Below are 56,364 nucleotides of genomic sequence, written 5' to 3'. Positions count from 1 at the left end.
CCTCAATCTGGTGAAGAACGCTGCCGAGGCGATCGGCGACTCGACGGACGGCGAGATCCAACTCACCACCGCCTTCCGTCCCGGCGTCCGGCTGATGGTGCCGGGCGGGCCGGCGCGTGTGAGCCTGCCGCTGGAATTCTGCGTGCGCGACAACGGGCCGGGCGTGCCCGACGACCTGATGCCGCATCTGTTCGACCCGTTCGTGACCACCAAGCCGACCGGAACCGGCCTCGGTCTCGCGCTGGTCGCCAAGATCGTCAACGACCATGGCGGCATCATCGAGTGCGAAAGCCAGCCGCGCCGCACCACGTTCCGTGTCCTCATGCCCATGTATCGCGGTGGCCGCGCTACCGAGAAGAGTTGAGAGCGCCTATGCCGACGGGAAGCATCCTTGTAGCCGATGATGACGCCGCCATCCGCACGGTGCTCAATCAGGCATTGTCGCGCGCGGGATATGAAGTGCGCTCCTGCGGCAATGCCGCCACGCTGTGGCGCTGGGTCAGCCAGGGCGACGGCGACCTCGTGATCACCGATGTGGTGATGCCCGACGAGAACGCCTTCGACCTGCTGCCGCGCATCAAGAAGGTGCGCCCCGACCTGCCGGTCATCGTGATGAGCGCGCAGAACACCTTCATGACCGCGATCCGCGCCTCCGAGCGCGGCGCCTATGAATATCTGCCCAAGCCCTTCGACCTGAAGGAGCTGATCGCCATCGTCGGCCGCGCGCTGTCCGAGCCGAAGAAGCCGGAAGCGGCCCTGCGCTCCGGCGGCGACGAGACCGACAACATCCCGCTGGTCGGCCGCTCGCCGGCGATGCAGGACATCTACCGCGTCCTCGCCCGGCTGATGCAGACCGACCTCACCGTGATGATCGCGGGCGAAAGCGGCACTGGCAAGGAGCTGGTGGCGCGCGCGCTCCACGATTACGGCAAGCGCCGCAACGGGCCGTTCGTCGCCATCAACATGGCGGCGATCCCGCGCGACCTGATCGAATCCGAGCTGTTCGGCCATGAGAAGGGCGCGTTCACCGGCGCCAATGCCCGTTCCGCCGGCCGCTTCGAGCAGGCCGAGGGCGGCACGCTGTTCCTCGACGAGATCGGCGACATGCCGATGGAGGCGCAGACAAGGCTGCTGCGCGTGCTCCAGCAGGGCGAATACACCACGGTTGGCGGGCGCACCGCGATCAAGACCGATGTGCGCATCGTTGCCGCCACCAACAAGGACCTGCGGATCCTCATCCAGCAGGGCCTGTTCCGCGAGGACCTGTTCTTCCGCCTCAACGTCGTGCCGCTGCGCCTGCCGCCGCTGCGCGAGCGTGCCGAGGACGTGCCGGACCTTGCCCGCCATTTCTTCCTCCAGGCCGAGCGCGAGGGCCTGCCGCGCAAGCAGATCGACGCCGCCGCGCTCGACCGGCTCAAGCGCTACCGCTGGCCGGGCAATGTGCGCGAGCTGGAGAACCTGATCCGCCGCCTCGCCGCGCTCTACCCGCAGGAGATCATCACCGCCTCGATCATCGAGGCGGAGCTGGCGACGCCGATCGCCAATTCCTCGCCCGAGGAGGGCGGGCAGGACGAGACGCTGTCCTCCTCGGTCGAGCGGCACATGAACACCTATTTCGGCGAGTTCGGCGACAATCTGCCCCCGCCCGGCCTCTATCACCGCATCCTCAAGGATGTGGAATATCCGCTGCTCTCGGCCGCGCTGGCGGCGACGCGTGGCAACCAGATCAAGGCGGCCGAACTGCTCGGCCTCAACCGCAACACGCTCCGCAAGAAGATCAGGGACCTCGACATCCAGATAATCCGCACGAGCCGATGACGGGACCGCGCTTCCGGTGAATAAAGTCGGGCATGCGCGGTTTCTGTCACATTTTTGCACCAGTGTCGTTACACTGCATCACTCCTGACGGGGCGATTCACTCCCCGTCGCAGTGGTGATGAATGAGCGAAGCCCCCGTCCACGGCCCCGAGAAAGGCGACGCGCTCGATTTCGGGGCCATGGGCTTCCGCTTTTCGCTATGGGGCCTGCCGCCGCTCGCCGTGCTGGCGGCGCTGCTCACCGCGCTGGTGAGCTTCATCATCCTGATCGGCATCACCCCGCTGGTGCCCTCCCAGGAAATCGTCGTCATCGTCCTGTGCCTCAACGGCTTCATGTCGCTGGTGCTGCTCGGCATCATCGGCCGCGAGGTCTGGCGCATCGTGAAGGCGCGGCGCCGGGGCAGGGCGGCGGCACGGCTGCATGTGCGCATCGTCGGCCTGTTCGGCATCGTCGCCGTGGTGCCGGCGATCCTCGTCGCCCTGCTGGCCTCGATCACGCTGGACCGCGGCCTTGACCGCTGGTTCTCGGTGCGCACCCGCGCCATCGTCGACAACGCGGTGTCGGTGGCGCAGACCTATGTGCGCGAGCATGCTTATTCGATCCGCGCCGACATCATGGGCATGGCGCGCGATCTCCAGCGCATCCGCCCGCTCTGGGACCAGGACCGCAGCCGCTTCCGCCAGGTGATGACGGCGCTGGCGGTGACGCGCGGCCTGCCCGCCGCCATGGTGATCCAGCGCGACCTGTCGATCGTCGACCGCGCCACCATCCGGGTCGGCCGCGAATTCCTCGTGCCCTCGAACCTCGCGGTGCAGGACGCGACCGAGGAACAGCCGCTGATCTACCTGCCCAACGACGCCGACTTCGTCGGTGCGGTGATCCCGCTGAAGGATTTCGGCGACCTGTTCCTCTATGTCGCCCGCCCGGTCGACCCCAAGGTGATCGACTATCTCAAGGAGACGCAGGCCGCGGTCGCCGACTATCGCAATCTCGAACAGCAGCGCATCGGCGTGCAGGTGGCGTTCGCGCTGCTCTATGCGGTCATCTCGCTCACCGTGCTGCTGTGCGCGGTGTGGCTCGGTATCCATTTCGCCAACCGGCTGGTGGCGCCGATCCGCCGGCTGATCGGCGCGGCCGATCTGGTGGCGGCGGGCAACCTTTATGTCGAGGTCCCGGTCCACCGTGCCGAGGGCGACCTGTCGAGCCTTGCCGAGACCTTCAACAAGATGACGCAGGAACTGCGCACCCAGCGCGACGACCTCGTACAGGCGCGCGACCAGATCGACACCCGCCGCCGCTTCACCGAGGCGGTGCTCTCGGGTGTCGGCGCGGGCGTCATCGGCCTCGATTCCCATGGCAGCATTTCGATCATCAACCGCCCGGCCGAGAAGCTGCTCGGCGTTACCGAGGACGAGGTTCTGGGCAAGAGCCTGCGCGAGGTGATCCCGGAAATCGACGCGCTGCTCACCGAGGCAATGGGCTCCAGCCAGCTCACCGTCCAGGCCAATCTCACGCTCTCCCGCAACGGCCGCGACCGGGTGATCGCGGCGCGCTTTACCACGGAGCGCTCGCGCGAGGCCGATCGCGGCTGGGTGGTGACGCTCGACGACATCACCGAGCTGGTGGTGGCGCAGCGTTCCTCGGCCTGGGCCGACGTGGCCCGGCGCATCGCGCATGAGATCAAGAACCCGCTCACCCCGATCCAGCTTTCCGCCGAGCGCCTGCGCCGGCGCTACGGCAAGGTGATCGGCGAGGACCGCGAGGTGTTCGACCAGTGCACCGAGACCATCATCCGGCAGGTCGGCGATATCGGGCGCATGGTGGACGAGTTCTCCTCCTTCGCTCGCATGCCCAAGCCCGTGGCCGAGGCGCAGGATATCGGCGAGACGGCGCGGCAGGTGGTGTTCCTGATGCGGGTCGGCAACCCGGACATCGCCATCGACCTCAGCCTTCCCGAGACCCCGGTGATCGCGCGTTTCGACCGCCGGCTGATCTCGCAGGCGCTCACCAATATTGTGAAGAACGCGACCGAAGCCCTTGCAGGCATTGAGCCCGAGGAGCGGATCGATCCGCCCCGGATCAAGGTCGCGCTGCAGGCGACCGACACCCTGGTAACGATCGACGTCATCGACAACGGCAAGGGCCTGCCGACCGAGAACCGGGCGCGGCTGCTGGAGCCGTATGTGACGACGCGCGAGAAGGGCACCGGCCTTGGCCTCGCCATCGTCGGCAAGATCATGGAAGAACACGGCGGCGGCATCGAGCTCGACGATGCGCCCGAGGGGCGGGGGGCCTGGATTCGCCTCACCCTCGCGCGCGACGGCGGCGGGGCTGCCCCCAACCTCGACAACAAGACCAGCGGACCGGCCGTGCCCGGCGCCGCTGCCGGCTAAGGGAGAATGGGCTCATGGCGACCGATATTCTGATCGTCGACGACGAGGCCGACATTCGAGGGCTGGTGGCCGGTATCCTCGAAGACGAGGGCTATGCCACCCGCACCGCCAAGGACAGCGACGAGGCGCTGGCCGCCATCGAAGCGCGCCGACCGCATCTCATCTTCCTCGACATCTGGATCGAGCGCTCCAAGCTCGACGGGCTGCAGCTGCTCGAAGTGATCCGCCAGAACCATCCCGAGCTGCCGGTGGTGATGATCTCCGGCCACGGCACCATCGAGACCGCCGTCGCCGCCATCAAGCAGGGCGCCTACGACTTCATCGAGAAGCCGTTCAACTCCGACCGCCTGATCCTCGTCGCCAACCGCGCGCTGGAAACGCTGCGGCTCAAGCGCGAGGTGCGCGACCTCAAGCAGCGTGCCCCCGTGGCGCAGCAGCTCGTCGGCCGCTCCTCGGTGATGAACCAGCTGCGCCAGACCATCGAGCGCGTCGCGCCCACCAACAGCCGCATCATGATCGTCGGCCCCTCAGGCGCCGGCAAGGAGCTGACGGCGCGCATGCTCCACGCCGCCTCGGCCCGCGCCAAGGGGCCGTTCGTGGTGATCAACGCCGCCGCCATCACGCCCGAGCGCATGGAGATCGAGCTGTTCGGCGTCGAGGGCACGGGCGGGCAGGGCCGGCAGGTCGGCGCGCTGGAGGAGGCCCATGGCGGCACCCTGTTCATCGACGAAGTGGCCGACATGCCGCGCGAGACCCAGAACCGCATCCTGCGCGTGCTGGTGGACCAGAACTTCCTGCGCGTGGGCGGGGCCACGCGGGTGTCGGTCGATGTCCGCATCATCTCATCCACCGCGCGCAACCTTGAGAACGAGATTGTCGAGGGCCGCTTCCGCGAGGATCTCTACCACCGGCTCGGCGTGGTGCCGATCCGGGTGCCCCCGCTCGCCGAGCGGCGCGACGACGTGCCGGAGCTGGTGGAGTTCTTCCTCGACCAGATTTCGCAGGGCACCGGCCTGCCGCGCCGGCGCATCGCCGACGACGCGCTGGCTGTGCTCCAGTCCCATGACTGGCCCGGCAATGTCCGCCAGCTCCGCAACAATATTGAGCGGCTGCTGATCCTCGCCACCGGCGATGCGGATGCGGCGGTGACCGCCGACATGCTGCCGCCCGACGTCGGCTCGCTGGTGCCGAGCCTGCCGAACGGCAGCGGCGGCGAGCACCTGATGGGCCTGCCGCTGCGCGACGCGCGCGAGGTGTTCGAGCGCGAATATCTGGTGGCCCAGATCAGCCGTTTCGGCGGTAACATCTCGCGCACCGCCGAATTCGTCGGGATGGAGCGCTCGGCCCTGCATCGCAAGCTGAAAGCGCTCGGCATCGGTTGAGTGCGGCCCCAACTCGTGTAGACCTTGTGCGTCCCCCTGACTCAGGGCGGGGCGGGGCAGGGTGGTTGCAGACCGTGCATAGGAAATCGCCATGAAGGTCGTCATCTGCGGCGCGGGTCAGGTCGGCTTCGGCATTGCGGAGCGGCTGGCGGCCGAGCAGAACGACGTCTCGATCATCGACACGTCGCCGCGCCTCATCCAGGCGGTGACCGACACGCTCGACGTGCGCGGCTTCGTGGGCCACGGCTCGCACCCGGATGTGCTCGCCCGCGCCGGGCTTGAGGCGGCCGACATGCTGATCGCCGTGACGCTGCACGACGAGGTGAACATGATCGCCTGCCAGGTCGGTCATGCCCTGTTCGACGTGCCGACCAAGATCGCTCGCGTGCGCGCCCAGAGCTATCTCCAGGGCCACTGGCGTGACCTGTTCTCGCGCGACCACCTGCCGATCGATGTCGTCATCTCTCCGGAGATCGAGGTCGGCGAGATGGTGCTGCGCCGCCTCTCGCTGCCGGGCGCGGTCGACACGGTGAGCTTCGCCGATGGCGAGGTGGTGGTGGTCGGCGTGCGCTGCGAGGAGGAGTGCCCGGTCCTCGACACCCCGCTGCGCCAGCTCACCGACCTGTTCCCGGACCTCAGGGCCGTGGTGGTGGCGGTGAACCGCAACGGCAAGGTGTTCGTGCCGCGCTCCAGCGACCAGCTGATCGCCGGCGATCTCGCCTATTTCGTCGCGCAGAGCGATCAGGTGACGCGCACCTTGTCGATCTTCGGCCATGACGAGCCGCCGGCCCACCGCATTGTCATCGGCGGCGGCGGCAATATCGGGCTCTATGTCGCGCGCGAGCTGGAGGCGCGCAATCCGCGCGCGCGGGTCAAGCTGATCGAGGACAGTCCCGAGCGCGCCGAGGCCATCGCGCAGCAGCTCGGCAAGACCGTGGTGCTGCGCGGCAGCGCGCTCGACCGGGTGATCCTCGATGAGGCCAATGTCGGCGACGCCGACACCATGATCGCGGTGACCAATGACGACCGCGTCAATATCCTCTCCTGCCTGCTGTCGCGCGAGCTCGGCGCGCGGCGCATGCTCTCGCTGCTGAACGATTCCAACTACCCGGCCTTCGCGCGCGGGCTGGGCATCGACGCCTATGTGAATCCGCGCCAGATCACCGTCTCGAAGATCCTGCAATATGTCCGCAAGGGTCGCATCCGCGGCGTGCATTCGCTGCTGAACGGGGCAGGGGAGGTGATCGAGGCCGAGGCGCTGGAAACCTCGCCGCTGGTCGGCCAGCCGCTCAAGAGCCTCGACCTGTTCGACGGCATGCGCATCGGCGCCGTGGTGCGCGGCGGCCGGGTGCTGCTGCCGCGCGGCGATACCGTGATCCAGGCCCGCGACCGGGTGGTGATGTTCGCGCTGGCGGACCGGGTGAAGCGCGTGGAGCAGCTGTTCCGCGTCAGCCTCGAATTCTTCTGAGAGGCGCGGACCGGTGAGAGTTTCGGCGCCATGATCGCGGTTGCCCGACACAGCGCGCTGGTCGCCGCGGTCATGGCCGGCTTCCTGCTGGTCTCCGCGATTATCGCGGTGCTGCGCCACGAGCCGGGCGCCGGCGTGTACCTGCTGACCGCGCTGCTCACAGTGTTCGGCGCCGGGGCGATGTTCCTCGCCGTGCGCAACCGCCGCGCGCGCATCGACCGCCGCTCGTCCTATGTGCTGCTGGTGGTGCTGTGGCTCGGCACGCCGGTGATAGCCGCCTTTCCGATCGCGGCGACCACAACGCTCGGCCCGTTGCAGGCGTGGATGGAGGCGGTGTCGGCGTTCACCACCTCCGGTGCGATCCAGATTCACGATCTCGGCGAGGTGCCGCGTGCCACCATCGCCTGGCTGCTCACCCTGCAATGGAGCGGCGGCCTGCTGACGCTGGTCGGCGTGGTCGCGGTGCTGGCGCCGGCCGGCATTGGCGGCCTGCCGGACCGTTCCGCCCGCGCCAGCCTCACCGGCTCCACCGAGGCGATGGCGCTGGACGACGCGGTGCGTCAGGTGCTTCCGGTGTATTTCGGCGCCACGGTGCTGTGCACGCTGCTGCTGTTCGCGCTCGGCGTGCGCATGTTCGACGCGCTCGGCCTGGCCGGGGCGGCGCTCTCCACCGGCGGGCTGCTGCCCGATGCCGACGGTATCGCCGCCTACGGGCATTTCACCGTAAAGCTGGTGATGATGGTGTTCATGCTGGTGGGCGGCACCAGCGTGCTGTGGCATCGGCTGCTGCTGACACGGCGCTTCCGCCTCGCCTTCGGCCAGCAGGAGAACATGGCGGTGCTGGCGGTCGCGCTGCTGCTCGGCATCGTCGCCGCCGCCACCTGGTTCAATACCCCGCTCGGCGGGCGCTCGCTGCCGCTGGCGCTGGAGGACGGGCTGTTCACTGCCATTGCGCTGGTCACCACCATGGGCGTCGAGCCGCATGCCGGCGCCTTCACCGCTTTGCCGCTGACGCTGGTGCTGGTCGTCGTGTTCATCGGCGGCGCGACCTTCTCCACTTCCGGCGGCATCAAGATTTACCGCGTCGGCGTGATGATCCTGCAGGGCCGACGCGAGGTTGACCGGCTGGTGCATCCCAATGCGGTGCGCCCGCGACGGCTCGGACAGCAGAACGTCTCGCTGCAGATGATGAAGGCGATCTGGATCAGCTTCGGCGTCGCCTGCACCACCGTCGTGACCGTGACCGTGGCGCTCGCCCCGGTCATGCCGAGCTTCGAGGCGGCGTTCGTCGCGGCGCTGGCGGCGCTGAGCAATGCCGGGCCGGTCTATGCCGCCGGCTGGGACAGCGGTCAGGTCTGGCCCGAATGGGGCGCGCTGCCGGCCTATGCCCAGCTTATACTCGCGGTCACGATGATTCTGGGCCGGCTGGAAATCCTCGTGGTGCTGGGGCTGGTGAATTTCGCCCTGTGGCGCCGCTGACGGGATTGAGGATGAGGGAACATGTCGCGCGTCGCCTATGTGAACGGGCTCTATGTGCCGCATGCCGATGCCGGCGTGCATGTGGAAGATCGCGGCTACCAGTTCGGCGACGGCGTCTACGAGGTGTGCGAGGTGCGCGGCGGCCGCATGGTGGATGAGCGCCGGCACATGGAGCGGCTGGTGCGCTCGCTGGGCGAACTGCGCATCCGCCTGCCCATGCCGCTCCATGCGCTCGGCGTGGTGCTGCGCGAAACCGTTCGCCGCAACCGGGTGCGCGACGGCTTCGTCTATCTGCAGGTCACGCGCGGCGTCGCCCGGCGCGACCACTATTTCCCGGTGCCCGAAGTGCCGCCCGCCATCGTGGTCACCGCGCGCCGCGTCGACCCGGCGAAGAACGAGGCGCTGGCGGCCGAGGGTGTCTCGGTGATCACCGTGCCGGAGAACCGCTGGGACCGGGTGGACATCAAGACCGTCGGCCTGCTGCCGAACGTGCTGGCCAAGCAGGCCGCGCGCGCGGCTGGCGCGCGCGAGGCGTGGTTCGTCGATGCCGACGGCCATGTGACGGAAGGCGGCTCCACCAATGCCTGGATCGTCACGAAGGACGGCGTGCTGCGGACCCGCCCGGCCGAGCACGGCATCCTGCGCGGCATCACCCGGACCGTGATGTTCGAGGTGGCCGAGCAGCTCCAGCTCCGCATCGAGGAGCGCGCCTTCACGGTGGCCGAGGCGCTGGCCGCCCGCGAGGCATTCCTGTCCTCGGCGACCACCATCGCCATGCCGGTGGTGCGAATCGACGGTCAGCCCATCGGTGAGGGAAAGCCCGGTCCGGTGGTGGCGCGGCTGCGCGCGCTGTTCCATTCCGTGGCGGAAATCGCACGCTGACAGGCGCTTCCGTGGCGTATCGCGAAAGCATCTTGCGCGATAAGCATGGTGTGCGATGCTTGCCCCGCACGTTTTCAGACGCTTAGGGCCCCCGGACGGGGCCCGGCCGGCCGATGAAAGCGACCGCGCCGACGAAGTACCAACAACAAACAACGGATCAAAAAAACCATGGCCGCGGAACGTTCGCAGAACCTCCAGGACACCTTTCTCAACCACGTCCGCAAGAACAAGACACCTCTCACGATCTTCCTCGTCAACGGAGTGAAACTCCAGGGAGTCGTGACCTGGTTTGACAATTTCTGCGTCCTGCTGCGGCGGGACGGCCATTCGCAGCTTGTCTACAAGCATGCCATTTCGACCATCATGCCCGGTCATCCCGTTCAGCTTTTCGAGCCGGACGAGACGCCCGAGAAGAGCTGATCGGTAGGGCGACTTGGAACTGAAGAGCCGCAGGCGGCCGGGCGGGGGACCGTCCGACGCCGGACTGCCGCCGAGCCTGGAAGGGGCAGGGGACGCCACGCGCGTGGTCGTCCTCGTCCCGCACCTCACCCGCAAGGCGGCCGAGGGCGAGGAACGCCTGCGCTCACCTGAGGCCCGGCTCGACGAGGCGGTTGGCCTCGCCATGGCGATCGACCTCGATGTCGTCGCCGCCACGCTGGTCGGCCTGTCGCAGGTGCGCCCCGCCACCTATCTCGGCACCGGCAAGGTCGATGAGATCGCCGGTATCGTGAAGGCGGAGGAGGCGGGTCTCGTCTTCGTCGACGCCCCGCTCAGCCCGGTGCAGCAGCGCAACCTTGAAAAGGCGTGGTCGGCCAAGGTCATCGACCGCACGGCGCTGATCCTCGAAATCTTCGGCCAGCGGGCGCGCACCAAGGAAGGCGTGCTTCAGGTGGAGCTTGCCCACCTGAACTACCAGAAAAGCCGCCTGGTGCGCTCCTGGACCCATCTGGAGCGCCAGCGCGGCGGCTTCGGCTTTCTCGGCGGCCCGGGCGAGACACAGATCGAGGCCGACCGGCGCATCATCGGCGAGCGCATCACCAAGATCGAGCGCGAGCTGGAGCAGGTGAAGCGCACCCGCGCCCTGCACCGCGCCAGCCGCAAGAAGGTGCCCTATCCGGTCGTGGCGCTGGTTGGCTACACCAATGCCGGCAAGTCGACGCTGTTCAACCGGCTGACCCGCGCCGACGTGATGGCCAAAGACTTGCTGTTCGCCACGCTCGACCCGACGCTGCGCGCCATCGAGCTCGGCAGCGGCGAGCGCGTGATCCTGTCCGATACGGTCGGCTTCATCTCCGACCTGCCGACCCAGCTTGTCGCCGCCTTCCGCGCCACGCTGGAAGAGGTGATCGAGGCCGATCTCATCCTCCATGTCCGCGACATGGCCCATGAGGACGCCGAGGCGCAGGCTCAGGACGTCGAACGCGTGCTAGCCGATCTCGACATTGACCCGACCGATGACCACCGCCTGATCGAGGTGTGGAACAAGATCGACCTGATGGACGAGGACGGTCGCACCCGCATCTTCAACACCGCGGAGCGCCGCACCGGCGACGCGCGCCCGATCCCGGTTTCGGCGCTGACCGGGGAGGGGCTCGACACCCTGCGCGACGCCATCCGCGAGCGCCTCGCCCGCGAGCGCGTCACGCTCACCCTCGACCTCGACCCCTCCGACGGCGAGGGCCTGAGCTGGCTCTACCGCAACACCGAGGTTCTGGAGCGCCGCGACGCCGTTGATGGGCGGGTCAATCTCGCGGTGCGCGTGCCGCCCGAGCGCGCCGAGCACATCGAGCGTCGATTCGGCGCGCGCCGGTCGAAGACCCCTCCCGCGCACTGAACGGGGTCTTCGTTCCGGCGCATCCGTCGAAACGCATTGGCGCCCGCGAGTCAGTATGAACGGCCTTCGGAGCCGGGAAGCCCCGCTCCGTCATGCTGAGGTGTGCCGGCCCAAGGGCCGGACTCGGAGCACGCCGGCCGGCTGCCATCGCACCCTGCTCCACGCGGCCCACCCCTTCGCCTTCATCCAACCTCCCGGACGGCCGCGCGACACCCTCCGGGATCGCGCAATGAAAACTGCGTCACCCTGCAAACGATCGTGCGCCACAGCACCGCTTCATCCGCGCCCCCTCGTAACAAGACGGCAAGATTCCGTGATTTATGCTGTCGGGCCAATGCCTTGCCAAATTGCCGCCGCGTCGTCCGTCAAACCGAACGGCATTCCGTGAAACAGTCCCGGTGCCGGCGAACGCGGCGCGCAGGGCAGGGCGCCCCTGCCCGATCCTCTGCCAAGCAGAGGCTTTCGCCGTCCTATTCCCGCCCCTTGGCCTGCTGCCAGAGCGCTTCCATCTCGTCGAGGCTGGCGTCCTGCGGGGCACGGCCCTGCGCCTCCAGCGCCTCCTCGATATGGGCGAAGCGGCGGGTGAACTTCTCGTTGGTGCCGCGCAGCGCCGCCTCCGGATCGACGCCGAGATGGCGCGCCAGATTGGCGAGCGCGAACATCAAATCGCCGATCTCGCCCGCCGCCGCCGCGCGGTCGCCGCTGGCGATCTCGGCCTCGACCTCGGCGATCTCCTCGCGGATCTTGTCGATCACCTGAACCGTGTCCGGCCAGTCGAAGCCGACCCGCGCCGCCTTGGCCTGCAGCTTCACCGCGCGGGTGAGGGCAGGCGCCCCCACCGCCACCCCATCCAGCGTGCGCGCCTTCGCCTCGCCCGGCAGTCCCCGTGCCGCCCGCCGCTCGGCCTTCAGCCGTTTCTCGTCCGCCTTGATCTCTTCCCACGCCGCATTCACCGCCGCGACACCGCGCCCGCGCGCCTCGCCGAAGACGTGAGGATGGCGGCGTATCATCTTGGCGGTCACGGCCGTTACCACGTCGCCGAAATCGAAGGCGCCGCGCTCCTGCGCCATCCTCGCGTGAAACACCACCTGAAGCAGCAGGTCGCCCAGCTCGTCGCACAGATCGTCGAGGTCGCCGCGCGCGATGGCATCGGCCACCTCATAGGCCTCCTCGATGGTGTAGGGCGCGATGGAGGCGAAGTCCTGTTCCAGGTCCCACGGGCAGCCGGTCTCCGGCGTGCGCAGCGCGGCCATGATTTCAAGGAGCCGGCCAATATCGCGAGAGGGCTTCAAGACGGCATCTCCACCGGCTGGTTTCTGCGCCAGATACGATTCGCAGAAGACATATTATGGAAAACAAACGGATATGACGACATGGGTGCTGCTTACGAAATTGGCGGCAACCTGCTGTCAGGTCTCGATTTTCAGGCCGTCATAGGCCGGGATGACATGCGCCGGCAATTCGCGCCGCAGCGTCTGGTAGTCCAGATCGGTGTGCAGATTGGTCAGGACGGCCCGGCGCGGCTTCATGCGCTCGATCCAGCCCAGCGCCTCGCTCAGCGAGAAATGCGTCGGGTGCGGCGTGTAGCGCAGCGCGTCGATCACCCAGACATCGAGGTCTTCCAGATAAGGCAGGCTCGACGGCGGCAGGTCGTGCAGGTCGCTGGAATAGGCCAGCCCGCCGATGCGGAAGCCATAGGACGAGATGTTGCCGTGGAACTGCCGGAACGCCAGCGCCTCCAGCGTGCCGCCGGGTCCGGGAATGCGGATCGCGTCGCCGTCGGCGAAGCGGTGCTCGGTCAGGATCGGCGGATAGTCGCTGCCCGGCGGCGTCTCGAAGCAGTAGCCGAAGCGCTGGTGCAGCACGGCCGAGGTCTCGGCGTCGACATGCACGTCGATGCGCCGCCGGTGCTGGATGGTCAGCGGGCGCAGATCGTCGATGCCGTGGGTGTGGTCGGCGTGCTCGTGGGTGAACAGCACCGCGTCGAGCCGGTCGACATGCGCGTCGAGCAACTGTTCGCGCAGATCCGGCGAGGTGTCGATCAGAACACGGGTAGGGCGCCCCTCGCCTTCCGCGTAGCGCTCGGCCAGCATCGAGCAGCGGCGGCGGCGGTTCTTCGGTTCCGTGGGGTCGCAGGCCCCCCACCCCTGCCCGACTCGCGGCACCCCGCCCGAGGAGCCGCAGCCGAGAATGGTGAAGTGGAAAGCCATGCCGGATATGCGTCCTGTGTCAGCTGGCCTTGGAGAACAGGCGGAAGAAATTGCGCGTGGTCACCGCGGCGATGTCCTCGCGCGACAGACCGCGTGTCTCGCCCAATATACGGGCGGTCTCCACCACATAGGAAGGCTCGTTGCGCTTTCCCCGCCAGGGATTCGGCGCGAGATACGGCGCGTCGGTCTCCACCAGCAGCCGGTCCTCCGGCAGAGAGGCCGCGATCTCGCGCAGCGGCGCACCGGTCTTGAAGGTCAATATGCCGGAGAACGACACATAGCCGCCCAGCGCGACGGCGCGGCGGGCAAGATCGGGCCCGGCGGTGAAGCAGTGCAGCACGAAGGGAAAGGCGCCCTTGGCGCTCTCTTCCTCCAGGATCGCGGCGGTGTCCTCGTCTGCGTCGCGGGCGTGGATCACCAGCGGCAGCTGGGTCTGCCGCGCGGCGGCGATGTGCAGGCGGAAGCCGGCGGCCTGCGCCTCGCGTGGCGCGGTATCGTAATGATAGTCGAGCCCCGCCTCGCCGATCGCCACCACCTTGGGATGGTCGGCTTCGCGCAGCAGTTCGTCCAGCGTCACGTCGACTTCCTCGCCGGCATTGTGCGGGTGCGTGCCGACCGAGCAGAACACGTCGTCATAGCGCTCGGCGATCGCCTTGACCTGCCCGGCGCGGCGGATGCGGGTGCCGATGGTGACCAGGCGCCCCACCCCGGCCGCCCTCGCCCGCGCGACCACGGCGTCGAGCTCGGCGGCAAAGTCCGGGAAATCGAGATGGCAATGGCTGTCGACGATCATGCGCCGGCCGCCTCGGGCTCGACATAGCGCGGGAACACCGGCGCCGGCGCGGGTAGCACGGTGCCACCCTTCAGCCGCCCGGCCTCGCCGAGCGTGGCGAAGTCGCGGGCGTCGGCCGGCACGGCGATCAAGTCGAGCAGCTTGCCCGCGCTCACCGGCACGAAGGGCTGCGCCAGCACCGCGACCTGGCGGATCACCTCGGCCGTGGTCCACAGCACCGTGCCGAAGCGCTCCGGGTCGCTCTTGCGCAGTTCCCACGGCGCGGAAGCGGCGAAATAGCGGTTGGCGTCCGCCACCACGGCCCAGATCGCGGCCAGCGCGTTGTGAATCTGCTGGCCCTCCATCGCCTCGCGCACCTTGGCGCCCATGGCGTCGGCGGCGCTGAGAATCGCCGCGTCGTCCGCCGAGAGCGGGCCGGGCGCGGGAAGCGTGCCGCCAAGGTTCTTGGCGATCATCGACAGCGAGCGCTGGGCGAGATTGCCGAGGTCGTTGGCAAGGTCAGCATTGGTGCGCGCGACGATGGCCTCGTGGCTGTAGGAGCCGTCCTGTCCGAACGGAATCTCGCGCAGCAGGAAATAGCGCAGCGCGTCGACGCCATAGGCTTTTGCGAGGTCGAACGGGTCGATCACATTGCCGACCGACTTCGACATCTTCTCCCCGCGATTATGGATGAAGCCATGGGCGAACACGGTCTTCGGCGGCTCAAGGCCGGCGGAGAGCAGGAAGGCCGGCCAGTACACCGCGTGGAAGCGGATGATGTCCTTGCCGATGACGTGCAGGTCCGCCGGCCAGAACCGCTTGAACGATGCGCCCTCGGTGTCGGGATAGCCCACGCCGGTGATGTAATTGGTCAGGGCGTCGACCCAGACATACATCACATGCGCCTCGTCGCCGGGCACCGGAATGCCCCAGCTGAAGGTGGTGCGGCTGATCGAGAGGTCCTGCAGCCCGCTTTTCACGAAGCTGGTCACCTCGTTGCGCCGTACGTCGGGCCGGATGAAATCCGGGTGCGCGTCGTAATAGGCGAGCAGCGTGTCCTGATAGGCCGAGAGGCGGAAGAAATAGCTCTTCTCCTCGGTCCATTCCACCGGCGTGCCCTGCGGGCCGAGACGCACGCCATCGGCGTTCAGCGTGGTCTCATCCTCGGCGTAGTAGGCTTCGTCGCGGACCGAATACCAGCCGGAATAGGCGCCGAGATAAATGTCGCCCTTGGCGACCATCTTCTCCCAGATCGCCTGCGACGAGACGATGTGGTCCTCGTCGGTGGTGCGGATGAAGCGGTCGTAGTCGACGCCCAGCAGCGCATCCATCTCCTTGAAGCGCGTGGCGTTCTTCGTCGCCCATTCGAACGGCGTCAGCCCCTGCTTTTCCGCCGTCTGCGCCATCTTCAGCCCGTGCTCGTCGGTGCCGGTCAGGAAGTAGACGTCATAGCCGTCCAGCTTCTTGAAGCGCGCGAGCGCGTCGGAGGCGATCTTCTCATAGGCGTGGCCGATATGAGGAAAGCCGTTCGGGTAGTCGATGGCGGTGGTGATGTAGTAGGCGGGTTTCACGCGAGAACTTCCTGAGCTGTCAGCGCCGCGACCGGGTGCCGTCAGGGCCGGCGCCGCGAGGCGGGTGCGGTTAGCGCCGCACGGCCTCGTCAAGCGACGCGAAAATCCTGAAGACGAGCGTCTTGCGGTCGAGATTGTAGGTATCCGCGTCGATCGCCGCGCGGCGAACCTTCTCCCACACCTCCGGCAGGCGTGCAAGGCGAAGCGAGGCGCTTTGCCGCCGCCCGGTGGCGTGGTCGGATATCCAGTTCTCGATGGTTGCGACGAAGCTGTCGAGCGCCCCTCCCCGGTCGCCCTGCAGCTTTTCGCCGAGCGCGTGCAGGCCCTTGCGGTCGACATCTGGCAGGCGGTCGAGCAGGTCGTGCGTCGCCTTGCGCACGGCAAGCCCGTCGCCCGTCAGCAGCGCCAGCGCCTCGCGCACGCTGCCCTCGCTCGCCTCCGCCGCCTCGGTGAAGCGCGCGGCGTCGAGGTCGGTCATCGCGCCTGTGAGGCTTTCCAGCGCGGGGACGACATCCCCAGTGGCGAGCGGGCGCAGCGGTACGGCGCGGCAGCGCGAGCGGATGGTCGGCAGCAGCCGGCCCGGCGCGTGGCTCACCAGCAGGAACAGCGCGCGCGACGGCGGCTCTTCCAGCGTCTTCAGCAGCGCGTTCGCTCCTTGCGCGTTCATCTCGTCCAGCGTGTCGACGATGCACACCCGCCAGCCGCCCAGCGCCGCCGTGGAGCCGAAGAAGGAGCGCACCTTGCGGACCTGTTCGGCCGGGATCATCGAGGGCAGCTTGCCGCTGTCGTTCGGCGTGCGGCGCAGCACCAGAAGATCGGGGTGCGAGAGCGCATCGACCTGCCGCGCGGCGGAATGGGTAGGATCGACCGCGATCGAGCCCTCGGGCGCCGCGCCACCGGAGAGCACGAAGCGCGCCACGCGATAGGCAAAGGTCGCCTTGCCGACGCCCTCCAGACCGCCGACCAGCAGCGCGTGGGGCAGGCGTCCGGCGTCCCAGGCCTCGCGCACCATGGCTTCCGCCTCACCATGGCCGAACAGCACATGGCGCTCGCGCGGGCTCGGGGCGGTGCCGAAGCGATCGGCTTCCGGGAGGTTATCGCTCATGCCGTTCTCATGCCCGCCGCGCGACGACGCGCTGCGGCGCGGGCGCCGGGCCGGGGCGCTTGGGCAGATAGTCGCCGAGCCGCGCGCTCACCACCTGCCACACCGCCTCGGCCACCTGTTCCGGCGTGCCGGAGGCGTCGACCAGCACGCAGCGCGCCGGTTCGCGGGTCGCGATGTCGCGAAACGCCTCGCGCAGGCGCAGGTGAAAATTCAGATCCTCGCTCTCGAAGCGGTCGGCATTGCTGCCGGAGCGCGCGGCGGCGCGGGCGAGGCCCTCGGCGGCCGGCAGGTCGAGGATGAGGGTCAGGTCCGGCCGTGTGTCGCCGACCGTCACCGCCTCCAGCGCCGCGATCAGGCGCGGGTCGAGATCGCCCAGCACGCCCTGATAGGCGCGGGTGGAATCGGCGAAGCGGTCGCAGATCACCCAGCTTCCGCTCTCCAGCGTCGGGCGGATGGTGACGTCGAGATGATCGGCCCGCGCGGCGGCGAACAGCGCGGCTTCCGCGAAGGGGCCGAGCGGCTTGGCGGCGCCGGAGAGCACGACATGGCGCATGATTTCCGCCCCCGGCGAGCCGCCGGGCTCGCGCGTGGTATTGGCGTGAATGCCGATCTGGCGCAGCCGCTCGCTCAGCAGGCGCACCTGCGTCGACTTGCCGGCGCCCTCGCCTCCCTCGAAGGTGACGAAGCGCCCGCGCCGCACCGTGCGCTCGGTCGCGGAGGCGGCGGGCTTGCTGCTGAAACGCCGCGTGGTGGTGGCCATGGCTCAGCCCGTCAGCTTGACCGTAGTCAGCTTGTTGTAGCCCTGACGCAGCAGGCCGACGACAAGCTCATAGGCCCCGTCCATGGCGCGGCGCCACAGCGGCCCTTCCGCCACGGATTGCGACGCCACCAGTGGCACGTCCAGCGCCACCTGGTCGCCGCGGAACACCCGCAGCCGCGCGAGTTCCGTGCCCTTCTCCACCGGCGCCATCACCGGGCCCTCATACTGGATGCGGGCGGTGATGCGCTGGTCGCCCGTGCGCGGCACCAGGATGCGTATGGTGTCGACCCCGGTCAGCGGCGCGCCGCCGCGATTGCCGCCATAGAGCGCGGCCTCGCCGACCTCCTGCCCCTTCTCGAACAGTACGCGGGACTCGAAGGAGCGGAAGCCCCATTCCAGCAGCTTGCGGGAGTCCTCGGCGCGTTCCTTGTCGGTCTTGGCGCCCATGATCACCACGATGAGCCGCTGGTCGCCCTGCACGGCGGAGCCGACCAGGTTGAAGCCGGCCTCCTTGAGATAGCCGGTCTGGAATCCGTCGGCACCCAGACTCATGCCGAGCAGCGGGTTGCGGTTGTTCTGCCGGATCTTGCTCCACAGGAAGTCCGGCTCGCTATAGACCTTGTAGTAGTCCGGATAGGTGCGGATGATGTGCGCCGCCAGCGTGGCGAGGTCGCGCGCCGAGGTCTTCTGGTCCGGGTCGGACAGACCGTTGGTATTGGTGAAGCGCGAATTGTCGAGGCCGAGCCGCTTGGCCTCATTGTTCATCATCGTCGCGAAGCCCAGCTCATTGCCGGCGATGCCCTCGGCGAGGATGATGGTCGCGTCATTGCCATTGGGAATGATCGCGCCGCGAATGAGGTCGCTTACCTTGATCGAGCTTTTCAGCGCCGCGAACATGGTGGCCCCGCCGGAGGGCGCCCCGCCCCGCCGCCAGGCATATTCGCTCACCTGAAACTCGGTGTCGGGGGAAAGCCGGCCCTCGGTGATCTCGCGGAACACCACGGCCATCGACATCAGCTTGGCGAGCGAGCCGGGGAAGTTCTGGGTATCGGCGCTGCGCTCGAACAGCACGGTGCCGCTGTCATAATCCAGCAGGATGGCTTGCGGCGAGGCAATGGTCGGGGCCTGCTGCGCCTGAGCTGCGCCGGGAATGGCGAGCAAAGCCAGCACCAGCCCCATGAAAATCCGCATCATTCCGCCTCGTGCCGTTCGCCGCAGCGCTGTGCAGGCCGTCTTCAGCATGGCGCAAGGATTATCAGCCGGCACCGGCTGCTGCAATGCGGCAGACGTTTGATGCTTAATTGCCGGGCGTGGCCCGCCCGGCTGGCCGCTCTGCCGCTCAGTACAGCCCGCGGCCGGTGCCGACGGGCGTCAGCGCGCCGGTGGCGGCATAGCCCATGGCGGGCTGGGCGCCGACCATCCAGCCATTGGCTTCCGGCGCCGAGGCGATCACCGGCGGCGGCGGCTCGACCGGCGCGATGTTCTGCCGGGCGATGCGCGGCTGCGCGAGCGCGGCGGCCTGAACCGGGCGCGGCGCGGCAGCCGGGTTGATCACAGGGCGCGGCGCCGGGGCGCTGGCGACCGCGACCGGCTTGGTCTTCGGCGCGACATAGACCGGAGCCATCGGTTCGGCGGCCGCGACGGTCTCTTCCACCCCCTCGCCGAGGTCGAACGGACGGCTCGGCGGCAGCGGCACGTTGGCGGCGGCGATCACGGTGGTGCGGCTGGCCCGCACGGCGGTGACCGAACCGGCGGAGGCGACCATCAGCGTGGACGAGGAGGCGGAGGCCACCATCACGGTCGGCTCCGGCGCCGGGGTGTTGGTGCGCAGCGTCGCCGCGAGCTGAACGTCGTCGGAACCTTCGAGGCGGGCCGGGCCGATATACTCGACCTTCACGCGCGCCGTGCCGCGGCCCTTGAAGCCGAGCATGTCCGCCGCGCGCTGGGAGACGTCGATCACGCGGTTGCCGTGATAGGGGCCGCGATCGTTCACGCGCACCACCATGGAGCGGCCATTGTCCTTGTTGGTCACGCGGACATAGCTCGGCATCGGCAGGGTGGGATGCGCGGCGGCGATCGAGTGCATGTCGAACACTTCGCCATTGGCGGTCAGGCGGCCATGGAAGTCGTCGCCATACCAGGAAGCGAGGCCTTCGAACTTCTCGCCCTTGTTCATTTCCTTGGGCACATAGGTCTTGCCGGCGACCTTGTAGGGCTTGCCGACGCGGTAGGCACCGCCGCCCTTGGGAACCGGCTGGCCGAAGGCCACCACGCGCGGGCTGGCGGAAACGCCGTATTTCGGATCGATCTTGCTGGTGAGCTTGTTTTCGCCGGTGCAATTGGCGGCCAGCAGGCCGATACCCAGCAGGGCGGCAACGCGGCCAACACGGCCAACCGTCACCTGAGCCGGCAACTGGCCGGCAGCTCGTATGAGAGCTCGATACGTCGTCATGCACCCCGACCGTTTGCTATGCGCCCTACCCCGTCCCGGCGCCTGTACCCGGCGCCTTTTCACGGCTCGCACGCAACTGCATCGACACCGACGGGTGCAAACACCCCCCGATCCCACTCCTTATGCCACAGAAGGCTGTCTGAGTGGGGCGAAAATGCGGCGTCGGCGTCAACGTGGTGAATGAAGGGTAAAGTATGGCCGCATCGGGCAATTTCGCGCTGGTGCTTGCCTACAGCGGGCGCAGTGCCTCACGGCCGACATTTTTCAGCTCGGCCACCGAGGTCAGCCCCATCAGCGCCAGCGTGATGTCGATTTCCTCGGTCAGATGGGCGATCACCCGCTTGACCCCTGCCCCGCCGGCGGCGCCGAGGCCATAGACATAGGCACGGCCAAGCAGCACGCCCGAGGCGCCGAGCGCAAGCGCCTTCACGATGTCCGCCCCGCGCCGGAAGCCGCCATCCACCAGAATCTCCGTCCCGCCTTCCAGCGCGTCGACGATGGCCGGCAGAGCGGCGATGGTGGAGGACGTGCCGTCGAGCTGGCGCCCGCCATGGTTCGAGACCACGATGGCGTCCGCCCCGGCCGCCTTGGCGCGGCGCGCGTCCTCGGGATCGAGCAGGCCCTTGATCACCAGCCGGCCCGGCCAGCGCGCGCGCAGCCATTCCACATCGCGCCAGGACAGAGACTTGTCGATGCCGCGCGACAAATGGCTGGCCTGCTCCAGAAGGCCGGTGCCGAACTCCGGGCGATGGGCGATCGCGCCGACGCGCGGCGTGCCGGCGCGGCTCATGTCGAGGCACCAGCGCGGATGCAAGGCGAGCTTCGCCAGCAGGCCCGGTCCCACTCTGGTGAGCGAGCGGAAGCCGTTGCGCACGTCGCGCTCGCGCACCGAGGTGATGGCGGTGTCGACGGTGAGGTAGAGGTTCTCCACCCCCGCCGCCTGCGCCTGCGCAATGATCTCCTCACTCAGGCCGCGATCGTTCAGCACATAGAGTTGGAAATCGAGCGGGCCCGTGGTCTTTTCCCGCAATTCGCCGATCGAGGCGATGGAAAAGGTGGAGAGGCACAGCGCGGTGCCTGCCTCATGCGCCGCCTTCGCCGCCTGCACCTCGCCATGGCCGGCATAGAGCCCGAGAAAGCCGACCGGGCCGAGCATGAACGGCACGGCATGGCGCCGTCCAAGGAAGTCGGTCGACAGGTCCCGCCTCGCGCAGTCGACCAGCACGCGCTGGCGCAGCGTCCAGCGCGAAAAATCCGCGCGGTTCGCGGCCATGGTCTCCTCGCCGAACGCGCCGCCATCGAGATAGTCGAAGAAGATGCGCGGCAGGCGCCGGCGCGCGGCCCGTCGGGCGTCCTCGACATTGATGAGGGTCATGGGCGGCACTCTCCGAAGGGGGCCCGGCCGTCGCGGATTGGGGGGGCGAGCCTCGCGAGGCTTGTAGCCCATCGCGACCCCACCCGCCTACCCGACCAAGGGCGGGAGGCGCGCCTGTCTGGTAGCTCGCACCGATTGGCGCGTAAGATCGCGCCTTCCATGGCGTGCCGGGCGCATGGATGCCGGGGTGAGGCGCCCCTCCTGCCCGCCGGCGCTACAGGGGACACGCATGCCAAACGCCGTGACGGCCAGGGGAGACGCGGTCGAGCCGATGGCCTCGCATCCCGAGGAGATGAAGGCGGTGTACGAGCTGCAGGTGGGGAATTGGATCTCGGTCCGGTGCAGCGCCCGCGTCACGCCAGCGGGCATCATCGCGGTCGGCATCGGCGCCTCCGCCGTCGCCCTCGCCTGTCTGGCGGCGGCGCGGGCCTGGCAGGCCTCGGCGCGCTGAACCGGGCGACGGCCCGAGAACGCGATGGCGGGCGGAGCGCCTCGTTCCGCTCCGCCCTCTTGTCCCACCTTATTCACCCGCAGTTCAGGCCGTGATGAAGGCCAGAAGATCGTCGTTGAAGCGGTCCTGATGGGTCTGCGTCAGGCCATGGTCCGCGCCCTCATAGACCTTGAGCACGGCATGGGGGACGATCTTCACCGTCGACAGGGCCGAGGCGCCGATCGGGACGATCTGGTCGTCGTCGCCATGCAGCACCAGCGTCGGCTTGTCGAAGCGCTTGAGGTCCTCGTGGAAGTCGCTCTCCGAGAAGGCGCGGATGCTGTCGAGCTGGCCCTTGAGGCCGCCCATCATGCCCTGCGCCCAGAAGCTGTCGCGGATGCCTTCCGAGAGCACCTTGCCCTCGCGGTTGTAGCTGTAGAACGGCACGACCAGATCCTTGAAGAACTGCGAGCGGTTGTCGTAGGTGCCCTTACGGATGCCGTCGAACACGCTCAGCGGCAGGCCGCCGGGATTGGCCTCGGTCTTGAGCATCAGCGGCGGCACCGCGCCGATCAGCGCTACCTTCGCAACCCGGCCCGTGCCGTGGCGGCCGACATAGCGGGTCACCTCGCCGCCGCCGGTGGAGTGGCCGACCAGGATGGCCTCCTTGAGGTCCAGCGCCTCGATCAGCTCGGCGAGGTCGTCGGCATACTGGTCCATGTTGTTGTTGTCCCAGACCTGATCCGAGCGGCCATGGCTGCGGCGGTCATGGGCGATGACGCGGAACCCCTTGCCGGCGAAGAACACCATCTGCGCGTCCCAGGCGTCCGCGCTCAGCGGCCAGCCATGGGAGAACACGATGGGCTGCGCGTCCTTCGAACCCCAGTCCTTGTAGTAGATGCGGGTGCCGTCCTTGGTGGTGATCGTGCTCATTTTCGTAAGTCCCTCAGTGGTTTGGTTTGATGTGTCCGAAACCCCTCGTTCCATGGTTGAAGGTTTACCCGCGCTGACGGATCATCGGGATTGGCGCTTTCGACAAATGCCGAGCCAAAACTGACAGAGGGACCGACATGGGTGTGCAGACGCCGCCGCTGAGGGCCGAAATCGGCCTGCTGCTCTACTCCGGCTGCCAGATGGCGATGGTCCACGGCATGAGCGACCTGCTCGCCATCGCCGCCGGCTTCTCGGCCGGGCACGGCGGGCCGGGGCTGCGGGTCAGCCACTGGGTGCCGGCGGAGGGCGGCGGCTTCGTGCGCGGTTTCGACACCCATCCCGGCCGCGCGGGAGAGCCGGACATCCTGATCGTGCCCGGCCGCCTCGCCGCCGTGGTCGAGGCTGACGAGGCCGCGCCCTATGCGCGCTGGCTGTTGGCGCATCACGCGCGCGGCGCGACCCTCGCCTCCAATTGCGGCGGCGCCTTCCTGCTGGCTGCGACCGGCCTGTTGTCCGGCCGCCCGGCGACCACGCACTGGATGTTCGCCGACGCCTTCCGCGCGCGCTTTCCCGATGTGAAGCTCGACCCGGACAAGATCGTGGTCGAGGACGGTGACATCATCACCGCCGGCGGGCTGATGGCCTGGACCGATCTCGGCATGCGGCTCGTCGACCGGCTGTACGGCCCCTCGATCATGCTGGAGACCGGCCGCTTCCTGCTGGTCGATCCGGCAGGGCGTGAGCAGCGCCACTATTCCAGCTTTGCCCCACGCCTCACCCATGGCGACGAGGCGATCCTGAAGGTGCAGCACTGGCTTCAGGCGAAGGGCGCGCGCGATGTCGGCGTGGCGGACATGGCGCAGCAGGCCGGGCTGGAGGAGCGCACCTTCCTGCGCCGCTTCAAGGCCGCCACGGGGCTGAAACCCACCGAATATGCCCAGCATGTGCGGGTGGGCAAGGCGCGCGAATTGCTGGAATTCACCCGTCGCACCGTGGACCAGATCGCCTGGAGTGTCGGCTACGAGGACCCCGCCGCCTTCCGCCGGCTGTTCCAGCGCCTCATCGGCCTGACGCCGGGCGAATATCGCCAGCGCTTCGCCGTCGGCGCGTCGGCGGCGGCCTGACGGGCCTCGCTTTGGCCGCGCGGCGCCCTATATCTGGCCGGACAGGTCAGGAATCACGTGATGTACAGGATTGTCGGGGCGATCGGCGCCGTCGTGCTCACGGTGGCAGGCGCCTCGGCGCAGATATCGCCGCCCAAGCCCATGCAGCCGAAAATGCCGAAGGTCGAGATACCCAAGCGCCAGAACACGGTTCGGCCCAACAGCCAGAACCTGATGGAAGGCCCATCCTACTGGACCAATGAGCAGCGCCGGCTCAACGTGCCCAATGCCGACGCCAACCCGGTGCAGCGCGAGAACAACCCGTTCGACCGCCCGGTACCGGCACCGATACCGGGCAAGCCTGCGCCGTAGCGACCTCAGAACGCGCGGTTGATCGACACCATGATCGATTGCGTACTGGAGGCGCCGGAGAAGTTGCCGCTCAGGATGCCGACATCTTCGAATCCGCCGCGCGCGGTGGTCGAGAATGGGCCGGAATAGCCCTTACTGATGTTGCCGGTCACGGTGTAGCTGTAGCTCAGGTCGAGGAACCAGTTCTGCGACAGGAAGTAGGTGGCGCCCACGATCACCTCGCCGCCCACAACCCAGTCCTTGCTGGAGAAATCGCTCGGGGCTCCGGTAATATCGTAGTGAACGCCATTGATGTCGGCGAAGCCGACGACATTGTTGAAGTCGTATTGCACGCGCGACAGCGTCGGGCCCGCGCCCAGATAGATGAAGCCCTTCTCGAATGACCGGCCGATGAACGGCACCAGCGAGAACTGGTTGTCGACGCGGCTGGAATAGGAGCCACCAACCACGTTTCCGGTGAAGCTGGCCGAGGAAGGGCCGGTAAACGCGCCGGATTGCGGCACGGCGATCGGGCCGGTCTCGGCTTCCGTACCGAGGTAATTATAGGTGAGTTTGACACCCCAGAGCCAGTCCGAGGCCTGGAAATGCTGGAAGTAACCCAGCTGGGCCGCTGCCGAGACGCTGTACTCGGTGTCGAATCCGGGATCGACATTGCCGCCGGCATAGCCCGCGCCGATGGGTACGCCGTTCTGCGAAATGGTGGAGACCCCCTGCGCATACAGGTTCTGGTCGGTGAAGCGCGTCGCATTGAGGGCGCCGCCCGCGCCGATGAAGAAGGCGCTGGCCGGGACGAGGCTTTCGGGCGCGCCGGTTGCCGGCGCTGCCGCCGGCACATCCGCCGCCCGCGCGGGCCCGTCCGCAAAGCCTGCCACGGCGGCCATGATGGCGATGACGGCGACGGTACGATGGCCGATTTTATGAAGCCCTGTTGTCATTTGTCCCCCCGAATCGCTTCCCTTGATGCGAGCACGATGACGCTGGGGCAATCCGGGGGGAATGTCGTTTCTTAGTGGGAACGGCGGGATGGAAAACAAAACGCCCCGGAACTCTCCGGGGCGCTTGTTCCTGTCGGGATCGGTGAGGCGGTCACTCTGCCGCGCGCACCACATCCGGCGCCCGCGCCTCCTCGACCAGGCTAGCAAGCGCCTCGTCGAGGCTCAGCGTGGTCTGGTTGGGCGAGCCCAGCCGGCGGATCGAGACGGTGCGCTCGGCCGCCTCCTTGCGCCCGACCACGATGAGCGCCGGCACCTTGGCCAGCGAGTGCTCGCGCACCTTGTAGTTGATCTTCTCGTTTCGAAGATCGCTCTCCACCCGCAGCCCGGCCTTCTTGGCCAGCGCCACGATTTCCTGCGCGTAGTCGTCGCCCTCCGAGGTGATGGTCGCGACCACCGCCTGCGTCGGGGCGAGCCAGAGCGGGAAATGCCCGGCGAAGTGCTCGATCAGGATGCCGGTGAAGCGCTCCATCGAGCCGCAGATGGCGCGGTGGATCATCACCGGGGTCTTCTTGCTGCCGTCGGCATCGACATAGAAGGCGCCGAAGCGCTCCGGCAGGTTGAAGTCCACCTGCGTGGTGCCGCACTGCCATTCGCGCCCGATCGCGTCGCGAAGCGTGTATTCGAACTTGGGCCCGTAGAACGCGCCCTCGCCCGGCAGGATGCCGGTCTTGATCTTGCCGCCCGATTCCGCCTCGATCTGGGTCAGCACCCGTCCCATGACGTCTTCGGCATGGTCCCAGACCGCGTCCGAGCCGACGCGCTTCTCGGGGCGCGTGGAGAGCTTCACCACGATCTCCTCGAAGCCGAAATCGGCATAGGTGGAGAGGATCAGCTCGTTGATCTTCAGGCACTCCGCCGCCATCTGCTCCTCGGTGCAGAAGATGTGCGCGTCGTCCTGCGTGAAGCCGCGCACGCGCATCAGCCCGTGCAGCGCGCCGGAAGGCTCATAGCGATGAACGGCGCCGAATTCCGCAAGCCGCATAGGAAGATCGCGGTAACTCTTCAAGCCGTGCTTGAAGATCTGCACATGCCCGGGGCAGTTCATCGGCTTCAGCGCATAGACGCGGTCATTGTCCTCGGTGTCGCCGGCCGGCTGCACCTTGAACATGTTGTCCTTGTACCAGCCCCAGTGACCAGAGGTCTCCCACAGCGACTTGTCGAGCACCTGCGGGGCGTTCACCTCGTCATAGTCGGCCTTGAGTCGGCGGCGCATATAGGCGACCAGCGCCTGGAACAGCGTCCAGCCCTTGGGGTGCCAAAACACCACGCCCGGCCCTTCCTCCTGGAAGTGGAACAGGTCCATCTCCCGGCCCAGCCGGCGGTGGTCGCGCTTCTCCGCCTCCTCCAGCTGGAGGATATAGGCGTCGAGCTCTTCCTTGGTGCGCCAGGCGGTGCCGTAGATGCGGGTGAGCATCGGGTTGTTGGCGTCACCGCGCCAATAGGCGCCGGCCACCTTCATCAGCTTGAACGCGTCGCCCACCTTGCCGGTGCTCGGCATATGCGGGCCGCGGCACAGGTCGAACCACTCGCCCTGCTTGTAGATCTTGATCTTCTGGTCGGCGGGGATCGCGTCCACCAGCTCGACCTTGAACGCCTCGCCCTTCTCCTTGAAGACGCGCTTGGTCTCCTCGCGGTCCCACACCTCGCGGGTGAAGGGCGCGTCGCGGGCGATGATCTCGCGCATCTTCTTCTCGATGGCGGCGAAATCGTCCGGGGTGAACGGCTCGTTGCGGAAGAAGTCGTAATAGAAGCCGTTCTCGATCACCGGGCCGATGGTCACCTGGGTGCCGGGCCACAGCGCCTGCACCGCCTCGGCCAGCACATGGGCGGCGTCGTGGCGGATCAGCTCCAGCGCTTCCGGGCTCTCGCGGGTGACGATCTCGATCTTCGCGTCGGCCTCGATCGGCTCGGACAGGTCGGTCAGCACGCCGTCGAGCTTGACGGCCAGCGACTTCTTGGCAAGCGACTTGGCGATGGCGGCGGCGACATCGGCGCCGGTGCTCCCGGCCGGGAACTCGCGAACCGCGCCGTCGGGAAAGGTCAGATGCAGCATGGCTTTTCTCCTGCCCACTCCTGCGAACCACGCAGGTAGGCTTGTTGGGTAAGCGTGTCGGTCAGTCCTGCGCGGGGCTTCGCCACCGCGCATAGCGCCATGGCATATACCACACGGCTTTTGGCGGCAATTCGACCGGCACCGCCTCGAAGCCGGATCCGCCCCAGGGGTGGCAGCGGCAGATGCGCCCCGCCGCCATCCAGCCGCCGGCCCAGGCGCCGTGCTGGTCGATCGCGTTGTCGGCGAACTCCGAGCAGGTCGGCAGGAAGCGGCACTGCCGGCCCATGAAGGCGGACAGGCTGTAGCGGTAGACCAGGATCGGCGCGCGCAGCGCGAGGCGCGGCAGCCGGGCCGCGCCTCGCACAGCGCGATGCATCAGGCCGGGTTTATCGGGAACTGTGGGCATGTGCGCGCATTAGTACTGCAGGACCGGAGGGATTGTCCGGGTGGAGGTCGGGATGCAGAACAGGCAGGCACAGCGTCGACGCAGCGAATTGCTGACGGCATTCGTGGCATCCATCACGCTGATTTCGACAGTCACCGTTCTCATCGTGATGCTGTTCACCCTGCCCGGCTTCGCCCAGACGCCCGCGCCTGCCCAGACGCCCGCGAAGGCCCCTGCCGAAGTCCCCGCCCCCGCGCCGACTCCGGGCCCGGCCGGCGGCACTCAGCCCGATCCGTCCGCCGCCACCTCGCCCGAGGTCGACCCGGACATGAAGCGCGTCGCGGCCTGCAAGGCGCAGGCACTGGCGAAGCTCAAGCAGCGCTCGCCCGCCATCGACGATATCTATATCGACATTGACGGCCTCACCATCGCCACCGCCGAAGCCCGGCTCGGCGAGACCGACGTCAAGGGCGTGATCATGGGCGAAGCCTATATCCAGCGCGACCGCTCCGACAGCGCCAACCGCTTCCTGTGCCTCACCGGGCCCAAGGACGAGGTGCTGTTCACCTTCTTCACCGAGCGCTGAGGCGGCCGGCTTCGCACCGCGATTTCACTCCGCCGCCTGCCCTGCCGCGTCGCGCGCCTCGATCCGGTCCACCGCATCGACCACGGCGTCGAAGGTCAGCAGCGTCGAGGCGTGGCGCGGCTTGTAGTCCCGCACCGGCTCCAGCACCGCGAGTTCGGCCCAGCGGCCTTCGGGCACCGGGCCATTCTCCTTCAGCATGCGCCGCATGGTCTCGCGGACCGCGCGCAGCTCGCCCGCGGTGGAGCCGACCACCAGCCCCGCCATGATCGAGGACGACGCCTGTCCCAGCGCGCAGGCGCGCACCTCATGGGCGAAATCGGTGACCACCCCGTCCTTCATGGCGAGGTCGATCGTGACGGTGGAACCGCAAAGCCTCGAATGCGCCGTTGCACTGGCATCGGGCGAGGCAAGCCGGCCGAGCCGTGGTATATCGGCAGCCAGCTCAAGTATGCGGCGATTATAGACCTCGTTCAGCATGCCTTGATCCATTCGCAGCGTGCGTTCGTATCACTCGCAATATTGCGGTGCGTTCGCCGTTCCTTATATAGGAGCGACGGTCGGGACGCGAAAGAATGCCGGGTATGCGAATTCCGGTGTTTGCGCCCCGTCGGGTCAGGGTATGCTGCCAGTCTGAGCGATCGGAACGGCGCGTATGTGACGAGTTAACCGGTGACACCCGGCGCCCGGTATTTAGAAGCGCCGTCGAACGGAGTTCGTCATGGATGCCGTGCTTGAGACCCTGATGCGTAGTGCCAAGAACGAGGCCGCGACCGCCAATCGGCCGTCGCGCGAGGAAGCCGAAGCCGCCGTGCGCACGCTGATCGCCTGGGCCGGGGACGACCCGACCCGCGAAGGCCTGCTCGACACGCCCAAGCGCGTGGTGCGGGCCTATGAGGAGCTCTATAGCGGCTACACCGCCAAGGCCGCCGCCACGCTCGACCGCACCTTCGGCGAGATCGGCAATTTCGACGACATGGTGCTGGTGCGCGACATCGAGTTCTATTCGCACTGCGAGCACCACATGGTGCCGTTCGTCGGCAAGGCGCATGTCGCCTATTTCCCGGTGGAGCGCGTGGTCGGCCTGTCCAAGATCGCGCGCATCGTCGACATCTTCGCCCGCCGCCTGCAGACGCAGGAGCACCTCACCTCGCAGATCATCACCGCGATGGACGAGATCCTGAAACCGCGCGGCGTCGCGGTGCTGATCGAGGCCGAGCACATGTGCATGGCCATGCGCGGCGTGCGCAAGCAGGGCGCCTCGACCGTCACCTCGCAGTTCACTGGCGTGTTCCGCGACGATCCGCAGGAGCAGGTGCGTTTCATGAGCCTGCTGCGCGGGATGCGCCCGTGAGCGCTGAGCTGTTCGCGCCGCGCGGCAGCGCGGCCGAGATCGAGGAAGGCGACCGCCTCTCTCCGAAATTCGACGCCAACGGGCTCGTCACCGCCGTCGCCACCGATGCCGACAGCGGCGAAGTCCTGATGGTCGCGCATATGAACGCGCAGGCGCTGGCGCTGACCATCGAGACCGGTCAGGCGCATTATTTCAGCCGCTCGCGAGGCCGGCTGTGGAAGAAGGGCGAGGAAAGCGGCCACGTCCAGACGCTGGTCGAGCTGCGCGTCGACTGTGACCAGGACGCCGTGGTGCTGCGCGTTCGTATGGCCGGGCCCGGGGCGGCGTGCCACACCGGGCACCGCTCCTGCTTCTTCCGCTCGGTGCCGCTCGGCGCCGCGCCCTCCCCGGACACACGGCTGACGGTCAATGACGGCGGCAAGCTGTTCGATCCCGCGCGCGTCTACGGCACGCCGGCGAAGACCGACGCGCCGCGCTTCTGACAAGCGTCCGACCTCTCAGGTCGACATGATGTATTCGCGCATGGCGTGGCTCTCGCGCTCCATCTCGGCCACGCGGTGCTTCACCACGTCGCCGATCGAGATGATGCCGATCAGCTTGCCCGCGCGCACCACCGGAACGTGACGGAAGCGTCCGGCGGTCATCTGTTCCATGATCTGGGGGATGGTCTCGTTGCCGTCGGCGGTCACCACCTTCGAGGTCATCACGCTGGAAACGGCGTCGTCGAGCCGGCCGGGGCCATCGAGGCCGATCACGCGCACGATGTCGCGCTCCGAGAGGATGCCGATCACGCGCCGCTCGGAATCGGTGACCACGATTGCGCCGATGCGCTTCTCCGCCAGCAGTTCCACCGCCTCGCGCAACGTTGCCGTCGGCTCGATGGTCGCGACGTCGTAGCCCTTCTCGTCCAGTATCATTCGCACTGTCATGGCCTGCCTCCTGTCCCTTGTGGCGGACGGTCGGAACCCGGCTGCCCGCGTCGTTCCCCGCCCGCTTCATCGTCGGCGAGTCGCCATAGGTCGGCGCCCGCTCTTCAAGGCGGGAATGATCGGACCTAACGCAACGGAGAGCAATAGTGTTTCTCGGACGCCTGCCAGCGTGAGAGCCCGGGCGCGCGGACGGCAGATCAGCCGTTGCGGTGGCGCGTCAGCGGGTTGTCGTCGGGAAAGCTCCGCACCGGGTCGAACAGCGGGAACAGCAGCAGACCCGCGACGAATCCGCCGATATGCGCCTGCCAGGCGATCGAGCCCTCGACGATGCCGGCCGGCGCGCCGATCCCGAAGGCGAGGTTGATCGCGAACCACACCACGACGAAGGCGATCACCCGCCGGTCGCGCATCACGGTAAGCAGCGGCGCCGCCGGATAGCGCACCGAGTCTTCCAGCGCGCTCTGGCGCCACGGCACGAAACCCTCGGAGGCGAACATGAAGCGGATTGCCGCCGCCATGCAGCCCGACACCGCCGCCGATGCGCCGATCATCGGCGCGAGGTCGTCCTCATGGGTGAACAGGTGCAGCCCTGCCCCCGCCGCCGCCGTCACCGCGAAGAAGGCGAGGAAGCGCACCGTGCCGAAGCGCCGCGCCACCGGGCTGCCGAAGGCCAGCATCCACAGCAGGTTGATGCCGACATGCGCCCAGTCGCCGTGCAGGAAGGCGTAGGACACGAAGGTCCACACATTCGCCGCCGTCCCGCCCGGCAGCACGCCCTCGCCGAGGAAGGCGGGATCGAAGCGCGCGGGAATGAAGGCGAACAGCGCCAGGATCTCGATGCCCGTATCCACGCTCACTGCGACGCGCAGCAGATGGATGGCCAGCATCGCCGCCGCCAGCACGGTGATCACCGTCGGCACGTTCAGAATCGGCTGGCGCATGGGGGCCGTATAATGGGTTCGATCGAGCACGGCTGATGACATAGGCGCCGGCTTGGCGCACGGCAAGCGCGCCGGTGAAAAGCCGGGGCGGCGCAAGGACGCGCGAGGGTGGAAAAGCCTTGCCGCCCGCTTAAACGGCGTGATGAATAAATCCGATATTCTCATGGTTAACGACAGTAGAAAAGTTATTAATTTTCCATATCCAGCGTAGTGGAGAATTTCCGCGACGGCTTAGACCAAGATAAAAATCTCTCTGGCAGTATCTCTTCCCATGACAGGGATTGAGGTGCGCGATGAAAAAGAGGCTTGAACGAGCCCTTCTCGCGGCGGCGGTGGTGCTCTCGGGTGCCATCTTCTCCGGCCAGCCGACGCAGGCGCAGGACGCCCGCACGGCGAATGATCAGGTGGCGATGCTCTCGCCCTTCGCGGCCAATATCGCGGCGGGCGCGGCGACCTCGACGCCGATCGGCTATGCCCGCTTCTGCGCCGCCATGCCGGCCGAATGCGGCCCCGGCAACGGGCGCGGCGGGCGGGTGGCGCTGGATGAGGCGGATTTCGCCCAGCTCCGCCGGGTCAATGACGAGGTCAACACCCGCATCAAGCCGCTCACCGATCTGGAGCATTTCGGCGAGATCGAACGCTGGACCTATCCCGATGACGGGTTCGGCGATTGCGAGGATTATGTGCTGGAGAAGCGCCGCGCGCTGGTACGCCTCGGCTGGCCGGACGAGACGCTGCTGATCACCGTGGTACGCGACCGTAACGGAGACGGCCATTCGGTGCTCACCGTGGTCACCGATCGCGGCGATCTGGTGCTGGACAATCAGGAGCCGGACATCGTGCTGTGGCACGAGACCGGCTACCGCTTCGTGAAGCGTCAGGCGCAGGGCGCGCCCGACCAGTGGGTCTCGCTCGGCGACGTGCTGGCCCCGGTCACGGTCGGCCGCAACTGAGCGGCCGCCCCCTCACCCGATCTTTTCCAGGCCCTGCGCGAAGCGCCGCCAGTTGCGCACATAATGCGCCGCCGTGCCGTGGATGCGCGCGGCCATCGCCTCGTCCAGCACGCGGATCGCCTTGGCGGGCGTGCCGACGATGAGCGAATTGTCCGGGAATTCCTTGCCCTCGGTCACCAGCGCGCCGGCGCCGACCAGGCAGTTGCGCCCGATCTTCGCGCCGTTCAGCACGGTGGCGCCCATGCCGATGAGGCTGTTCGGGCCGATGGTGCAGCCATGCAGCATCGCCTTGTGGCCGATGGTGCAGTCGGCGCCGATGGTCATCGGGAAGCCGGGATCGGTGTGCAGGCAGCACAGTTCCTGGATGTTGACCCGCTCGCCGATCAGGATGCGCTCATTGTCGCCCCGGATCACCGAGCCGAACCACACGCTGGCCTCGTCGCTGATCTGCACATTGCCGATCACGCTGGCATCGGGGGCCAGCCACCAGCGGCCGAGCGCCGGCAGGTCCGGCGCGATTCCGTCGAGTGCATAGATCGGCATGGCCGCTCAGTCCTCCAGATCGTCGCCGAGGATCGCCATCTGGAAGTTATAGGACAGGTCGCCGTCTTCCTTGTCCTCGAACATCACGCCGATGAACTCGTCGCCGATATAGACCTCGGCCGAATCCTTCTTCTTCGGGCGGGCGACAACCCGAATGTTGGCATTGCCGAACAGGCGGCGCAGATAGGTCTGCACCCGTTCATTGTCTTTCTTTTCCACGTGTTCGTGCTCCCGCGGTGGATGGGTCAGGGCGGCAGGCTTACCGCGGCGAAGGCTTGCCATGGCAGGGCGCCCGGCGCAACCGAGCGCGGCGCGGCCCTCCGTGCAAAGGGTGGAAAAGCCGGCCGGGCGGCCGGCTCATGATGGCGTCAGATCGCCTCGCCGGAAAAGGCGTGGTCGAACATCTGGTCCATGCTGCGCGAGGGCTCCGAGCAGCCGGCCTCCCCGATCACGCGGGCCGGAACGCCGGCCACCGTGGTGCGCGGGGGCACCGGCTTGAGCACCACCGAGCCCGCCGCCACGCGGGCGCAATGGCCGATCTCGATATTGCCGAGCACTTTGGCGCCGGCGCCCAGCAGCACGCCGCGCCGGATCTTCGGGTGGCGGTCGCCATGCTCCTTGCCGGTGCCGCCGAGCGTCACGCCCTGAAGCACCGAGACGTCGTCCTCGATCACCGCGGTCTCCCCGACCACGATGCCGGTGGCATGGTCGAAGAAGATGCCGCGCCCGAACGGGGCGGCCGGGTTGATGTCGACCTGGTTCACCGAGGAGGAGCGGCTCTGGAGATAGAGCGCGAAGTCGCGGCGGTCGTTCTTCCACAGCCAATGAGCCAGACGATGGGTCTGGATGGCGTGGAAGCCCTTGTAATAGAGCAGCGGCTCAATCGCGCGCTCGGTCGCCGGGTCGCGGTCGCACACGGCAAGGATGTCGGCGCGGATGGCGACGCCGAGCGAGGGGTCGTCGGCCACCGCGTCGTCAAAGGCGTGGCGGATCAGTTCGCCGGGCATGTCCACATGGTCGAGCCGCTGGGCGATGCGGTGCGCCACCGCCTTCTCCAGCGTGGAGTGGTACAGCACGGTGGAGAAGATGAAGCTCGCCATGGCGGGCTCGTTCTGGGTAATCGCCTCGGCCTCCGCGCGGATGCGCGACCAGACCGGATCGATCTTGTCCAGCACGCGCTTGTGCGCGTCGACAAGCTGGAGGGAATTGTTCGCCATGACAGCAATCCTTGGGTCGTTGCCCGTGGAGCCACCCGATAACGGCTCCTGTTGAAGCCTTCTTAGCATAGCTGGGGTGGCCAGCCTATGCCGTCCAGCCCCGCGTCACGGGCGTTCATTGAGGAAGGCGAGCACCGCCTCCTTGAAGCTCTTGTCGCCCACCGCCAGCATGTGGTCGCGGCCCTCGATATCGAAGGCCCGCGCCCCCGGAATCAGCGCCGCCAGCGGCGCCGCGGCGCCGGCAATCGGGTCGCGCGTGCCGACCCCGATCAGCGTGGGCACGGCGATGCGCGCCACCTCCTCGCGGGTGAGCGTGCGGCGCGAGCCGTAGATGCAGGCGGCGAGCGCCTTGCGGTCGCTGCCGGTCTGCTCGGCGAAGGCGCGGAAGGTGCGCCCGACCGGATCGGTGACATCGGAAAGGCTCGGCGCCAGCAGCGCCTCGGCAACGGTGGAGGGCAGCCCCGCCCCTTCCACCAGATGGATGCCGATACCGCCGAGAACGAGCGAGCGCACCCGCTCCGGTGCTTCCAGCGCCAGACACGCGCCGATCCGCCCGCCCATGGAATAGCCCATGACGTCGGCGCGGGAGAGTCCGAGATGGTCCATCAGCGCCCGCGCGTCGCCCGCCATGATCGCGGGATCGTAGAGCGCGGCCTCGTAAACCTTGCCCGAGGCGCCATGGCCGCGATTGTCGAGCGCGACGACCCGGCGGCCTGCCCGCACGAGCGTGGAGACCCAGCCGGGGCCGACCCAGTTGATTTCCTTGGTGGAGGCGAAGCCGTGGATCAGCACGACCGGCTCGCCCTCCCCCTCGTCGAGAAAGGCGAAGTCGATGCCGTCGTGGGAAAAGCTGGGCATGGCGGTCTCCGAAAAGCGTCCGCGATACCTAGTCAGCCGCCGCCCCCCTGCCAAGCGGGAACGGCCCGGTTGTCGTAAGATCTACTTATGATTGCAATTCGCAGATAACATTACCTAGAGTGCGTGACGGATTCCGTCAGGACGGTAGTGGCATGGCACAGACCATCGATGATTTCCGCGCGGCGCTGATCACCTTCGCCGAGCGTGTGCAGCGCGTGCGCGCGCACATCCATAATGAGGAGGCGACCAAGGTCGCGCTGGTGCTACCGTTCATCGGCATTCTCGGCTATGACGACCGCGATCCCACCGAGGTTGCGGCCGAACACGCCGCCGACTTTTCGGAGAAGTACCGCAACCGCGTCGACTACGCCGTGCTGCGCGACCTCCAGCCGGTGATCGCGGTGGAGTGCAAGTCGCTCGGCAACGGCAAGAAGGACGATCGCGGCCAGCTCAAATCCTATTTCAACGCCTCGAAGACCGTGAAGCTCGGCGTGCTGACCGACGGCATCGTCTACGAGTTCTTCGTGGATTCACAGGAGCCGAACATGATGGACGACGACCCGTTCCTGGTCGTCGACTTCGAGAAGGTGGCGAAGGCCCAGATCACCGAGACCGTCATCGCCGGGCTGTACGACTTCACCAAGTCGCGCTTCGATCCCGACACCATCTCCGAGCACGCCCGGCGGTCCATTACCCACCGCGCCTTCTTCGACTATCTGTCGGAGCAGTTCCTCGGCCCCAGCGTCGAGTTCACGCGCTTCCTGCTCAAGGAGAACGACATCAAGCATGTGCGGCTTAACGCGCTCGACGGCTATCGCGCCATCGCCAAGTCCGCCTTCGACGATGTGTTCACCGCCAATGTGCTGAAGCGGCTCGACATCACCACCGCCCCGCCCAAGGCGGCGCCGCGGACCGAGTCCGAACCGGTCGCGCTGGTGGAGCCGGCCGTTGCGGAGAAGGAAGCCGTCACCACCGAGGGCGAACTGCGTGCCTTCGAGGCGGTGCGCCGGCGCCTCGCCTACCTTGCCGCCGGCCGCGACGATCTGTTCGAGGCGATCTCCAGAGTCGCCTATCGTGACTATCAGGGGAAGATGGCGGTGTTCTATGTGCAGGAGCGCAAGGGCCGGCTGATGGACATCATCGAGGCGCGCGACGGCACCATCCGGTTCAATCTCGCCGATGGCGGCGAGGGTGGGCCGGTGACCGAGCTGCCCGCGCTCGACGCCCGTCTCAGGGCGCTGTTCGAGCGGCGAGTCTCAGGCCAGTGAACCACCCTGCCCGCTTCTTCCGCCGCCACAGCGGGCGCAACATCGCCACCACCATGGCGTTGAACGAGGCGATCAGCCCGATCACGTCCAGCACCAGCGCAATGACGCGGTAAGCGAGCCGCGTCAGCGTCTCGGTCAGAAAAAGCGCGCCGCGTCCCAGCGTCTTCACCACCGCCAGCGTCTGCCCGCCCTTCACCTCCGCGAGACGGCGCAGCCGCGCCGCGCCCGCCGCGTCGTCGACATGGCGCAGCCCGGCGAAGGTGGCGCGCGTGCCGGCCTTGGAGGCGGCGGTGCCGAGATCGCCGACCAGCGCCGCCAGCTTCACCCGCTTGCCGCCGCGCAGCGCGTCGGTGACATGGGCGGCGAGCCGCGCGCTCATCGCGCCGGTGCGCCGCGCGCCCTTCAGCGCGGTCAGCCCGGCGCGCAGCGCCAGCGGCGTGCCGAAGGCGGCATAGGTCGCGCCGGTGGCGGCGATCCCGGCACCGGAGAGTCCCAGCATCAGCGGGTCGACAGTCTCGCCGCGCACCCAGTGCAGCACCTCGCGCCCGCCATCGCGCAGATCGCCCCAGACGGTGAGATCGCCCGCCGCCGCGCCGGCGAGCCCCGTGAGGTCCTCCGCCTCGCCGGTGACGAAGCCCTGCCCGAAGCGCGAAGCCCCGCGCATCGCGCCGGCCACCGCATTATTGGCGAGCACCACCTTCGCCCGCAGCGCGCCATCGACCGCGATCCCGCGCGCCTCCGCCAGCGCGACGAAGCTCTCTGCCAGCTCGCCGTCGCCGGCCTGAAGCGCCGCCTCGATTTCCGTTCGCACCCGCGCGGCGTCGAGCGTGCGGTCGAGCTGCAGCTCGGCCAGACGCGCGGCGTCGTCCTGCGCGCGGATCAGCGCGAAGGCCTCGTGGCCCAGCGGCACGACCCAGTGGGCCGCGCCGGCAAAGGCGAGGAAGAAGCCGAGAGCAGAGAGCAGGCGGAACATGATGGCGGCGCGCGCGGCCTGAAGTCCGGCGGGCCGCCGGCCGTGCGGACCCGGCGTCTTCATGCGCGCTCATTGTGGCGAACCCAAGGGAATGAACCCAACGTGTCGTCCCGGAACCGGCAATGCGACGGTGCGTCCCCCTTCCCGCCCCTTTGCCGGCCGGCGATCAGCAGCTATGGTCCGGCCAGTTCAAACACGAGTGCTCAGGCAGGCGAACATCATGGCGGGCCACGTCGTTCCCCACTTCCACAATTCAGCCGGCGTCGCGAAGATCGCGGTGGCGGCGCGCGAGTTCATGTGCGTCGGCGCCCTGCCGCCTTACGACCATCCCCACGTCTTCCTCGACATGGGTTCGGACGATGAGATCGTCTGCCCCTATTGCTCGACGCTCTACACCTTCTCCGCGACCCTTCACGGCACGGAATCGATTCCCGCCGGCTGCCTCTATGAGACGCCGGTAGCTGCCTGAGCGGCACGGCATGTCACCTCCCCAGGTCGTCGTCGCCGGTGCCGGCATAGGCGGGCTTTCCGCTGCCCTCGCCCTCGCCCGCTGCGGCTATGCCGTCACCGTTCTCGAACGCGCACTCGTGCTGGAGGAAGCTGGCGCCGGCGTCCAGCTCGCCGCCAATGCCACGCGCTGCCTCGCCGCGCTCGGCGTGCTGGAGCGCGCGCGAGAGGTCGCGGTCAACCCGCGCGCTTTCCGGGTGATGGATGGCCGCAGAGGCGTTGCCCTGGCCGAGGCGGAGATGGCCGATGCCGTCGCGGCCCGGTTCGGCGGCCCGTTCCTCGTCATTCATCGTGCCGATCTCCAGCAGGTGCTGCTGGAGGCGGTTCGCCGCGAACCGCTGATCCGCTTGCTGCTCGGACGCACCATTGAAGGCTTCGAGGAGGAGCCCGGCGTCGTCGCGGTCGACGCGTCCGGCAGCGGACGGCTGGAAACCCATAGCGGCCTTGCCTTGATCGGCGCCGACGGGGTGCGCTCCGTTGTGCGCCGCCAGCTCCAGCCGCGCGCGCTTCCCGTGTACCAGCAGCGCGCCGCGTGGCGGGCGACGGTGCCGGTCGAGGCGCTGCCGCCCGACCTCGCTGATCCGGTGACGCGGCTCTGGCTGGGGCCGGGCGCCCACCTCGTCAGCTATCCGGTACGCGCGGGCCGCGAGGTGAACCTCGTCGCGGTGACGCCGGACAAGCGCGGCGTGCATGGCTGGGGGCTCGACGCCGATCCCGCCGAGCTGCTGCGCCATTATGCCGGCTGGAGCGCCCAGGCACGCGCCCTGCTCGCCGCCCCGGCGCACTGGCTGCGCTGGGCGCTTTACGATCTTGAGCCGATGGAGAGCTGGGGCACCGGCCGCGTCACGCTATTGGGCGACGCTGCCCATGCCATGCTGCCCTTTCTCGCGCAGGGCGCGGCGCAGGCGATCGAGGACAGCGCGGTGCTCGCCGCCGAACTCGCCGGCCGCGCGGACGACATCCCCGCGGCGCTGCGGCGCTACGAGGCACGGCGCATGGACCGCACCGCCCGCGTGCAGACCGCCGCGCGCGGCATGGCGCGCATCTATCATCTCGCCGGCCCGGCGCGGCTGGCGCGCGATCTGGTGATGCGGGCGCGTTCCGGCGAGGCGATGCTGGAGCGCTACCGCTGGATTTACGAGTGGCAGCCATGAACGATGACACGCAGGACGCCGAAATCGCGGCGGTCACCGGCTTCTGGCGCGACGCCGGGCCGGAGCGCTGGTTCGAGAAGAACCCCGCCTTCGACGCCGCCTTCCATGACCGTTTCCGCGATCTGCATTTTGCCGCCGCCGCCCGCACGCGCGACGGCTTCATGGCGAGCGCGGAGGGCGCGCTGGCGCTGATCCTGCTGCTCGACCAGTTCCCCCGCAACTGTTTCCGCAGCACCGCGCATATGTATGCCACCGATCCGCTGGCCCGCCATTTCGCGCGGCTGGCACTGGCGCGCGGCTATCCGGGACAGCTTGAGATGGCGCTGCGCGTGTTCTTCTTCCTGCCGTTCTCGCATTCGGAAAATCTTGCCGATCAGGACATCGCGGTGGAGCTGAACCGCGCGAACGATCCGGACTCGCTCAAGCACGCGCTGGGCCATCGCGAGATCATCGCCCGCTTCGGCCGCTTCCCGCACCGCAACCCGCTGCTTGGGCGAGACACCACGCCGGACGAAGCGCGGTTCCTGGAAGAAGGCGGCTTCGCCGGCTAGCCTACCCCGTCGGCCCGGCGCTTGCGATTTCTCCCTGTTCCTCGGCGGCGGCCGCAGGTAACTTGCGGCATCGTGCCGTGGCGGCTGGCGTCGCCTGACGGCGGGGAATCATCATCATGACCGACACCGTTCTCATTGTCGGCGCAGGTCCGGTCGGCCTGACCATGGCGCTCGAACTGGCGCGCTACGGCGTGCCGGTGCGCCTCGTCGACCGCATGACCAAGCGGGAGGAAACCTCGCGCGCGGTCGCGCTCTGGCCGCGCACGCTGGAGCTTCTCGCCCGCGCAGGCGGCGGTCTCAGCGACGAACTGGTGGCGCTCGGCAATCCGGTCACCGTGGCGAACATCGTCGCCGGGAGCGCGCCGATCGCGCGGGTCGAGCTGAAGGACATCGAGACGCCCTACCCCTTCGTGCTGATGCTGCCGCAGAGCGAGACCGAGACGGTGCTGGCGCGCCATCTCGCCGACCATGGCGTGCAGGCGGAGCTGGGCATCGAACTTGCCGGCTTCACCCAGGATGAGGCCGGGGTCACGGCGACGCTGCGCCATGCCGATGGCCGCGAGGAGACGGCGCGCCACGGCTTCCTGATCGCCTGCGACGGTGCGCACAGCCCGGTCCGCCACGGCCTCGGCCTCGCCTTCGAGGGCGACACGCGCGGCGACGACTGGGCGCAGGGTGATTTCCACATGTCCGGCGTGCCCTATCCGGTCAACGAATTCGTCACCTACTGGCACGAGGAAGGGCCGGCGGTGCTGTTTCCGATGGCACCGGGCCGCTACCGGGTGATCCTCGGCATTGGCGCGTCGAGCGGCGCCGTGCCCGCCGTGCCGCCGATCGAGACGTTTCAGGCCATTCTGGACCGGCGCGGGCCCGGCGGCATGGTGCTCCACGACACGATCTGGTCCTCGGCCTTCCGTATCAATGAGCGACAGGTCGAGCGCTATCGGGTCGGCCGGGTGTTCCTTGCCGGCGATGCCGCCCATGTCCACAGCCCGGCCGGCGGCCAGGGCATGAACACCGGCATGCAGGACGCGGTAAATCTCGCCTGGAAGCTCGCTTTGGTGGCGCGGGGCATCGCGACCGCTCCGGCGCTGCTCGGCAGCTACCACCCCGAGCGCCACGCCGTCGGGGCGCAGGTCATCGCCGCGTCGGGGCGCCTCACCCGGCTCGCCACGATGGAGAACCCGCTCGCCCGGCAGATCCGCAATGGCGTGCTGCATTTCCTGCTCGGCCTCGCCCCGGTGCAGCACCAGCTGGAAGGCACGCTGACCGAGACCTCGATCGGCTATGAAAACAGCCCGCTCAACGGCGTGAGCTGGCAGGCCGGCCCGCGCGCCGGCGAGCGTATGGTGCCCCGCGCCGGCGAGGCGCCCTATGGCGCCGGCGACACGCCGCGCTTCACTTTGCGGGTCGGCGAGGATGTGGGCGATCATCCTCCAGAGCTGCCGCTCGCGCTGGTCGATCCGCTACGGCGGACCAACCCCGTCGCAGGCGGCATCGAGCTGGTGCGGCCGGACGGCTATCTGGCTTTGTCGGTCACGGACGGCGAATGGGAGCCGGTGGTGGACTATCTGCACCGTCTGGGGAGAGCATGATGAGCGTCACCTTCCTGCATTCGCATGGCGCCGAGCCGCCGATCGCCATCCCCGCCATCGGGCTCGACCTGTTCGTGCGCCTGCCGCCGGCCGCGAGCGGCGGCGCGTTCAGCATCGTCGAGACCATCAACGCCCCCGGCAAGGGGCCGCCCCGCCACCGTCATCCCGAGGCGGAGATCTTCCGCGTGCTGGAGGGGCGCTATCTCTACGAGATGGACGGCCGGCGGTTCTATGCCGAGGTCGGCGATGTGGTGAGCATTCCCGGCGGCGTGGAGCATGGCTTCGTCAATGTGACGGACGCACCCGCCCGCCAGTACATCGTCATCGCTCCGGCGCTGGATGCCGTCGCCTTCTTCACCGAACTGGCCGCCACCATGCGCGACGGCCTGCCCGACACCGCCGCGCTCAACGCCTTCGGCGAGAAGTGGCAGGTCGAGTTCCTCGGCCCGCCGCTGCGCGCCGATGAAGGCGCGACCGGCTGAACCTCACGCCCCCGCGATCCGCGCGGCGGGCGGCTGGCCATCGACCAGCAGCAGGTCGCTTTCGTCCTTCAGCGACACTCCGGTGAGCTGCCGCGCCAGCGCCTCCTTCAGCAGCCAGGCCAGCTTGAAGGCGGCATGGGGATGCGACAGCCCCTCGGCGCGCACATTGGAGATGCAGTTGCGCTCGGCATCCGATCGCCCGACCCTCGGCGCGAAGGTGAGGTAGAGCCCGAGACTGTCCGGCGAGGACAGGCCGGGCCGCTCGCCGATCAGCATCAGGCAGGCCCGTGCGCCAAGGATGTCGCCCACCTCGTCGCCCAGCGCCACCCGCGCCTGTTCGACGATGGCCACCGGCCCCACGCTCCAGCCATTCTCCGCGATCCGCGACTTGAACTCGGTGAGAAACGGCACGGTCTGGGCGTGGATGGCGGTGGAGGACAAACCGTCCGCCACCACGATCGCGAGGTCCGGCGGCGCGCCATCCTGCGCCGCCCGCTCCCGCAGCGCCGCGCGGCTGTCGTCCGAGAGCCGGCGCCCGAGATCGGGCCGGCGCAGATAGGCGTCGCGCGCCGGCGCCGCCGAGGCGAGGCTGATGGTCTCGAAGCCGAGCGCCGCGACATCGCGCGCCACCTCCCCGGCATGGAACGGCGTGTGCACCGCGTCGCGCGCCTGCGCATGGGCCAGCGCGAAGCGCAGCACCTCGCGGGTCGGCATGCCGGTCCCTGCCCTGCCCAGCGCGATGCGCGCCGGCGTAGTGGCGGCAAGGCGCGCCCAGGCGTCCTCGATCACATAGGGCGCGGCGTCCCGGCTCGTCTCATCCGCGCTCATGCCGCGAGCCCGGCGTCGAGACCCTTGGCCACGGTCAGCAGCGGATTGCCACCGCCGGGAGGCTTCAGCCTTCCGTCCGGCCCGGTGATGCCCATGGTCTGCAGCCACGCCTCGAATTCCGGCGCCCGCTTCAGCCCCAGCACCTCGCGCAGATAGAGCTGATCGTGGAACGAGGTGGACTGGTAGTTCAGCATCACGTCGTCCGAGCCGGGAATGCCCATGATGTAGGTCACACCCGCCGCGCCAAGCAGCGTCATCAGCGTGTCCATGTCGTCCTGGTCGGCCTCGGCGTGGTTGGTGTAGCAGACGTCGCAGCCGAGCGGCACGCCCATCAGCTTGCCGCAGAAATGGTCTTCCAGCCCGGCGCGGATGATCTGCTTGCCGTCATAGAGATATTCCGGCCCGATGAAGCCGACCACGGTGTTCACCAGCAGCGGCTTGAATGGCCGGCACACCGCATAGGCGCGCGCCTCCAGCGTCTGCTGGTCGACGCCGTGATGCGCGCCGGCCGAGAGCGCGGAGCCCTGTCCGGTCTCGAAATACATCACATTGTCGCCGAGCGTGCCGCGCTTGAGGGCAAGCGCCGCCTCGCGGCCCTCCTTCAGGGTCGCCAGCGAGATGCCGAACGAGGCGTTCGCCCCTTCCGTCCCCGCCACCGACTGGAACACCAGATCGACCGGCACGCCGCGATTGATCACCTCGGTCGAGGTGGTGACATGGGTCAGCACGCAGGCCTGCGTCGGTATGTCGAAGCGCTGGATGATGCCGTCGATCAGCTTCAAGAGTTCGCTCAGCACCGGCACGCTGTCGGAGGCCGGGTTGATGCCGATCACCGCATCGCCGCAGCCATAGAGCAGCCCGTCGAGGATCGAGGCGGTGACGCCGGCCACGTCGTCGGTCGGGTGGTTGGGCTGGAGCCGCACCGCCATGGTGCCCGGCAGGCCGATAGTGTTGCGGAACTTGGTCACCACGCGGCACTTCTTCGCCACCGCGATCAAATCCTGGTTGCGCATGATCTTCGACACGGCCGCCGCCATTTCCGGCGTGATCGCCGGCGCGAGCGCGGCGAGAGCCTCGCTGCTGGCATTGGCCGAGAGCAGGAAGTCGCGGAAATCGCCCACCGTCATGTGGCTGATCGGCCGGAAGGCGGCGAGGTCATGGGTGTCGAGAATGAGGCGCGTCACCTCGTCGGTCTCGTAAGGTACCAGTGCCTCGCTGAGGAAGGCGGTCAGCGGCACCTCGGCAAGGCACATGCGCGCGGCGACGTTCTCCTCCGCGCTCGCCGCCGCGATGCCCGCCAGCATGTCGCCGGAGCGTATCGGCGTCGCCTTGGCCATCAGCTCCTTCAGGTCGGCGAACACATAGGCGCGCGGTCCCACGACATGGCGATACGGCATGGACACTCCTCACATCCGGCGCGCTGCCCAATTCGGCGGCGTGTTCAAAAAACATAATGCGCGCCGGGCCATTGGGGAAGCGCCGCGCCGTCCGCGCGAGCGGCAATGCGACGTATGGACGAGGCGCGGCCGGGGCGCTAACCACGCCACAAAAGCTCAGCACAAGGCGAGGACGCATGGCGACGTTCATTCTCATTCACGGCTCGTGGCACTGGGGCGGCTGCTTCCTGCCGGTCTCCAACATCCTCGCCACCCATGGCCATGCCGTGATCGCCCCGGACCTCGCCGGCCACGGCTTCAATTCCGTACCGGCGGCGAACGTCACCGACATATCCATTTACGCCGCGCCGGCGCGAGCCGCGCTGGAGGCGGTGAAGGGCAAGGCGATCCTGCTCGGCCATTCGGTCGGCGGGGCGACCTGCACCTGGCTCGGCGAGGAGATGCCCGAGAAGATCGCCGCGCTGGTCTATCTCACCGGCTTCATGGCGCCGAACGGCAAGACCGCGCGCGATTTCGTCATGACCCAGACCTATCTCAAGGATGTTGCGATCATCGAGAGCCAGGGCATGCTGCGCCTGACCAGGGAAGGGCTTGGCCTCGATCTGAACAAGCGCGATCTCATCGCCCGCTCGCTCTATTCCGACGTGTCGCCCGAGCATGTCGAGGTGGCGCTGCCGAGCCTGTCGAAGATCACCCCGCATGCCCCGTTCACGGCGGTGTCGAAGATCACACCGGAGCGCTACGGCACGCTGCCGCGCCATTACATCGAGTGCCTGGAGGATCGCGGCCTGCCGCTCGCCGTACAGCGCGAGATGCAGGCGGCGGTACCGGGTGCCACCGTGCACCAGCTCAGGACCGGCCATTCCCCGTTCTTCAGCGCGCCGCGGGACGTGGCCGACATCCTGCTAAAAATCGCCAGCAAAGTTTAACCCTGACGCCGGCCGGCGGGCCCCGCCGTCCTATCGGGGTCGCGGGCCGTGTGCTATGCGTTTCGCCTTCGGGTTGCGTTGGGGGCGTCGAGTGTCGGTGTTTTGGATGATGCGTGGCGTTGCACGACCCCTGTCACGAATCGCCGTTCTGGTGGTCGGAGCGGCCCTGCTCGCCGGCTGCGCGGACCGTCCCGGCGCGGATTCGCTGATGGCGACCGATGCCAGCGTTCCCGGCGTCCGTGAGCATGTCATCCTCGTCGCCTCGACCCGCGCCCGCGATCCCCGCCCGGGCGCGCTCTACAGCGGCGAACGCTCCTCCGAGCTGTCCTTCGCGCGCATCGACATGACCGTGCCGCCGAGCCACCGCGCCGGCCATGTCGAATGGCCGAAGACCGCGCCGGGCAACCCGGCGACCGACATGGTGGTGCGCAGCGCGGTGTACCGCGACACGCCGAAGGAGTTCGACGCCGAACTCAAGGCCGAGCTGGCCAAGCGTCCGCCGGGCCAGAGGAAGGTCGCGATCTTCGTCCACGGCTACAACACGCAGTTCAACGAGGCGCTGTACCGCATGGCGCAGCTCGCCGACGATTCCCGCGCGCCGGGCGTGCCGGTGCTGTTCACCTGGGCCTCGCGCGGAGAGACGACGGATTACGTCTACGACACCAACAGCGCCACCTCCGCCCGCGACAATCTGGAGGAGACGATCCGGCTGGTGTTCAATTCCGGTGCCGAGAAGGTCACCATTCTCGCCCATTCCATGGGGAACTGGGTAACGGTTGAGGCGCTGCGCCAGATCAAGATTTCCGGCAATGCGCTGCCGGCCGACAAGATCGACAACATCATCCTCGCCGCGCCGGACATCGATGTCGACGTGTTCAAGAGCCAGCTCAAGCGCTTCGGCAAGCCGGCCAAGCCGTTCATCGTCGTCGTCTCGGCCGACGACAAGGCTCTGGCCTTCTCTCGCTTCATCGCCGGCGGCGAGAACCGGCTCGGCGCCTATACTCATGACGAGGAGCTCGTCCAGCTCGGCGCCGTGGTCATCGACATGACCAAGGTGAAGGCGCAGGACGACTTCAACCACGGCAAGTTCGCCCAGCTCGCCGCCATGGCGCCGGAACTGCAGGCGATCGCCAATTCGCGCAAGGGCAGCGGCGCGCGTAATAACGAGGTCGTTGTCGAGAACATCGCCTTCTTCGGCATCGACAAGATTTTCCCGCCCCCCGGCGCCAAGGCTAATCAAGCCGCCACCCAGACCGCTGCCGCGCCGAAGGTGATCGACGTGCCCGAGGAAGGCACCGAGCCGCCCGTGACGGCCGCTTCCGCCGTCTCCGGACCGGCCACGCCCTAGCGATCGGCCATACACGTCGCGGGATCCGGCGCTGTTGCTGTTGCGGTAGCCGAAGGCAGGGCTCACTCTCGTACCTGTTCCGGGCCTGCGGCCGATTCCTCCTCGCTCCGCAGCCGGCAAGGATCCTCTGGCTGGCTGGCAGGTGCCGATGAGCGCGGTGATTGGTTTTCTCAATACGATCTTCTGGGGCTATGTGCTGATCTATGGCCTGCTGGCCGTCGGTATCTATTTCACGATCCGCCTCAAGCTGATCCAGATCCTGCATTTTCCCGAAATGATCCGTTCGGTGCTCGGCTCTTCCGAGACCGACCATGCCGGCATCACGCCGTTCCAGGCGCTGTGCACCAGCCTCGCCTCGCGGGTCGGCACTGGCAACATCGCCGGCGTCGCGGTGGCGCTCTATCTCGGCGGGCCGGGGGCGATCTTCTGGATGTGGGTGGTCGCCGCCATCGGCATGGCGACCGCGCTCGCCGAGAGCACCCTCGCCCAGCTCTACAAGCAGAAGGACGAGGACGGCCGCTATGTCGGCGGCCCGGCCTTCTACATCGCCAAGGGGCTCAAGGCCCCGTGGGCCGGCACCCTGTTCTCGGTGTGCCTCATCCTCTCCTTCGGCCTGGTCTTCAACGCGGTTCAGGCCAATTCCATCGCCGACGCGATGGAAGGGGCGTTCGGCGCGCCCAAGCTCGCCACCGGTATCGTGCTGGCGCTGCTGTCCGGCCTCATCATCTTCGGCGGCATCCCGATGATCGCGCGGGTGGCCGAGATCGTCGTGCCGTTCATGGCGGTCGGTTACCTCGGCGTCGCGCTGTTCGCGGTGGCGATGAACATCTCGGACGTGCCGGCCATGTTCGGGCTGATCTTCCGCAGCGCCTTCGGGCTGGAGCCGGCGGTGGGCGGGGTGTCCGGCGCCATGGCGGCGGCGATGCTGAACGGGGTGAAGCGCGGCCTGTTCTCCAACGAGGCCGGCATGGGCTCGGCGCCGAACATCGCGGCGGTGGCGACCCCCGATCCGCATCACCCGGTCAGCCAGGGCTTCGTGCAGGCGCTCGGCGTGTTCATCGACACGCTGCTGATCTGCACCGCCACCGCGCTGCTGATCCTGCTGTCGGGCGCGCTGGTTCCCGGCTCGGGCCTCACCGGCACCCAGCTCACCCAGGCGGCGATGCAGCATCACATCGGTGTGGCCGGTCCCTATTTCGTGGCGATCTCGATCTTCTTCTTCGCCTTCACCTCGATCATCGGCAACTATTCCTATGCCGAGAACGCGCTGGCCTTCCTCGGCATCGGCAGCCATCTCGGCAAGGGCGTGCTGCGCGTCGCGGTGATGGCGATGGTGGTCTGGGGCGCCTATGAGACCGTCGCGACCGTGTTCGACGCCGCCGATGCCTCGATGGGGCTGATGGCGACCATCAACCTGATCGCCATCATGCTGCTCTCCGGGCTGGTGGCGCGGCTCACCGCCGATTACCTCGCCCAGCGCAAGGCCGGCAAGAAGCCGCGCTTCGTCGCCAGCTCGATGCCCGAACTCAAGGACCAGATCGACCCCAATATCTGGAACCGCTGACGGCCCCCGGCCGGGGCGACATCGATCGTCCCGGCTGATGGCCCCCATGAGAAGATCGCGTTTCCCGATGCGGTATTTCGCGTTTAGCTTCCCCGGCTCCTGATCTTGGAGCCGCGCCATGCCGGGCCTCTCACCCAGCCTTCCCGCCGAACCCGCACCCCGCCCCGCGCGCGGCCTCGCCTCGCCGCCGCTGCTGATCGCGCTGTTCTGCGTGCTGTGGTCCTCGGCGTTCGCTGGAGCCAAGCTCGCGCTCGGCTACTGCCCGCCGCTGACGCTGCTTGCCATCCGCTTCGCGCTGGCCGGGGTGATCATGCTGGCGCTGGCGTGGCTGGTGGATGGGCGGCCAAAGCTCACGGCGCGCGACGTGGCGGCGCTGGTGCTGTGCGGCGTGCTCAACAACGCGGTCTATCTCGGCTTCAACTGGAGCGCGCTCACCCTCGCCTCCTCCGCCTATGTCGCGGTGCTCACCAGCTGCCTGCCGCTGGTGGTGGCGCTGTTTGCCGGGCCGCTGCTCGGCGAGCGCATGAGCGCGGTGAAATGGGCCGGCATCGGACTCGGCATCGTCGGCGTGGTGATCGTGCTGCGCTCGCGGCTGGAGGGCGGGCATGAGAGCCTGACCGGCACGCTTCTGGTCGCCTGCGGCGTCGTCGCCTTCGCCGCCGGCACGCTGGCGTTCAAATATCTGAAGCCGCAGGGCGGCATCTGGACCGGCAACGCCATCCAGTGCCTCGCCGGCGCGCTCGCCGTGGCGCCCTTCGCCCTCGCCACCGAGCATGTCGCCGATATCCGCCCGACGCCCCAGCTCGTCATCGGCCTCGCCTATCTGGTGGTCGGCGTGTCGATCGGCGGCTACGGGCTCTGGTTCTATCTGCTGACCCGCTCCGGCGCGACCGCGGCGTCCAGCCTGCACTTCCTCATGCCGCCGCTCGGCCTGTTCTTCGGCTGGCTGCTGCTGGGCGAAGCGGTGCCGCCGCTGGATGTCGTCGGCATCGTCCCGATCGCGCTGGGCATCTGGCTGGTGACGCGCAGATGAGCCCGCTTTTCGTCCCGGAACGCCATTTCCGTCACGTCCCAGTCAAACGCCGCCGCTAATAAGGCATATCGCTGAAGCGACCGCGGATGTACCGGCGCTCTGGCGGGCGAAGGCCGGCTCGTGCCGGCCTTTTGCGCTTCTGCCGCCGGTCAGACGACTGCGGTTAGGGTCGCCAGCCTGTCACACCGGCGCCGTCACCTTTGCCGCCGCGATTTCCAGCTGCGCCACCAGCTCATAGGAGCGCTTCTTGGCCGCGAGATCATGCACCGGCGTGGTGATCATGATCTCATCCGCCCGCGTGGTCTCGACGAAGCGCGCCAGCCCCTCGCGCACCCGCTCCGGCCCGCCGACCAGCACGCGCTCGCGGTTGCGGCGCATATAGGCGCGGTCGCCTTCGCTATAGACCTGCGCCGCCGCCTCCTCGGGCGAAGGGATCGGGCGATAGTCGCCCCGCGCGCGCCTGAGATGCGAGAGGTCCACGCTGCCGGCGAGCCATTCCGCCTCCTCATCGGTCGGGGCGCACACCACCGCGAGCGCGAGAATGGCATGCGGCTTGTCCAGCCGCTCCGCCGACGGCTGGAAGCCGTTGCGATAGCTCAGCATCGCGTCCATCACGTCATGGGTGGCGAAGTGGTGGGCGAAGGCGAAGCCCATGCCAAGCTGGGCGGCCAGCCTGGCGCTGTAGCCCGAGGAGCCGAGCAGCCAGATCGGCGGCAGCTTCACGTCGACCGGCATTACCCGGATCGAGCGGAACGGATGATCGGCCGGCCATTCGCCGCTGCCCCACATCATCAGCTCCTTGAGCCGATCGAGGAAATCGTCGCCCGGGTCCATGTCCTGCCGGCGGCGCAGCGCCATGGCGGTGAGTTGGTCGGTGCCGGGCGCGCGGCCGAGTCCGAGATCGACGCGGCCGGGATAGAGCCCTTCCAGCACTTTGAAGCGCTCCGCCACCATCAGCGGGGCGTGGTTCGGCAGCATGACGCCGCCGGAGCCGACGCGGATGTGCTCGGTCGCGGCCAGAATCTGCCCGGCCATGATATCGGGCGCGCCACTCGCCACCGAAGGCAGGTTATGATGCTCCGCCACCCAGAAGCGGCGATAGCCAAGCGCGTCGACATGGCGCGCGAGCTCGATGGTCTCCCTCAGCGCCTGCGGCCCGCTGCCGCCGGAGGTGACGAAGGAGAGGTCAAGGACGGAGAGCGGAAGCGCGGCGTTCTGTGTCATGGAGTTCAGGTGGGGGCTGGCGCGCTGCCCCGCAATATGTGCCGGACGACCTGCATCAAGTTCCGGACGATCGGCAAGGCGTGCTCGGCCTTCGGTCAGAAGCGTAAAGGTTGCACCTTGTGCGATCCGGCGGTTTTACCTAAAGGTGTAACCACATTCGGACGGCGGTATCCCAAAGGGAGGCGGGCATGGCGACCACCACTATCGGCGTGAAGATCGACGACGAGCTGCGCGCGCGGCTCAAGGCGGCGGCGGAGCGGCAAGGTTGCACCCCCCACGCGCTGGTGAAACAGGCGCTGATCGAGGCGGTGCAACTCGTCGAGAGCGGCGCGCGCCACGGCGATTCCCCCGCCGATTTGGCCGCCGCCGGCGGGGTCGGCGCCGCCGATTCTGTCACCGTCGGCGCTTCCCGGACGACCGGCCGGTCTGCCGCCGGCCGGCTGGCGCCCTCCGCCGATTTCTGGCCGGAATCCGACCGATCGGCGTCCGGAATGGCCGATTCTGGCAGCATCGGCGCCCTCCAGGAGGGGCCGTTCGTCGCCTTCGCGCGCGGGGTTCACCCTCAGAGCGTTCTGCGCGCCCGCATCACCGGGGCCTATCGCGCGCCGGAGCCGGAATGCGTTCCGCTGCTGATCTCCGGGGCGACGCTTCCCGCCCCTCGGGCCGAGGCCGCGAGGGAGCGGGCGCGCGGGCTGGTCGCCGCGCTGCGCGCCAAGGGGCAGAAGGGGCCGGTTGAAGGCTTGATCCATGAATACGCCCTCTCCAGCCAGGAGGGCGTGGCGCTGATGTGCCTTGCCGAAGCGCTGCTGCGCATCCCCGACCGCGCCACCCGCGACGCGCTGATCCGCGACAAGATCGGCCATGGCGACTGGCACGCCCATGTCGGGCAGAGCCCGTCGCTGTTCGTCAATGCCGCGACCTGGGGGCTGGTGCTCACCGGCAAGCTGACCTCCACCTCCAGCGAGACCGGGCTTTCCGGCGCGCTGACCCGGCTGATCGGGCGCGGCGGCGAACCCTTGATCCGCAAGGGCGTGGACGTGGCGATGCGGATGATGGGCGAGCAGTTCGTCACCGGCCAGACCATCTCGGAGGCGCTGGCCAATTCGCGCGCCATGGAGGCCAAGGGCTTCCGCTATTCCTTCGACATGCTCGGCGAGGCCGCCACCACCGAGGCCGACGCGCAGCGCTATCTGGCCGATTACGAGCAGGCGATCCACGCCATCGGCAAGGCCTCCGCCGGGCGCGGCATCTATGAAGGGCCGGGCATCTCGATCAAGCTCTCCGCCCTGCACCCGCGCTATTCCCGCGCGCAATATGATCGCGTGATCAATGAGTTGTTGCCGCGTGTTCTCAAATTGGCGAAGCTCGCGCGCCACTATGACATCGGCCTCAACATCGACGCCGAGGAGGCCGACCGGCTGGAAATCTCGCTCGACCTGCTGGAGGCACTGTGTTTCGACGAGGCGCTGGCGGGGTGGAACGGCATCGGCTTCGTGGTGCAGGCCTATCAGAAGCGCTGCCCCTATGTGCTCGACTACCTGATCGACCTCGCCCGCCGCTCCGGCCACCGGCTGATGGTGCGTCTGGTGAAGGGCGCCTATTGGGACAGCGAGATCAAGCGCGCGCAAGTGGACGGGCTGGAAGGCTTCCCGGTGTTCACCCGCAAGGTGCACACCGACGTCTCCTATCTCGCCTGCGCCCGCAAGCTGCTGGCTGCGCCGGATGCGGTGTTCCCGCAATTCGCCACCCACAACGCCCAGACACTCTCCACCGTCATGGAGATGGCGGGGCAGAACTATTACGCCGGGCAATACGAGTTCCAGTGCCTGCACGGCATGGGCGAGCCGCTCTATGAGGAGGTGGTCGGCAAGGAGAAGATGGGCCGGCCCTGCCGCATCTACGCCCCCGTCGGCACCCATGAGACCCTGCTCGCCTATCTCGTCCGCCGCCTGCTGGAAAACGGCGCCAACTCGTCCTTCGTCAACCGCATCGCGGATGAGAGCGTACCGATCGACGAACTGATCGAAAACCCGGTCGACGTCGCCCGCCGCATCGAGCCGATCGGCGCGCCGCACCCCAAAATCGGCGCGCCGGTGGACATGTTCGGCGCGGATCGGCGCAATTCGGCGGGGCTCGACCTGTCGAACGAACAGCGCCTCGCCTCCCTCGCCGCCTCTCTCCTCACCAGTAGCTCAGCACCAATCAGCGCCGCGCCGATGATCGCCGATCTGGCAGTTGATGGCACAAATAGGATCGTGGCCAATCCGGCCGATCGGCGCGACGAGATCGGCGGTTGCACCGACGCAACAACCGAGCAGGTGCAACTCGCCATGGAGGTCGCGGCTGCAACCGCGCCGATCTGGCAGTCGACTCCCCCAGAGGAACGTGCAAGCTGCCTCAATCGCGCTGCCGAGCTGATGGAGGCGCGGTTGCCCTCGCTGATCGGCATCGTGGTGCGCGAGGCCGGGAAGTCCTACCCCAACGCCGTCGGCGAGGTGCGCGAGGCGGTCGACTTCCTCCGCTATTACGCCTCCCAGCTTCGTGATTTCTCCGCCGATACCCACCGCCCGCTCGGTCCGGTGGTGTGCATCAGCCCGTGGAACTTCCCGCTGGCGATCTTCACCGGGCAGGTCGCGGCGGCGCTCGCGGCCGGCAATCCGGTGCTGGCCAAACCGGCGGAGGAAACCCCGCTGATCGCCGCGGCCGCGGTACGCATCCTGCGCGAGGCTGGCATTCCGGCCGGGGCGGTGCAGCTTCTTCCCGGCGCCGGCGATGTCGGCGCGGCGCTGGTGGGCGATCCCCGCACGCGCGGGGTGATGTTCACCGGCTCCACGGAAGTGGCGCGGCTGATCCAGCGCCAACTCGCCGGCCGGCTGAGCCCCGAGGGGCGGACCATTCCGCTAATTGCCGAGACCGGTGGCCAGAACGCGATGGTGGTTGATTCCTCGGCGCTGGCCGAGCAGGTGGTGGCGGACGTGCTGGCCTCGGCCTTCGACAGCGCCGGCCAGCGCTGTTCGGCGCTGCGTATCCTGTGCGTGCAGGAGGATGTCGCCGACCGGCTGCTGACCATGCTGAAGGGTGCGCTGGCCGAACTGCGCGTCGGCAACCCGGTGCACCTGTCGACCGATATCGGGCCAGTGATCTCCTCCGAGGCCATGGCCAACATCGAGGCGCATATCGAGCGCATGCGCGCAGCGGGTCATGCGGTCGAGCAATTGCCGCTGCCCGACGAGTGCGCCCATGGCACCTTCGTGCCGCCGACGCTGATCGAGATCGGCGACATCGCCGAGCTGACGCGCGAGGTGTTCGGCCCGGTGCTGCATGTGGTGCGCTTCGCCCGCGACGACCTCGACAAGGTGCTGAAGGCGATCAACGATACCGGCTACGGCCTGACCTTCGGCCTGCATACCCGCATCGACGAGACCATCGCTCATGTGACGGAGCGGGTCGAAGTCGGCAATGTCTACGTCAACCGCAACGTCATCGGGGCGGTCGTGGGTGTGCAGCCTTTCGGCGGGCACGGGCTTTCCGGCACCGGGCCGAAGGCGGGCGGGCCGCTTTACCTGCGCCGGCTGCTGGCGCAGCGCCCGAGCGCCCCGCCCCTCGCCCCGCTGGCCGAGATCCCGGAGGCGGCGAGGCTCTGGGTGGACTCGCTCTCCGATCCCGCCCTGCGCGACCTGTGCGGGCGGTTGGTTGGCGATAGCCGCTTCGGCTACCGCACCGAACTGGCCGGCCCGGTGGGCGAGCGCAACATGTATGAGCTGAGCCCGCGCGGCACGGTGCTGTGCCTCGCCGCCACAGAGGCGGGTCTGGCCGCGCAGATTGCAGTGACGCTGGCGACCGGCAACCGGGTGCTGCTGGAGGGCTCGACCCTTCCCGCGCTGCCGCCGGGGATCGCACCCCTGTTCAGCCTGACCACCGACATTGACGAGGCGCAGTTTGACGCCGTGCTGTTCGAGGGCGATGTCGATGCGTTGCGCAGCCTTAACGAGGCGATGGCGAGCCGCGAGGGACCGATCGTCATGGTGCATGGTCTCACACCCGAGGCGCTGGGGCGCGGCGAGACCTATCCGCTGGAACTGCTGATGCTGGAGCGCTCCACCAGCACCAACACCGCCGCCGCCGGCGGCAATGCCAGCCTGATGAGTATAGGCTGAGCACGGCAGGGGGAGGTGGATGTCTCCCCCTCGCCCGGCGTCTCACCTCTGTCACCTGTCGTCGCCAAGGCGTGTCAAACGTCCGATAAGGGTTTGCCCTAGACTAGGACAAACCGGTGTGCAGGCGCACAGTAGCCGTGGATGGCGGGGCGGATAACCGGGAGCTCGACGGTGATGAGCAGCTCAGCGAACCTGTTTCAGGATGCCTTGTCCTACTGGACCGATGCCGGCCAACGCTGGACGCTGTTTCTCGACGCCATGCACCAGCGCGGTCGCCAGTACGAGACGCACATGGCGGAGCCTGCGCCTAACGTGCTCGACTACAAGGCCGAGCTGGTGGTCGACGGGCGACACCTGCCGCATCCGGTGAATTACCTTCTCGTGCGCATCGTGCCGCCAGAGGGCACCGTGGTGGACGAGGCCAAGCGGCCCTTCGTTATCGTCGACCCCCGCGCCGGGCACGGGCCGGGCATCGGCGGCTTCAAGGCCGACAGCGAGATCGGCGTGGCGATGAATGCCGGTCATCCCTGCTATTTCGTCGGCTTCCTTCCCGAGCCGGTTCCCGGCCAGACCATCGAGGATGTGACCCGCGCCGAGGCGGTGTTCCTGGAGACGGTCGCCGCCCGCCATCCTCACGCGGAGGGCAAGCCCTGCGTGGTCGGCAACTGCCAGGCCGGCTGGGCGGTGATGATGCTCGCCGCCATCCGCCCTGAGCTGTTCGGCCCGATCATCATCGCCGGCGCCCCGCTCTCCTATTGGGCGGGCGTGCAGGGCGCGAACCCGATGCGCTATTCCGGCGGCCTGCTGGGGGGAAGCTGGCTTACCCAGCTCACCAGCGACCTTGGGGCCGGCGTGTTCGACGGCGCGTGGCTGGTGCAGAACTTCGAGAACCAGAACCCCGCCAACACGCTCTGGACCAAACAGTACAACCTCTATTCCAAGATCGACACCGAGCTGGAGCGCTATCTCGGCTTCGAGAAATGGTGGGGCGGCCACGTCAGGCTGAACGGTGAGGAAATTCAGTTCATCGTCGACGAGCTGTTCGTCGGCAATCACCTCGCCTGCGGCGACATCCGCACCTCGGACGGCACCGCGATCGACCTGCGCAACATCCGCTCGCCGATCGTGGTGTTCTGCTCGCATGGCGACAACATCACCCCGCCGCAGCAGGCGCTGGACTGGATTCTCGACCTGTATGACAGCGTGGACGAGATCCGCAGCTACGGGCAGACCATCGTCTACACGGTCCATGACACGATCGGCCATCTCGGCATCTTCGTCTCCGCCAGCGTGGCACGGAAGGAGCACCACGAATTCGCGTCGAACATCGACTTCATCGACGTGCTGCCGCCCGGCCTCTACGAGGCGATCTTCGAGCCCAAGGCCGGGCAGGACCCGAACCATCCCGCGACGGAGTGGATCATGCGTTGCGAGGCGCGCGACCTCGACGATATCCGCGCCTATGGCGGCAACGATGCCGCCGATGAGCGCCGCTTCGCCACCGCCGCGCGGGTGTCGGAGATCAACCTCGCGCTCTACCGCGCCTATCTCCAGCCCATGGTCCGGGCGATGGTGAACCCGGCGATGGCGGAGATGGGGCGCAAGCTGCACCCGCTGCGCCTGTCCTACGAGCTGTTTGGCTCGCAGAACCCGTTCCTCGGCTGGCTCGATGACGCCGCGCGGCGCGTACGCGAGGAGCGCCGGCCGGCCGCGCCGGACAACCGTTTCCTCAAGGCGCAGGAACAGTTTTCGCGGCAAGTGATCGAGGCGCTGGAGGGCTATCGCAAGGCGGTGGAGCATCAGGCCGAACTGACCTTCCGCGCCGTCTACGGCCTGCCGGTGCTTCAGGCGGCAGTCGGCGAGGATCCCGCCGCGACGCGCCGGCCGCGCAGCGCCGCCAAGAGCCGGCTCCATGCCGAACTGCTGGCCAAGCGCATCGCCGAGCTGCGCGCCGGTTTCTCCCATGGCGGGGTGCTGGAAGGCGCGGTGCGTGCGCTGGTCCATGTCGGCATGGCGCGCGGCAGCGCCGACGAGCGGGGCTTCGAGGCGATCCGCCAGCTGCGCCTCAATGGCGAGCATGCCCGGCAGATCACGCTTGAACATTTCAAGTCCATCGTGCGCGAGCAATATTTCATGCTGCTGATCGACCGCGCGGCCGCTCTTGAGGCGCTGCCGGCGCTGCTGCCGGAGGACGCCGCCAAGCG

General features: G+C 68.1%; 52 protein-coding genes (2 of these 52 cut by a window edge). 28 read left to right on the top strand and 24 right to left on the bottom strand.

The window, feature by feature from the left end:
• The 9 genes from VRZ77_RS07410 to hflX all read left to right on the top strand — a co-directional run.
• Positions 1–364 carry the 3' portion of a two-component system sensor histidine kinase NtrB gene (locus VRZ77_RS07410; RefSeq protein WP_414592022.1) on the top strand. Its footprint begins 767 nt before the window's first position, so 364 of the gene's 1,131 nt are visible here — the last part of the coding sequence; the start codon falls outside the window, past its left edge; it ends in the stop codon at positions 362–364.
• An 8-nt stretch (positions 365–372) separates the two neighbouring features.
• Complete coding sequence (gene ntrC / locus VRZ77_RS07405) at positions 373–1,818, top strand: nitrogen regulation protein NR(I) (protein WP_241618738.1); 1,446 nt, start codon at positions 373–375, stop codon at positions 1,816–1,818.
• Positions 1,819–1,940: 122 nt separating this feature from the next.
• Positions 1,941–4,211, top strand: a complete 2,271-nt coding sequence (locus VRZ77_RS07400) for an ATP-binding protein (RefSeq protein ID WP_414592021.1) — start codon at positions 1,941–1,943, stop codon at positions 4,209–4,211.
• Positions 4,212–4,225: 14 nt separating this feature from the next.
• Positions 4,226–5,593, top strand: a complete 1,368-nt coding sequence (locus VRZ77_RS07395; protein WP_414592020.1) for a sigma-54-dependent transcriptional regulator — start codon at positions 4,226–4,228, stop codon at positions 5,591–5,593.
• Between the two features lie 91 nt (positions 5,594–5,684).
• The gene (gene trkA / locus VRZ77_RS07390; protein WP_414592019.1) at positions 5,685–7,061 is read left to right on the top strand and encodes a Trk system potassium transporter TrkA; all 1,377 of its coding nucleotides are present in this window, start codon (positions 5,685–5,687) and stop codon (positions 7,059–7,061) included.
• 30 nt (positions 7,062–7,091) lie between these two features.
• On the top strand, positions 7,092–8,540 hold the full coding sequence (locus tag VRZ77_RS07385) for a potassium transporter TrkG (RefSeq protein ID WP_414592018.1): 1,449 nt from the start codon (positions 7,092–7,094) through the stop codon (positions 8,538–8,540).
• 21 nt (positions 8,541–8,561) lie between these two features.
• Positions 8,562–9,422: a D-amino-acid transaminase gene (locus tag VRZ77_RS07380; RefSeq protein ID WP_414592017.1), complete on the top strand. Its 861-nt coding sequence runs from the start codon at positions 8,562–8,564 to the stop codon at positions 9,420–9,422.
• 168 nt (positions 9,423–9,590) lie between these two features.
• On the top strand, positions 9,591–9,842 hold the full coding sequence (hfq, locus tag VRZ77_RS07375; protein WP_241618724.1) for an RNA chaperone Hfq: 252 nt from the start codon (positions 9,591–9,593) through the stop codon (positions 9,840–9,842).
• 13 nt (positions 9,843–9,855) lie between these two features.
• A complete protein-coding gene (hflX, locus tag VRZ77_RS07370) occupies positions 9,856–11,256 on the top strand; it encodes a GTPase HflX (protein ID WP_414592016.1) in 1,401 nt (466 codons plus the stop codon).
• Positions 11,257–11,726: 470 nt separating this feature from the next.
• On the opposite strand, the gene mazG is transcribed toward hflX, so the two are convergent.
• From mazG to VRZ77_RS07325, 9 genes are all read right to left on the bottom strand, one after another.
• Positions 11,727–12,548: a nucleoside triphosphate pyrophosphohydrolase gene (mazG, locus tag VRZ77_RS07365; RefSeq protein WP_414592015.1), complete on the bottom strand. Its 822-nt coding sequence runs from the start codon at positions 12,546–12,548 to the stop codon at positions 11,727–11,729.
• 117 nt (positions 12,549–12,665) lie between these two features.
• The gene (locus VRZ77_RS07360; protein WP_414592014.1) at positions 12,666–13,466 is read right to left on the bottom strand and encodes an MBL fold metallo-hydrolase; all 801 of its coding nucleotides are present in this window, start codon (positions 13,464–13,466) and stop codon (positions 12,666–12,668) included.
• 19 nt (positions 13,467–13,485) lie between these two features.
• The gene (locus VRZ77_RS07355; RefSeq protein WP_414592013.1) at positions 13,486–14,259 is read right to left on the bottom strand and encodes a TatD family hydrolase; all 774 of its coding nucleotides are present in this window, start codon (positions 14,257–14,259) and stop codon (positions 13,486–13,488) included.
• Positions 14,256–15,809, bottom strand: coding sequence for a methionine--tRNA ligase (metG, locus tag VRZ77_RS07350; protein ID WP_414592012.1), 1,554 nt, complete (start codon positions 15,807–15,809; stop codon positions 14,256–14,258). The genes VRZ77_RS07355 and metG overlap by 4 nt, the downstream gene beginning before the upstream one ends.
• A 70-nt stretch (positions 15,810–15,879) precedes the next feature.
• Positions 15,880–16,914 carry a DNA polymerase III subunit delta' gene (locus VRZ77_RS07345; RefSeq protein WP_414592011.1) on the bottom strand — a complete coding sequence of 345 codons (1,035 nt, stop codon included), beginning with the start codon at positions 16,912–16,914 and terminating at the stop codon, positions 15,880–15,882.
• A 7-nt stretch (positions 16,915–16,921) separates the two neighbouring features.
• Entirely contained in the window at positions 16,922–17,674 is a 753-nt protein-coding gene (gene tmk / locus VRZ77_RS07340) for a dTMP kinase (protein WP_414592010.1), read from the bottom strand.
• A gap of 3 nt (positions 17,675–17,677) precedes the next feature.
• Positions 17,678–18,868: a D-alanyl-D-alanine carboxypeptidase family protein gene (locus tag VRZ77_RS07335; protein ID WP_414592009.1), complete on the bottom strand. Its 1,191-nt coding sequence runs from the start codon at positions 18,866–18,868 to the stop codon at positions 17,678–17,680.
• A 145-nt stretch (positions 18,869–19,013) separates the two neighbouring features.
• Complete coding sequence (locus tag VRZ77_RS07330) at positions 19,014–20,126, bottom strand: septal ring lytic transglycosylase RlpA family protein (protein WP_414592008.1); 1,113 nt, start codon at positions 20,124–20,126, stop codon at positions 19,014–19,016.
• Between the two features lie 229 nt (positions 20,127–20,355).
• Entirely contained in the window at positions 20,356–21,501 is a 1,146-nt protein-coding gene (locus VRZ77_RS07325; protein WP_414592007.1) for an alpha-hydroxy acid oxidase, read from the bottom strand.
• A 229-nt stretch (positions 21,502–21,730) separates the two neighbouring features.
• Here VRZ77_RS07325 and VRZ77_RS07320 point away from each other — a divergent pair, with 229 nt between their 5' ends.
• Positions 21,731–21,952, top strand: a complete 222-nt coding sequence (locus tag VRZ77_RS07320) for a hypothetical protein (RefSeq protein ID WP_414592006.1) — start codon at positions 21,731–21,733, stop codon at positions 21,950–21,952.
• An 84-nt stretch (positions 21,953–22,036) separates the two neighbouring features.
• Here VRZ77_RS07320 and VRZ77_RS07315 read toward each other — a convergent pair whose 3' ends face one another.
• On the bottom strand, positions 22,037–22,864 hold the full coding sequence (locus tag VRZ77_RS07315) for an alpha/beta fold hydrolase (protein ID WP_414592005.1): 828 nt from the start codon (positions 22,862–22,864) through the stop codon (positions 22,037–22,039).
• Between the two features lie 137 nt (positions 22,865–23,001).
• Between VRZ77_RS07315 and VRZ77_RS07310 the strand changes: the two genes are divergently transcribed.
• Positions 23,002–23,988 (top strand): GlxA family transcriptional regulator, encoded by a 987-nt coding sequence (locus VRZ77_RS07310; protein WP_414592004.1) that lies wholly within the window; start codon positions 23,002–23,004, stop codon positions 23,986–23,988.
• Positions 23,989–24,048: 60 nt separating this feature from the next.
• The gene (locus VRZ77_RS07305) at positions 24,049–24,339 is read left to right on the top strand and encodes a hypothetical protein (RefSeq protein WP_414592003.1); all 291 of its coding nucleotides are present in this window, start codon (positions 24,049–24,051) and stop codon (positions 24,337–24,339) included.
• 5 nt (positions 24,340–24,344) lie between these two features.
• Here the strand turns inward: VRZ77_RS07305 and VRZ77_RS07300 are convergent, their stop codons facing one another.
• The 3 genes from VRZ77_RS07300 to yidD all read right to left on the bottom strand — a co-directional run bounded on the left by VRZ77_RS07300 (position 24,345) and on the right by yidD (position 27,763).
• The gene (locus VRZ77_RS07300; RefSeq protein WP_414592002.1) at positions 24,345–25,448 is read right to left on the bottom strand and encodes an outer membrane protein; all 1,104 of its coding nucleotides are present in this window, start codon (positions 25,446–25,448) and stop codon (positions 24,345–24,347) included.
• Positions 25,426–27,387 (bottom strand): threonine--tRNA ligase, encoded by a 1,962-nt coding sequence (gene thrS / locus VRZ77_RS07295; protein ID WP_414592001.1) that lies wholly within the window; start codon positions 27,385–27,387, stop codon positions 25,426–25,428. The genes VRZ77_RS07300 and thrS overlap by 23 nt, the downstream gene beginning before the upstream one ends.
• Before the next feature lie 61 nt (positions 27,388–27,448).
• Positions 27,449–27,763, bottom strand: a complete 315-nt coding sequence (gene yidD, locus VRZ77_RS07290; protein ID WP_414592000.1) for a membrane protein insertion efficiency factor YidD — start codon at positions 27,761–27,763, stop codon at positions 27,449–27,451.
• A gap of 82 nt (positions 27,764–27,845) precedes the next feature.
• Between yidD and VRZ77_RS07285 the strand changes: the two genes are divergently transcribed.
• On the top strand, positions 27,846–28,358 hold the full coding sequence (locus VRZ77_RS07285; protein ID WP_414591999.1) for a hypothetical protein: 513 nt from the start codon (positions 27,846–27,848) through the stop codon (positions 28,356–28,358).
• Between the two features lie 24 nt (positions 28,359–28,382).
• Here VRZ77_RS07285 and VRZ77_RS07280 read toward each other — a convergent pair whose 3' ends face one another.
• Positions 28,383–28,835, bottom strand: a complete 453-nt coding sequence (locus VRZ77_RS07280; protein ID WP_414591998.1) for an iron-sulfur cluster assembly scaffold protein — start codon at positions 28,833–28,835, stop codon at positions 28,383–28,385.
• A gap of 241 nt (positions 28,836–29,076) precedes the next feature.
• On the opposite strand from VRZ77_RS07280, the gene folE reads away from it, so the two are divergent.
• Together folE and hisI are read left to right on the top strand one after the other, a co-directional pair.
• On the top strand, positions 29,077–29,709 hold the full coding sequence (folE, locus tag VRZ77_RS07275; RefSeq protein WP_414591997.1) for a GTP cyclohydrolase I FolE: 633 nt from the start codon (positions 29,077–29,079) through the stop codon (positions 29,707–29,709).
• Positions 29,706–30,191 carry a phosphoribosyl-AMP cyclohydrolase gene (gene hisI / locus VRZ77_RS07270; protein ID WP_414591996.1) on the top strand — a complete coding sequence of 162 codons (486 nt, stop codon included), beginning with the start codon at positions 29,706–29,708 and terminating at the stop codon, positions 30,189–30,191. Before folE ends, hisI begins: the two co-directional genes overlap by 4 nt.
• A 15-nt stretch (positions 30,192–30,206) precedes the next feature.
• Here the strand turns inward: hisI and VRZ77_RS07265 are convergent, their stop codons facing one another.
• Positions 30,207–30,638, bottom strand: a complete 432-nt coding sequence (locus VRZ77_RS07265; protein ID WP_414591995.1) for a CBS domain-containing protein — start codon at positions 30,636–30,638, stop codon at positions 30,207–30,209.
• 197 nt (positions 30,639–30,835) lie between these two features.
• Positions 30,836–31,579, bottom strand: a complete 744-nt coding sequence (locus VRZ77_RS07260; protein ID WP_414591994.1) for a rhomboid family intramembrane serine protease — start codon at positions 31,577–31,579, stop codon at positions 30,836–30,838.
• Positions 31,580–31,872: 293 nt separating this feature from the next.
• Between VRZ77_RS07260 and VRZ77_RS07255 the strand changes: the two genes are divergently transcribed.
• Entirely contained in the window at positions 31,873–32,532 is a 660-nt protein-coding gene (locus tag VRZ77_RS07255; protein WP_414591993.1) for a transglutaminase-like cysteine peptidase, read from the top strand.
• Positions 32,533–32,544: 12 nt separating this feature from the next.
• Here VRZ77_RS07255 and VRZ77_RS07250 read toward each other — a convergent pair whose 3' ends face one another.
• The 4 genes from VRZ77_RS07250 to VRZ77_RS07235 form a co-directional block, all read right to left on the bottom strand.
• Complete coding sequence (locus tag VRZ77_RS07250; RefSeq protein WP_241618678.1) at positions 32,545–33,075, bottom strand: gamma carbonic anhydrase family protein; 531 nt, start codon at positions 33,073–33,075, stop codon at positions 32,545–32,547.
• Positions 33,076–33,081: 6 nt separating this feature from the next.
• A complete protein-coding gene (locus VRZ77_RS07245) occupies positions 33,082–33,294 on the bottom strand; it encodes a DUF3126 family protein (RefSeq protein ID WP_241618677.1) in 213 nt (70 codons plus the stop codon).
• Between the two features lie 149 nt (positions 33,295–33,443).
• Entirely contained in the window at positions 33,444–34,292 is an 849-nt protein-coding gene (gene cysE, locus VRZ77_RS07240; protein WP_414591992.1) for a serine O-acetyltransferase, read from the bottom strand.
• Between the two features lie 105 nt (positions 34,293–34,397).
• On the bottom strand, positions 34,398–35,150 hold the full coding sequence (locus VRZ77_RS07235; RefSeq protein ID WP_414591991.1) for an alpha/beta fold hydrolase: 753 nt from the start codon (positions 35,148–35,150) through the stop codon (positions 34,398–34,400).
• Between the two features lie 152 nt (positions 35,151–35,302).
• Between VRZ77_RS07235 and VRZ77_RS07230 the strand changes: the two genes are divergently transcribed.
• Positions 35,303–36,418 carry a type I restriction enzyme HsdR N-terminal domain-containing protein gene (locus tag VRZ77_RS07230; protein WP_414591990.1) on the top strand — a complete coding sequence of 372 codons (1,116 nt, stop codon included), beginning with the start codon at positions 35,303–35,305 and terminating at the stop codon, positions 36,416–36,418.
• Here VRZ77_RS07230 and VRZ77_RS07225 read toward each other — a convergent pair.
• Positions 36,381–37,454, bottom strand: a complete 1,074-nt coding sequence (locus VRZ77_RS07225; RefSeq protein WP_414591989.1) for a hypothetical protein — start codon at positions 37,452–37,454, stop codon at positions 36,381–36,383. The genes VRZ77_RS07230 and VRZ77_RS07225 overlap by 38 nt on opposite strands.
• A gap of 157 nt (positions 37,455–37,611) precedes the next feature.
• On the opposite strand from VRZ77_RS07225, the gene VRZ77_RS07220 reads away from it, so the two are divergent.
• From VRZ77_RS07220 to VRZ77_RS07200, 5 genes are all read left to right on the top strand, one after another.
• Complete coding sequence (locus tag VRZ77_RS07220) at positions 37,612–37,860, top strand: zinc-finger domain-containing protein (protein WP_414591988.1); 249 nt, start codon at positions 37,612–37,614, stop codon at positions 37,858–37,860.
• 10 nt (positions 37,861–37,870) lie between these two features.
• Entirely contained in the window at positions 37,871–39,052 is a 1,182-nt protein-coding gene (locus tag VRZ77_RS07215; protein ID WP_414591987.1) for an FAD-dependent monooxygenase, read from the top strand.
• Complete coding sequence (locus VRZ77_RS07210) at positions 39,049–39,603, top strand: DUF924 family protein (protein WP_414591986.1); 555 nt, start codon at positions 39,049–39,051, stop codon at positions 39,601–39,603. The genes VRZ77_RS07215 and VRZ77_RS07210 overlap by 4 nt, the downstream gene beginning before the upstream one ends.
• 116 nt (positions 39,604–39,719) lie before the next feature.
• A complete protein-coding gene (locus VRZ77_RS07205; RefSeq protein ID WP_414591985.1) occupies positions 39,720–41,198 on the top strand; it encodes an FAD-dependent monooxygenase in 1,479 nt (492 codons plus the stop codon).
• A complete protein-coding gene (locus tag VRZ77_RS07200; RefSeq protein WP_414591984.1) occupies positions 41,198–41,680 on the top strand; it encodes a cupin domain-containing protein in 483 nt (160 codons plus the stop codon). The genes VRZ77_RS07205 and VRZ77_RS07200 overlap by 1 nt, the downstream gene beginning before the upstream one ends.
• A 3-nt stretch (positions 41,681–41,683) precedes the next feature.
• Here the strand turns inward: VRZ77_RS07200 and eutC are convergent, their stop codons facing one another.
• Together eutC and VRZ77_RS07190 are read right to left on the bottom strand one after the other, a co-directional pair.
• Positions 41,684–42,508: an ethanolamine ammonia-lyase subunit EutC gene (gene eutC, locus VRZ77_RS07195; protein ID WP_414591983.1), complete on the bottom strand. Its 825-nt coding sequence runs from the start codon at positions 42,506–42,508 to the stop codon at positions 41,684–41,686.
• A complete protein-coding gene (locus VRZ77_RS07190; RefSeq protein ID WP_414591982.1) occupies positions 42,505–43,905 on the bottom strand; it encodes an ethanolamine ammonia-lyase subunit EutB in 1,401 nt (466 codons plus the stop codon). Before VRZ77_RS07190 ends, eutC begins: the two co-directional genes overlap by 4 nt.
• 176 nt (positions 43,906–44,081) lie before the next feature.
• On the opposite strand from VRZ77_RS07190, the gene VRZ77_RS07185 reads away from it, so the two are divergent.
• The 4 genes from VRZ77_RS07185 to VRZ77_RS07170 all read left to right on the top strand — a co-directional run bounded on the left by VRZ77_RS07185 (position 44,082) and on the right by VRZ77_RS07170 (position 48,779).
• Positions 44,082–44,834 carry an alpha/beta fold hydrolase gene (locus VRZ77_RS07185; RefSeq protein ID WP_414591981.1) on the top strand — a complete coding sequence of 251 codons (753 nt, stop codon included), beginning with the start codon at positions 44,082–44,084 and terminating at the stop codon, positions 44,832–44,834.
• 106 nt (positions 44,835–44,940) lie between these two features.
• Positions 44,941–46,182, top strand: a complete 1,242-nt coding sequence (locus tag VRZ77_RS07180; protein ID WP_414591980.1) for an alpha/beta hydrolase — start codon at positions 44,941–44,943, stop codon at positions 46,180–46,182.
• A 148-nt stretch (positions 46,183–46,330) separates the two neighbouring features.
• Positions 46,331–47,746 (top strand): alanine/glycine:cation symporter family protein, encoded by a 1,416-nt coding sequence (locus VRZ77_RS07175; protein ID WP_414591979.1) that lies wholly within the window; start codon positions 46,331–46,333, stop codon positions 47,744–47,746.
• 118 nt (positions 47,747–47,864) lie between these two features.
• Positions 47,865–48,779, top strand: a complete 915-nt coding sequence (locus tag VRZ77_RS07170; protein ID WP_414591978.1) for a DMT family transporter — start codon at positions 47,865–47,867, stop codon at positions 48,777–48,779.
• 180 nt (positions 48,780–48,959) lie between these two features.
• Here VRZ77_RS07170 and VRZ77_RS07165 read toward each other — a convergent pair whose 3' ends face one another.
• Positions 48,960–50,003: an LLM class flavin-dependent oxidoreductase gene (locus VRZ77_RS07165; RefSeq protein ID WP_414591977.1), complete on the bottom strand. Its 1,044-nt coding sequence runs from the start codon at positions 50,001–50,003 to the stop codon at positions 48,960–48,962.
• Positions 50,004–50,191: 188 nt separating this feature from the next.
• On the opposite strand from VRZ77_RS07165, the gene putA reads away from it, so the two are divergent.
• Together putA and VRZ77_RS07155 are read left to right on the top strand one after the other, a co-directional pair.
• Positions 50,192–54,160, top strand: a complete 3,969-nt coding sequence (putA, locus tag VRZ77_RS07160) for a trifunctional transcriptional regulator/proline dehydrogenase/L-glutamate gamma-semialdehyde dehydrogenase (protein WP_414591976.1) — start codon at positions 50,192–50,194, stop codon at positions 54,158–54,160.
• 174 nt (positions 54,161–54,334) lie between these two features.
• Positions 54,335–56,364, top strand: the 5' portion of a protein-coding gene (locus tag VRZ77_RS07155) for a DUF3141 domain-containing protein (protein ID WP_414591975.1). Its footprint extends 160 nt past the window's final position; only the first 2,030 of its 2,190 coding nucleotides appear in the window; it begins with the start codon at positions 54,335–54,337; its stop codon lies beyond the right edge, outside the window.

This window comes from Ancylobacter sp. G4_0304 (assembly GCF_047501495.1).
In the GTDB taxonomy this organism is placed as follows: Bacteria; Pseudomonadota; Alphaproteobacteria; order Rhizobiales; family Xanthobacteraceae; genus Ancylobacter.
Note: the sequence above shows the minus strand (reverse complement) of the source record. Positions and strands in the feature narration are given on the sequence as shown.

Coding starts and splice junctions, on each gene's coding strand:
- ntrC (WP_241618738.1), top strand. CDS start 373: ATGCCGACGGGAAGCATCCTTGTAGCCGATGATGACGCCGCCATCCGC.
- VRZ77_RS07400 (WP_414592021.1), top strand. CDS start 1,941: ATGAGCGAAGCCCCCGTCCACGGCCCCGAGAAAGGCGACGCGCTCGAT.
- VRZ77_RS07395 (WP_414592020.1), top strand. CDS start 4,226: ATGGCGACCGATATTCTGATCGTCGACGACGAGGCCGACATTCGAGGG.
- trkA (WP_414592019.1), top strand. CDS start 5,685: ATGAAGGTCGTCATCTGCGGCGCGGGTCAGGTCGGCTTCGGCATTGCG.
- VRZ77_RS07385 (WP_414592018.1), top strand. CDS start 7,092: ATGATCGCGGTTGCCCGACACAGCGCGCTGGTCGCCGCGGTCATGGCC.
- VRZ77_RS07380 (WP_414592017.1), top strand. CDS start 8,562: ATGTCGCGCGTCGCCTATGTGAACGGGCTCTATGTGCCGCATGCCGAT.
- hfq (WP_241618724.1), top strand. CDS start 9,591: ATGGCCGCGGAACGTTCGCAGAACCTCCAGGACACCTTTCTCAACCAC.
- VRZ77_RS07360 (WP_414592014.1), bottom strand. CDS start 13,466: ATGGCTTTCCACTTCACCATTCTCGGCTGCGGCTCCTCGGGCGGGGTG.
- VRZ77_RS07355 (WP_414592013.1), bottom strand. CDS start 14,259: ATGATCGTCGACAGCCATTGCCATCTCGATTTCCCGGACTTTGCCGCC.
- VRZ77_RS07345 (WP_414592011.1), bottom strand. CDS start 16,914: ATGAGCGATAACCTCCCGGAAGCCGATCGCTTCGGCACCGCCCCGAGC.
- tmk (WP_414592010.1), bottom strand. CDS start 17,674: ATGGCCACCACCACGCGGCGTTTCAGCAGCAAGCCCGCCGCCTCCGCG.
- VRZ77_RS07335 (WP_414592009.1), bottom strand. CDS start 18,868: ATGATGCGGATTTTCATGGGGCTGGTGCTGGCTTTGCTCGCCATTCCC.
- VRZ77_RS07330 (WP_414592008.1), bottom strand. CDS start 20,126: ATGACGACGTATCGAGCTCTCATACGAGCTGCCGGCCAGTTGCCGGCT.
- VRZ77_RS07325 (WP_414592007.1), bottom strand. CDS start 21,501: ATGACCCTCATCAATGTCGAGGACGCCCGACGGGCCGCGCGCCGGCGC.
- VRZ77_RS07320 (WP_414592006.1), top strand. CDS start 21,731: ATGCCAAACGCCGTGACGGCCAGGGGAGACGCGGTCGAGCCGATGGCC.
- VRZ77_RS07315 (WP_414592005.1), bottom strand. CDS start 22,864: ATGAGCACGATCACCACCAAGGACGGCACCCGCATCTACTACAAGGAC.
- VRZ77_RS07310 (WP_414592004.1), top strand. CDS start 23,002: ATGGGTGTGCAGACGCCGCCGCTGAGGGCCGAAATCGGCCTGCTGCTC.
- VRZ77_RS07305 (WP_414592003.1), top strand. CDS start 24,049: ATGTACAGGATTGTCGGGGCGATCGGCGCCGTCGTGCTCACGGTGGCA.
- VRZ77_RS07300 (WP_414592002.1), bottom strand. CDS start 25,448: ATGTGGTGCGCGCGGCAGAGTGACCGCCTCACCGATCCCGACAGGAAC.
- thrS (WP_414592001.1), bottom strand. CDS start 27,387: ATGCTGCATCTGACCTTTCCCGACGGCGCGGTTCGCGAGTTCCCGGCC.
- yidD (WP_414592000.1), bottom strand. CDS start 27,763: ATGCATCGCGCTGTGCGAGGCGCGGCCCGGCTGCCGCGCCTCGCGCTG.
- VRZ77_RS07285 (WP_414591999.1), top strand. CDS start 27,846: ATGCAGAACAGGCAGGCACAGCGTCGACGCAGCGAATTGCTGACGGCA.
- VRZ77_RS07280 (WP_414591998.1), bottom strand. CDS start 28,835: ATGCTGAACGAGGTCTATAATCGCCGCATACTTGAGCTGGCTGCCGAT.
- folE (WP_414591997.1), top strand. CDS start 29,077: ATGGATGCCGTGCTTGAGACCCTGATGCGTAGTGCCAAGAACGAGGCC.
- VRZ77_RS07265 (WP_414591995.1), bottom strand. CDS start 30,638: ATGACAGTGCGAATGATACTGGACGAGAAGGGCTACGACGTCGCGACC.
- VRZ77_RS07260 (WP_414591994.1), bottom strand. CDS start 31,579: ATGCGCCAGCCGATTCTGAACGTGCCGACGGTGATCACCGTGCTGGCG.
- VRZ77_RS07255 (WP_414591993.1), top strand. CDS start 31,873: ATGAAAAAGAGGCTTGAACGAGCCCTTCTCGCGGCGGCGGTGGTGCTC.
- VRZ77_RS07250 (WP_241618678.1), bottom strand. CDS start 33,075: ATGCCGATCTATGCACTCGACGGAATCGCGCCGGACCTGCCGGCGCTC.
- cysE (WP_414591992.1), bottom strand. CDS start 34,292: ATGGCGAACAATTCCCTCCAGCTTGTCGACGCGCACAAGCGCGTGCTG.
- VRZ77_RS07235 (WP_414591991.1), bottom strand. CDS start 35,150: ATGCCCAGCTTTTCCCACGACGGCATCGACTTCGCCTTTCTCGACGAG.
- VRZ77_RS07230 (WP_414591990.1), top strand. CDS start 35,303: ATGGCACAGACCATCGATGATTTCCGCGCGGCGCTGATCACCTTCGCC.
- VRZ77_RS07225 (WP_414591989.1), bottom strand. CDS start 37,454: ATGAAGACGCCGGGTCCGCACGGCCGGCGGCCCGCCGGACTTCAGGCC.
- VRZ77_RS07220 (WP_414591988.1), top strand. CDS start 37,612: ATGGCGGGCCACGTCGTTCCCCACTTCCACAATTCAGCCGGCGTCGCG.
- VRZ77_RS07215 (WP_414591987.1), top strand. CDS start 37,871: ATGTCACCTCCCCAGGTCGTCGTCGCCGGTGCCGGCATAGGCGGGCTT.
- VRZ77_RS07210 (WP_414591986.1), top strand. CDS start 39,049: ATGAACGATGACACGCAGGACGCCGAAATCGCGGCGGTCACCGGCTTC.
- VRZ77_RS07205 (WP_414591985.1), top strand. CDS start 39,720: ATGACCGACACCGTTCTCATTGTCGGCGCAGGTCCGGTCGGCCTGACC.
- VRZ77_RS07200 (WP_414591984.1), top strand. CDS start 41,198: ATGAGCGTCACCTTCCTGCATTCGCATGGCGCCGAGCCGCCGATCGCC.
- eutC (WP_414591983.1), bottom strand. CDS start 42,508: ATGAGCGCGGATGAGACGAGCCGGGACGCCGCGCCCTATGTGATCGAG.
- VRZ77_RS07190 (WP_414591982.1), bottom strand. CDS start 43,905: ATGCCGTATCGCCATGTCGTGGGACCGCGCGCCTATGTGTTCGCCGAC.
- VRZ77_RS07185 (WP_414591981.1), top strand. CDS start 44,082: ATGGCGACGTTCATTCTCATTCACGGCTCGTGGCACTGGGGCGGCTGC.
- VRZ77_RS07180 (WP_414591980.1), top strand. CDS start 44,941: ATGATGCGTGGCGTTGCACGACCCCTGTCACGAATCGCCGTTCTGGTG.
- VRZ77_RS07175 (WP_414591979.1), top strand. CDS start 46,331: ATGAGCGCGGTGATTGGTTTTCTCAATACGATCTTCTGGGGCTATGTG.
- VRZ77_RS07170 (WP_414591978.1), top strand. CDS start 47,865: ATGCCGGGCCTCTCACCCAGCCTTCCCGCCGAACCCGCACCCCGCCCC.
- VRZ77_RS07165 (WP_414591977.1), bottom strand. CDS start 50,003: ATGACACAGAACGCCGCGCTTCCGCTCTCCGTCCTTGACCTCTCCTTC.
- putA (WP_414591976.1), top strand. CDS start 50,192: ATGGCGACCACCACTATCGGCGTGAAGATCGACGACGAGCTGCGCGCG.